The sequence below is a fragment of the Okeania sp. SIO3B5 genome (assembly GCF_010692555.1).
Lineage (GTDB): Bacteria > Cyanobacteriota > Cyanobacteriia > Cyanobacteriales > Microcoleaceae > Okeania.
Genome location: NZ_JAAHHG010000025.1, coordinates 1 through 57,671, shown reverse-complemented (window position 1 = coordinate 57,671; position 57,671 = coordinate 1). Strand labels below are relative to the sequence as shown.

The following is a 57,671-nucleotide window of genomic DNA, read 5'->3' as shown; positions in this document are numbered from 1 at the left end:
TGAAAAATTTTTAAAACAAACACAATCAGGTTTATTAAAATTAGCAAAAAACCAAAATTTATACGCAGGAAATCTTGGTGCAGCTCTAGCCGAAATAACTAAATTAGGCAGCCATACCCTGAATGTAGAAAGAGCAAGTGTGTGGTTTTATAATGATGATAAATCAGAAATTAAATGTGCTGATTTATATGAAATGAGTTTAGATAAACATAGTCAAGGAATAATTCTTTCTAAAGATAACTATCCTCAATACTTTGAAGCTATAGAAACAGAAAAATTAATCGCTGCTTCAGATGCTCATCAAGACCATAGAACTCAAGAACTCAGTGATTCCTATCTGACTCCATTTTCAATTTATTCAATGTTAGATTCTTCCATTCATCTACAGGGGAAAATTGTCGGAATTATTTGTTTAGAGCAAACTCAAACTAAAAGATCTTGGACTATAGAAGAACAAAATTTTGCTAGTTATATGGCATATATGACAGCTCTAGCAATAGAATCACACGACCGCAAACAAGCAGAAGCAGCATTAAGCTCCAGTCAACGTTTAGTCGAAAAAATCACCCATACCTGTCCAAGTCTTTTGTATATATACGACCTAGTTGAGCAGAAAAATGTCTATACTAATCGTTCAATTCAAGATCTGCTTGGCTATACAGAATCAGAAATTCAAGAAATGGGGGAAAATGTATTAAAAAATCTGATGCACCCCGATGATTTTGCGAGGCTGCCTCAACACCATCAAAAAATTAAGACTGGAGCAGATAGCGATATCTTTGAATTTGAATATCAAATGAGATGTCGCAATGGGAAATGGATATGGCTATTCAGTAGAGAGACCATCTTTAGCAGAACAGAATTAGGAGCAGTAAAACAAATCATTGGTACAGCTACCGATATTACTGGAAGTAAACAAGCAGAAGCTAAACTACAAGCTAGCCAAAAGTTTTTGGAGCGAGTTATTAACTCAGTAGCTGACCCCATATTTGTTAAAGACCGCCAGCACCGTTGGCAAATTGTTAACAATGCTTTTTGTCAGATGATCGGAGCTTCACAAAAAGAGTTGCTTGGTAAATCTGACTACGATTTTTTAGCAAAATCTGAAGCAGATGTTTTTTGGAACAATGATAACCTTGTCTTTGAGAATGGAATAGAACAGGAAAGTGAAGAAAGATTAACAGATACTGCTGGTAAAGTTCATTATGTATCAACAAAAAAAGTTGCCACTACTGATGTTTTTGGTAATCAAGTATTGGTTGGTGTGATCCGAGATATAACGCAACAAAAAAACATTGAGTTAACCCTCCGACAAACAGCAGAGCGAGAGTCTGCTCTAGCTACAGTAATTCAGAAAATGCGCCAGTCTATAGATTTAGAAACAATATTCAACGCTACAACTGAAGCACTACAACAGGTAGTTAAAAGCGATCGCTGCGTTGTGTATCATTTCCGCCCAGACTGGAGTGGGGAATTTGTAGCTGAGTCGGTAGACCAGAAATGGACCTCTGTATTTGCCTTACAAGAGCGTTCCTTAGCATCCAAAGTAGCAGTGGATAAAGATGAATGTGTAGTTAAAACTTTTGCCAGTGTTAATCAGACGGTACAATATGCTGACACTTATCTACAAGATACTCAAGGCGGTGTTTATAGTCAAGGAATAAAATATACATCCGTAGCAGATATTTATAAATCTGGATTTAATTCATGTTACCTAAAATTCTTAGAGCAATTTCAAATCAGAGCTTATATTACCGTTCCCATATTTTCTGGTACTCAATTATGGGGACTATTAGCAATTTACCAAAATACAGGTCCGCGCTCGTGGCAAGAATCAGAAATTAGTCTCGTGGTTCAAATAGGCACTCAGTTAGGAGTAGCTGTCCAGCAAGCAGAACTACTTACTTATACTCAAAGACAAGCAGCAGAATTGAGAGAGGCAAAAGAAATTGCTGATGCAGCAAACCAAGCGAAAAGTGAATTTCTCGCTAATATGAGCCATGAATTACGTACACCTCTAAATGCTATTCTTGGTTTTACTCAACTAATGAGTCGGGATGAAGATTTATCTTTAGAGCGTCAAAAATACTTAGAAATTATTAGTCAGAGTGGAGAACATTTACTAGCATTAATTAATGATATTCTTGAAATGTCAAAAATAGAATCGGGGCGAATAGAACTAAATGTAAATAATTTTAATCTTCACTGTCTATTAGATGGCCTAGAAAAAATGTTACAGTTAAAAGCTCAATTAAAAGGTTTAAAGTTAAAATTTGAGCGTTCTACTGCAATTCCTGAATGGATTAAAACTGATGAAAATAAATTACGTCAAGTATTGATTAATCTCATTGGTAATGCCATAAAGTTCACAAAAAAAGGTGGCATTACGGTTAATATTTCCCTAGTTACTCAAATGAAAAATGAAAAGCTAGAAACAAACTCCTCTGTGGCTCAGATTATTTTTTCCATCACAGATACTGGAAAGGGTATTGCCTCAAATGAACTTGATAAATTATTTAAACCTTTTAGTCAAACCTTAAGTGGTTATGAATCTAAAGAAGGGACAGGTTTGGGTTTAGCAATTAGTCAAAAATTTGTACAATTAATGAAGGGAGAAATAATTATCAATAGTATCGTAGGTCAAGGAAGTACATTTACTTTTGATATTCAAGCAGAAATAGTAGAAGCATCTGTAACAAAAGAAAATCAATATTCAGAAGAAATAATTATTGGTTTAGACTTTGACCAACCTCAATATCGTATTTTAATTGCGGAAGATAGAAATACTAACCGTTTGTTATTAGTCAAATTACTTACATCCATAGGCTTTAATGTTCAAGAAGCTGAGAATGGGGAACAAGCCATAAAAATTTGGCAGAGTTGGCAACCTCATTTAATCTTAATGGATATGCGAATGCCAGTAATGAATGGCTATGAAGCAACTACAAATATCAGAGGTAAATTAAAAGATAGATCGACTAAAATTATTGCTCTTACTGCTAGTGCATTTGAAGAAGATAAACGTTCAATTTTATCAGCAGGATGTGATGATTTTGTGAGAAAACCATTTCGAGAATCAGAATTATTAAGAACTATTGGCAAACATTTAGAAGCAAAATATATATATGCAGCAGAAAAAATTAACAACGAAAATAGTAATCAAAATATAAATCACAATTCCTCAGCAAAAACACTAAATTATTCTGAAATAAGTACCAATCTTTCCAAGATGCCTTTAGAGTGGACTGAACAATTAAACCATTCTGCATCTATGGGTTCTGATGATGAAATTTTCCGATTACTTAAACAAATTCCTGAAGAAAATACAACCCTTACTACAGCCTTAACTGAATTAGTTGAAAACTTTCGATTTGATATAATTATAGATTTAACCAAGCATCTAGAAAGCTCAAAATAATTAAAAAAGCGGTCAGCAGTCAGCAGTCAGCAGTCAGCAGTAAACTTTTAGAAGGGGATGAGCAAGCCCTCCGCGCACCTTCGATGTTTATAGAAACCGGGGATGTTTTACCAGAGCGGCTAAAAGCTGTTAACGAAGTTCCTCTGCAAGAGACTAGCTTAATGCTAAAAACTAATAGGTAGTTAACAATGGAAAATTCAAAACAACAAGATAAAATACTAAATATGAACAAAAATCCAGCAGATATCCTAATTGTTGATGATACACCAGAAAACTTACGCCTTTTATCTCGAATGCTAACAAAGCAAGGGTATAATGTTCGTAAGGCAATTAGTGGACAAATGGCACTGAGGGCGGTAAAAACTGCACCCCCCAATCTCATTTTGCTAGATATTATGATGCCATACGTAGACGGGTATGAAGTTTGTGAACAGTTAAAAAATAATCCTCAGACCTCTGAAATTCCGATCATTTTCCTCAGTGCTCTTGACGATGTAATTGATAAAGTTAAAGCATTTAAAGTAGGAGGGGTAGATTATATTACTAAACCATTTCACCTAGAAGAAGTTTTAATCCGAATTCAAAATCAATTATCACTACAAGCTGCAGAAAAAGAAATTCACCTACTGAATACTCAACTAGAAATAAGAGTGCAAGAGCGTACAAAGCAGCTAGAGGAAGCTAATACTAAATTACTTGAAATGGCGCTTCACGATAGTTTGACAGGATTAGCAAATCGAGTTTTATTCATGGATCGTCTTAAACAAGCTCTTGATAAGACTCAAGCCAATTCAGCATATAAGTTTGCTGTGATGTTTCTAGACTGCGATCGCTTTAAAGTAGTTAATGATTCTCTTGGCCATCTAGTAGGAGATGAATTACTCATAGCAATTTCTGGTCGTTTACAAAAAGTACTTAAGCCAGAAGATACCCTAGCCAGACTAGGAGGAGATGAATTTGGTATTCTACAAATCAATATTCAAGATATAGATCCTGCTGTCAACTTAGCAAATCAAATATTTGAACTTCTATCTTATCCATTTAAGCTGCTCAGACATGAAGTTTTTATTAATGCTAGTATTGGCATTACTTTAGGCAATAGTAACTATGAAAAACCAGAATATTTATTAAGAGATGCAGACACAGCAATGTATCAAGCTAAAGCATCAGGGAAAGCAAGATATCATATCTTCAGTCCAGAAATGCATAGTACTGCTCTCCAACTTTTGCAGTTAGAAACAGATCTACGCCGAGCAATTAATCAACAAGAATTTATAGTTTATTATCAACCAATTGTTGAATTTAATACAGGTAAAATAACAGGTTTTGAAGCACTGGTACGTTGGCATCATCCTCAACGTGGTATAGTTTCACCAGAATTATTTGTTCCGATAGCAGAAGAAACAGGTTTAATTAACCCCCTTGGTAATTTAGTAATGCGGGAGGCGTGTCATCAACTCTACAAATGGCAGCAGCAAAAAATTACCAATTATCCTCTAACAATGAGTATTAATTTATCAGTAAGACAGTTTGCACAACCAAATTTGATTGAACAAGTCGATAAAATTCTGGCAGAAACACAAGTAAATCCTCAACATATTAAATTAGAAATTACAGAAAGTGCTATAATGGAAAATACAAAAACTGCCGATATATTACTCAAACAACTTAGAAAAAGATATATAAAACTATGTATAGATGATTTTGGTACTGGTTATTCTTCACTGAGTTACTTACATTTATTTCCTGTAGATACCCTCAAAATAGACCGGTCTTTTATCTGGTCAATTGATGATAAGTCAACTGATTTAGGACTTGTTCCAGCAATTATTAGTATTGCTAAAACTATGAGAATGAATGTAGTTGCTGAAGGTATAGAAACACCTATACAATTCAAACAACTAAAAGAGTTAGAATGTGATTTTGGTCAAGGATTTTTATTTTCTAAACCTCTAGAAGCAGAACAAATGACTCAATTACTGAAGACAAATCCCCAGTGGCAGTGGTAATATTAAGTCCGGTGGAATTGGAGATCAAAAAATATCCAATCGTCATAACTATGTTCATCAAAGTGATTCTCTCTCCTCCTGACTTCTGATTTCTAAAGACTACTAATCTATAACTATTTAAGCGGATTTGATATAATATCAATTTTTATTGCTCGAAGAAACTGACAATTGTCTGTTCTTCTCGATCTTCATAGCTTCATAAATAACCTCTCCAAACCTATGAATGCTTACGTTTATCCCACATTCCGCACTTCAATTTGTAACATAAAAATTAGTATAAAGTCTGTAGCAAGCTTAAATATTTATACTATATAAATTATCTTCATTTACCTCTATCGAGAGTCAAATTCAAGGGTTAAATATTAAGCATAAACACTTACTGAATCCTTGACTCCTATTGACCACTATAATTTACTTCTTACTTCTTATTTCTTACTTCTTATTTCTTATTTCTTACTTTTGACTTTTGACTTTTGACTTTTGACTTGTTATTTCTTACTTCTTACTTTTGACTTTTGACTTTTGACTTTTGACTTGTTATTTCTTACTTCTTACTTTTGACTTTTGACTTTTGACTTTTGCGGTGAATAAGTTCGCCCTTTCCAATAACCGCCTCGCCCTCGCCAATATCGCCAAGCTGAATTTATAGTAATTAATGTATAAATCGAAGCAACAGTTGGTAAACTCATCGCATAAATTGGTGAAAGTTGGTAAAATCTGACAATAGGTAAGTAGGCTAAAAACATTAATATTTTTCCTAATAAAGCGATCGCTACTATTTCCCACCAACTAAAAATCACTCCTAAAATTATTCCTAATGAAGGAACTAAATAAGTTAATTTCATTCCTATTATTGTGGCAATTAACAGCAGTGGTGAATAATTTAACTGAGTAAAAGCAGTACGAGCAACCATACTCCAAATACTAAATAAATCAGGATAGGAACGTTTACTTCTAGTGTCTGAAGTTAGCCCTAACCAAATCTTTTTATTTGTTGATTTTTGTTTAACTGCTGTAGCTAAAGAACAATCATCTATTAAAGCATTTTTAATAACTTCTATTCCACCAATTTCATCTAAAACTTGGTTACGAATTAATATACAGCCTCCAGCAGCTGCAGCGGTAGAATTTCGTGGATTATTTACCCATCTAAATGGATATAGTTTTTGGAAAAAAAATACAAATGCCGGAATCATTAATTCTTCCGTTAAAGTTTGGCATTGTAGCTTCACCATTAAAGAAACTAAGGCTAAATTATCCTGTTCCGCTTTAATAATAAGTTGACGAATATTTGTGCAGCTATGTTCAATATCTGCATCAGTAAAAAGAAAATAATCTGGGGCTGGAGTTTGTAGCTTGGCATATCTAATTCCTTGATTAATTGCCCATAGTTTTCCACTCCAACCACTAGGTAAGCTTCCTGCTGAAATTACTTCTAGTTTAGTACAGCTATCATTTTGTTGAGCTATAAATTTTGCAACATTAGCTGTATTATCTTTGCTATTGTCGTCCACCAATATAATCTTGAAATTTCCTGGATAATCTTGATTTAATAAGGATTTTAGTGTCGATCTCAATAATTTTGCTTCATTTCTAGCAGGAACAACTGCAGCAATTGATGGCCAACATTGAATCTTTCTAATTTCTGTTTCTGGTATGGGCAATAATTGTTTATCTACCAACCAAAATTTGCCTCTAAAAAGTAATAAGTATATCCATATTATCAGATTTAAAAAGCTTGTTATTAATAAAATTTTGTGCATAAGTTTACCCTGAATTATAAGTTTAAAAATACTTGCAAAATGTTGTATATCGTTAGACGAATAATATTATGTCCAGTTGAACAATTATAAAATAAATAACGACGGAGGAGTCAGGAGGAAAGAAAGAAGAAGAAAAGGAGAAGAAGGAGAAAGTTTTTTCATCACTAATTATGCGTACATGATATAACCTATGACGTAAAACTATTTTAATTAAAGATATGAAATACTTCAATCATTCTAAAGTTATAGCGCTACACATTAAGGTATTTGACGTAAATAGAAATAGAAGCTGAAAGCATTTTGTATTCCTCTGTTGCCTTGCACGTAGCGCTATATACTTTTAAAGTCATACATAGAACAGAGGGCGTAATTTTGAAGTTCCCTCGTGAGATGTAAGACAAACTTGATTTTTTCATGCCACTATATCTACAGCAGTTTTGGAGTTGATCAGGTACAAAATTTTAGGACTTTACAGCGGTTTTCATTTCAGTAGACCACAGTAGGGACGTTGCATGCAACGTCCCTACAGAATTTTGGTTATGGCGATGTGGTTCATCAATTTGAAAAGCGCTGTAAGGAGTAGGAAGTAGAGAAAAAAAGATTAATTTTAGAGCTGTACCTTATTATTCTAAAAAGTGCTTTCATTAATTGATGAACCACATCTTCATAAGCAAAACATTGTAGTAGCGCGTCTAGACTAAGATTGTGAGTAAAACCCAACGCTAAGATCCCCCCCAACCCCCCTTGGAAAGGGGGGAGTGGTGGTCTATATTTTCTAAAATTTACCCACATTTTCAAGCTAGACGTGCTAGTAGGAACGTTCCATGGAACGTCCCTACTGTGGTCTACTCAAATGAAAACTGCTGTAGGTAATACTTGAGTTACAGCCGGAAAGCTGACGCATAGCTCCGCTTTATATGTCGCGGAGCAAAATGCCACTTCAAGTATAAACGTTAGCGAAGCTTTCGCTAACGCTTATTGGTTGTAGCATTTTTTGGTCTCAAAAAGTGTCAACTTTTCGGTGGAAAGAGCGGCAAAAAGCTAGTATTTTGGGATGATTATGGCAGAAAAATCAAGGGACAATTTTTCTGACTACCTCCTCATTAATTCCCATTTCTCTTGACTCCTAACTCCTGACTCCTACCCCTACTAAAAAAACTTTATTTAGTAAACCCTAATTAGGGTTTGCTGAAAAAGTCTTTTTTAAGGAGTAGGGGACCCACCCCTCGCCCCTCCCCCTCCCAGGAGGGGAAAAGGGGAGTAGGGGAGTAGGGGAGTATTTTTTTTGCCGAACTATGCGCCCAAAATCCTAACTTTTTGAGCATAACAGAGCTGAAAACCACATACTTTTTCAAGATCTAAAAAGGCTAAAACCTTTATATGTAAAAGCTTTGATATTTATTCAGCAAGCCCTAATTATTAATTATTAATTATTAATTATTAATTATTTCTATCTCCTCTAAATTTTCAGCAGGTGTAAATCCAAATACACGGGAGTAAAAATAAAATTCCCCATCTAAAGCCCGTTTAATATTCTCTGAACGACGAAACCCATGCTGTTCTTCTGGAAAGGCAACATAAGCCACTGGTATTCCTTTTTGCTTTAAAGCTTCTAACATTGTTTCTGCTTGATTTGGTGGCACAATTTTATCTTCTAAACCTTGGAAAAAAATTACAGGACAAGACAAAAGCTCAGTAAAATTAATAGGCGATCGCTGTTTGTATATATCTTTGGTTTCAGGATAAGGCCCAATCAATCCATCTAAATAACGAGATTCAAATTTATGAGTATCTGTAGCTAAAGCCTCTAGATCGCTAACTCCATAATAACTAGCACCAGCCTTAAAAACATCCTTAAAAGTTAACGCGCATAAAGTAGTATAACCTCCTGCACTACCACCAGAAATAGCCATACGATTACTATCAACTAAACCCTTTTTAGCTAAATATTGAGCGCCATTAACACAGTCATCAACATCAACAATTCCCCAGTTATCTTTTAGTCTTTGCTGATACTCTCGTCCATAGCCAGTACTGCCTCCATAATTAACATCAAGTAGAGCAAAACCACGACTTGTCCAATATTGAATTTTTAAGCTTAAACTACTAGAAGTTGCTGCCGTAGGGCCACCATGACTTTTGACTAAAAGAGGTGGTTTTTCTGATGTTATTTCTGTGTAATCTTGATTAGTTGGTAGGTAAAATAAACCATAAGCAGTATTCCCATTTTCAGTAGGAAATTCTATTGATTGAGGAATAGATAAATAACCTGAATTAATCTCTAAATCTGTAGAACGTTTTAAGATATCAATAGCACCTGTAGATAGATTTATATTGACAATTTCAGTGTTTTTTGTCGGAGAACTTCCCAGAAAATAAACTCGCTCTCCTTTGGCTTTCAAAGAACCCATAGAAGTATAGGGTATTTCTATTTCCTGTAGATGTTTTTTCGTAGTATTAAGAGTTGCTAAATGCCAAGTTCCATTTTGAGTAAAAGTGCAAATAATTTTGTTTGCTGCTGTAAAACCATAAGTAGACATTCCAAATACCCATTGTGGCATTCCAAACTCTGCATTTAAAGGATATAATGGCTCTATATTTACCATTTCAGTTCCTGAAACCCGATAAATATTCCACCATTTAGAGCGATCGCTAACAAAATATAAGATTCCTTCTGGCGACCATTCTGGTTGAAAAATTGATTCTTCTTTGCCACCTGCAACTAATTGAGTTTCACCTAATAAACCATTTGCATTAATCTTAGCTACCCATAACTCAGTACCATCCCAAGGCATATTAGGATGATTCCAACTTATCCAACAAAGTCGCTCGCCATCTGGGCTCAGACGTGGCGAGGCATAAAAATCATTACCCTCGACTAATATCTGAATATCTGCCTCATTTTTGATATTGATGCTAACTATCCTATTTATAGCTTCTCCACCTTTGGTATGATCTTCCTGAATACAAATTAGGCGATCGCGCTGTTTATCCATCACAGCATCAGCATAACGGCAGTTTGCATCTGGAGTTAAAGGTTGAGGAGCTGTATCTGGGGTTTGGCAGTAGAGACGTTGGTCAGCAAAATTAGAAAAATAAATCGTGCCATCTGTCACCAAAAACGCACCACCTCCGTATTCATGGACTCTGGTACGGACATTAAAAGGTGAGGGAGTTATGTCAGTTGTCTGTCCATCTGGAGTGTGACGGACAATTACATTCCGTCCACCTTCTGAGGGTCGTCCTTCAATCCAGTAAACATCGTCACCATCAATGGCAAGACTGCTAAGTCCAATTGTCCCTGCCACAATCAAATCAGCAGTGATGGGAGATTTCCAAGAGCCATAAGGTGCTATTTCTTTCATAGGTTTAAAATTAAAATTATAGATTACAGAGTAATATTTACTATTAATTATGTCATTTTCAGTGACTCAGCCCTAAATATTCAGTTTCATTCAATATAGGGCAATATAGTTTTGACTTAACTACTGCCACTCAACCTACAATGTTAATACAACCGAATCAGATAAACTAGAAAAAAGAGGAGGTAGAATTCTGAATTCTGAATTCAGAATTCTGAATCCTGAATTCTGAATTCAGAAGGGAAGAGAACTCAGAATTCTTTCTGCTTTGGGTAAAGATGGAATATTTTTTTATACCGAATTAAACGGATTTGATATGATGTACAAGATTAATATTGACTACTCCCCGCAGCTGTTGCCGAGGGGATTCTAAGCAGATACTGCGCAACAGGATAAATCCGTGTTGCTCCGTTTCTTCTTAGCTGACCAAAGATACACTCTCTGGGGGCAAGTCAAAGTGCCCCTACACAGTCGGCTTAAGTTTAACCCTAGCTTTCTGCTTACTTTTGCAATTATATTTGCAGCTCCATTACAGTCTGCATTAATTAACCAATTATTACGTGCTTTATACAAACCACGCTTTATTCTTTTCGGTGATGGTTTCCAATCATCGGGTTTTTCACCATAAATAGGCAGATAGTCACCATCTAAAAACGAAGCAATACTTGTATAACAATCTTTCTGTTTCTATAAATATAATTCCATACTCATCACATAATTGAGCTATTCTTTCTTTGAGTCTAGCTGTAGGAATTGGTACAAATTCTGAATTACTTTTTTTTCCTAATTCTATTTGATTTTTCTGACCTTTATTCCAACCAAATACTATTGTACCAATAGAATTTTTGTGCGCAATGGTTAATTACTATTCTGGCTGCTTTGTTAATACCCAAATCGGATTTGGCGGTTACGTTTTTCTGTAATAGAAGCTAGCCTATTTGACCAAAATCCAGTCGGTTTATTTTCCTTAATAGTTGATACCTGTTTGTTGTACCAACCCACCCCTATCCCCTCCCGGGAGGGGAACCAAAGGGGTGGGTGTTTACCATCTATAACCCGCGCTTGTACCCACATTCGATACACAGGTCAACCAATTATTTACACCATGGTCAATTCCTAATACATTGTCTTGATTTAATTGAGGTTTAACTACTACTTCTTTTTCATAGACAAATTCATAGTAAAAACATCTATTTCTCGGTAATATTCTCAGTTCTTTAAGAGAAGCAAAATTTAGATTACTCGGCTTATGAATATAAAAGCAATCTAGACCAAACCAACGCTTACAAGTATTACCTAGTGGTACTCTAATTTGATTACTTTTAAGCTTTAATGCTTGAAAAGGGTAACTAACTGTAGCCATTCCCCCTTTTTTTCTATAGTTAGGAATCATTGGTCTTTCTGAGATTTTTCCTTCACTATAGGCAATTATAAGACCATAATAAGACCTAAATGATTCAGCTACAGTTCTCAATATTTGTTGTGCTGAAGAGCGAATATAAAACTTTATAGTGGTTGTTCTTTTTGTAGACCTTTTCCAAGTCATATTTACCTAGAGTTTTGTGAGACTTAAAATATAATTGTCTGCCATAATATATTCCCATGTTAGTGAGCTTGTGAGACTGTTCACATAAGAATGTTAAAATAGCAATTAATTCAGGATTTTTACCTACTAAAACTTGCTGACAACAGTACATTTGAAACGAGGGTTGGATGGCTTACCCCTGAGTAATAATAGCATAGGACCACTTTAGTTGTCTAGTATAAACAACTCGGTTCTTTTCATCCCCGGTTCAAACACGGGGGCCTTCAATGTGGCTTTTTGGTCAAATAAAATACCGAAGATTAAAATCCGACTCCTCGCCTTTCATCCATCGCTTAAAAGACGATGGCTTTCATGCTCCCGTGTTATTTAGGTAAAAATATTGTAGTGCGAGCATCTTGCCCGCGATTGGTGTACCTCATAGAGTCGCAAAATGCTGTAATTAGGGGTTGCTGAAAAAGTCTTATGGGTGAGGGTAGGAGACAGGAGACAGGAGACAGGAGACAGGAGAAATAGGAATTTAGATGAGGTAGGAGTAAGAATTGTAAGAATGATTTTTCTGCCCAACTATGCGCCTAAAATACTAACTTTTTGAGTGTTTTAGACTGAAACAGGCGCACTGCAATTCGACTATAAAAAAGCTAAAACCTTGATCTGTAAATGCTTTTAGATTTAATCAGCAAGCCCTAATTAAACTATTTGCCAAAAACTCAAGTTTTGATTTGTCCCTGCCACTACTACAGCACCAATATAATTAGATTCAGGAATAAACTGATATAAATACCAACGGGAAGCTTCTTGAAAATCTCCATTAATACTCATAAACTGTACTGGTTGTTCGGGTTTTAAACAAACTTCTACTTTTTCCAACCCCCCTGCTAACCCATCTCCAGTAGCTTTTAAATAGGCTTCTTTACAAGTCCATATTTTGAAAAAAGTTTCTTGCTGTTGTTGAGGAGGAAGCTGACTAATAAGGTTGTATTCTTGAACAGTAAAGAAACGTTTTGCCAAACCTTCAGCATCACTCATTGGGCGAATATATTCTAAGTCAATACCAATTGAATTAACTGTGGTAATAGCATATAAAGCTAAATCTTGAGAGTGAGATAAATTAAATAATATAGATGTATCTGGTAAATAGGGTTTGCCTCGTTCGCTATAAGTAAATTGTAAATTTTTAGGTTCAATATTTAAGTAATTGCTAAGGATTTTTCTGAGTGTTCCTCTGGCAATAATAAAACGATTTTTATCTCGTTCAAAATAAAATTTGTTGGCTCTATCTATCTCGTCTGAGGATAATATTTTTGATAATTTATCAATGGCAGATAGAGGTAATTTTAGATTTGTATTCCAAATATGAACATGATTTGGTAATAATTCTAATTTTTGACCTAGAGGTAGAGGTGAAAAAAACATTGATTACAGGTTGATCGGATATTTGACTTGAGATATGGAAGGTTTCTAGAGGATTTTTATGGGTTACAAAAATATTTTACAGCAGTTTTGGAGTTGATGAGGTACAAAATTTTAGGACTTTAGGGAGTAGAGAAAAACTGTATCTCACGCTTCCTAAAAAGTGCTTTCAATAATGGATAATGGATAATGGATAATTGATAATTGATAATTACCTCTCCCTAAAAGGAAGAGGATTGAATAAAAGGAAAATATTTTCTTGTTTCTCCTTTAAAGGAGAGGCTTTAAACCTTAATTATTCGGTAATATCATGTCCGGATAATCAGTGATAAAAAAACCTTTTCCCTTCTAACCTTTTCTTTCCTCACAGGAGTGCGCATTCCCTTGCGTCTGACGCCGACGCGGGTTCGCACCGCTTCTGCCTCCTGCCTCCAGCTCCCGCTGCCTTACCTCCTCCAAAGTGTAACTATTCAACCGGACATGATATAAGACGATGAGTATATAGCAATTCTATTTTAGTTCCTCTTATTTATAAAAAGAGGTAATTCTTAATTCTAAATTCTTAATTCTAAATTCTTGAAATCATGTTTTGGCGACTTATTCCTTTACTAACAACAACCGGAAAGTTACAAATGGCAATAGATGAATGGTTGCTACACCAACATCTCCAAGGAAATATTCCACCAACTCTCCGCTTTTATACCTGGCAACCTGTAGCCATTTCTTTAGGTTATCATCAACGACGTTATCCTGAATATTGGCAAAACCTGACTTGGCAAGGCCAACCGATAGATATTGTCCGTCGTCCTACTGGTGGGAGAGCGGTTTTGCATCAGGGAGATTTAACTTATAGTGTAATAACTTCTGGTTTTCCTGGCAGTCGCATTGAGTCTTATCAGGCTATTTGTGAATTTTTAATACTGGGGTGGCGATCGCTTGGTGTTGACTTAGTTTATGGTAATGCAGGAAGAGGTTATATCCACAACCCTAACTGTTTTGGCACTTCTACTGGTGCAGATTTAATATTACCCAATGGTGGAAAATTAATCGGTAGTGCCCAATTGAGAAAAGGTAAGGGAATATTACAACATGGTTCTATGATTTTAACACCTGATGTTGAACTTTTTAGTTATGTTTTTAACTCTCAACCTTCTCCCGGAGTTTCTGATATTTTTACATCTATTTTCTCTCCTGCCGATAGGAGAGAAGTTATGATTAATCAGATTATTGAAGCATTAGTTAGAGCAGCTATGGTATGTTTTAAAATTCAGCTAATTACAGAACCTTTATCTGAGAAAGAATGGATAGAAATCAAAAGTTTTTATGATGGTAGTTGATGCTAATTTTGTTAATTTTTTCTGAGTTTATATATTTAAGTTCTTCCGATAAACTACAGCACTTTGTGACTCTATGAGGTACACCCTGAAGCGGGCAAGATGCCCGCACTACAATGTTTTCACCATTTATCCTGTACATCATTTGCCCAAAATATGCTGTATTTCCCCCTACTCCCTACTATATTAATTAGGGTTTGCTGAATAAAGCTAAAAGTCAGGATAGCTAGGTTCAACAATGAATAATGAATAATTAATAATGAATAATTACCTCTCCTTGAAAAGAAGAGGATTGACAAATTCATGAAAATTTTTCTTTATTATCCCCTTAAAAGGGGAGGCTTTAAACCACAATTTTTCGGTAATGGAGCTTTTTATATTCAGTTGATATCCTACGTTTATGGCTCTTATTTGTCTCAAAATACTGACATTTTCTGCTGAAAGAAAATTTCTTCACATAAAATGGCCGAAACCGTTGCCTGTTCTCCCACAAATCGACCCGTCCCCGCGTCTCCGCGTCCCCGTGTCTTACCCCCACCAACCAATTTTTTCAGCAGACCCTAATTACTCGGTTTCTGCAATATATTCCAATCTGTTCTCATTAGAAAATCCCAATCTCGTAGTGCTTCTCGTGACCATAACCAGTTTTGTCTAAGCTGGGGAATATGATATTCTATTGCAGCTTCTTTCATTACTTTTGTCCGATATTGTAAAGCTCTCAACCAGCGTTCTCTTTGCTCATTTCCTTGATGAGTTTGAGCAGATTTCATCATTACTAACCCAATACCTGCATAGGCATTAATAGCATCTTTTTGTTCAACTTCTGGAGTTGGCAAAGCTTCGGTTGAAATATTACGCAGTATTTGTGCGTCTGGTGCAATTTCTCCTGATAATTTTAAGACTTTTAACCAAGAATCATAAGCTTTTCTCAGGTCTCCTTTAGTATAGTAAGCAAAACCTATAGCATTCTGATATGGAATAGAATCAGGGAGTTTAGCGACTGCTTTTTCCCAGTAATATATAGCTTCATCTACAGTATAGTTTCTATTTCCATATTGCGCCCATTCCCAAACTAATCGACCTTGTAAAAAAAGTATATCTGGGTCAATATTTTGCTCATTGCCACCTGTTTTTAACACAATATTAAGTGCTTCTTTTGCCTCTCTAAAAGCACCTCGATTCAATAAAGATTCTACAGCTTTTTTTCCGGCTTGAATATCACTTTTACTAAATTGTTCAATAGCTAATTTTTTGTCTGCTTCTATAGTATTAGCACTATAATTAATTGGTTGTTCTTTATTATATCTTGCCAGGTTAATTGGATCAGGAGTTATAGATATAGTTTTTGAAGAAAATATTGGTCGATTTTGAAATAACCAAACACCACCTAGAGTTAATAAAACAGCAATTAGATGTGTGACTATTCTACCGGGAACTGAGTTAAAAAAAATAATAGTGTTTTCAGATTTTTGTGTCATTTTAATATCTTTTATAATTATCAACTTTTGGTGCAGGAGTTAAAAGAGAGGTAAACATTCAGCTATGAGGAGTCAGCTAGCCTCCTCCGGAGGAACTACGTTAACAGCAATTAGTAATTATTCATTACTTCTCAGGTTTAGGAAGGAGACTTTCACAGTAACTTTTATTATGTCTCAATTTCTCAATTATTTTTACCTTCCCCAAAATTAATAGCTGTTAACGCAGTTCCTCCCATAGGAGGCTAGCTAATAGCTGATGGCTGAATGCTTACAAAGAGAGTAGAAAATAAAAATTTGAATTTTCCCCTTCTCCTAATACGATGTCCGGTTGAATAGTTATAAATAACGAGAGAGGACTCAGGAGATCCCCCCTAACCCCCGTTTAACAAAAAGCGCAGCATCCTCTGGCTTCCCCCTTCCCAAGGGGGACGGGAGGGGGATTAAGGGGGGAACTGGAAGTCCCCCTTTTTAAGGCAGGGCTGTTTCAAAGTATTGTAGATTAACGATGAGCGAGAGAACGGAAGATAAAGGAATAGTGGAATAGTGAAATTTGCCAAAATTTGCTGAAAAATCGGCAAATAAGCGCCTTTAAGCTCTGAGAGAATATTTGGTTTAACGTCGCTTAAAAGCCTCTATCCCCGTGTCTGGTGTGTCCCCGCGTCCCCGTGTCTATCGAGAATGAAACAGCCCTGCCCTTTTTAAGGGAGATTTAGGGGAATAATTGATGTACTTCACGCCTTATGAAAACTATTATATAAGGAGAAACAAGTTTTTTTTATCACTAATTATTCGGACATGATATAACTCCTCCTTTATTATTTTTCCGGCTGCTCGCTCTTGTATTCCGACTATTTTTTAAATTAGTTATTAGCCAATTTAAAAATAAACCGTTAGTAAGCATTCAGCTATTAGCTGTCAGCTGTCAGCTCTCATGAGAGGGTTTGAATAAATATAGACTGTTTTAGCCAGCTTTTATAATTAAGTATAAATTCTGCCTCAATTAGTAAAGCTTTTATTTAAAACTAAAAACAATAGCTGATTGCTGATAACGTAGTTCCTCCGATAGGAGGCTAGCTGACGGCTGAATGCTTACAATTTATTACTAAGCAATATCTTCAAAGTGCTTATCCTGTTCAACAGGTTGTTTCTGATATCGAAGTCTCAATAATAAATCCCAATCTTGACGAGCAGTGGGAGACCACAACCAATTTTTTTGCAATTGTTGGATATGAAACTCTTTGCCAGCTTCTCTCATAACTTTACTAGCATATTTTAAAGCTTGGTCAGGAGTTTTCTGTAAATTTTTAGCGGATTTTAGTTTAATTAATCCTAAGCCTGCATAAGCATTCATAGCTCCTCTCTTATTGACAGATAAATTTCTCCGAACGCTATTAGAAACAGGACGGACTTTTTCCATTTCTAGGGGTATTTCTCCTGATAAATGCAATACTTTTAACCAAGCTCCATAAGCTTTTTCAATATCTCCTTTAGTGTAATAAGCAAAGCCTAAAGCATTTTGATATTGAATATTTTCTGGACTTTTTACAGCAGCTTTTTCCCAATAACTTATAGCTTCATCTATGAAGTTATTTTGATTTCCATCTTGGAAGATTTCCCAAGCTAATCTACCTTTAAGAAAATTGATTTCTGGATGGTCATTGAGTTGAGTAGGTACAGAAGCGATTGCTTCTCCTGCTTTTTCTAATTTTCCTCCTTCTAATAATGTTTCTACCACCAACTTTCCAGCCTGAATATCATTTTGCTTAAACTGTCTAATTGCCAGTATCTGTGCTTCTTCAATGCTACTAACTTTTTCATTAACATTAACAAGTCGAACCCTGTTATAGTCATAATTAATCCCTGGATCTGGGGCTTTAGGAAGCAATTGAGCATTCCCTGGTGACAGTTTATTGAAAGTAATTATATTAGTACCAAAAGCTAACATTACTAATGATGCTGCAGATACTAATGTTTTTTTCCAGGAAAATTTATGAGGCTTTGGTGTAGTTGATACTGACTGAGTTTGTGTTACTATTTCTTCTTGTTTTTCATTGCTTTTATTCCTGAGTTGTTCTGTTATTTCTCTTTCTTGCAATAACTCTTGGAGAGTCTTTACCTGGTCTTGATTATCTGTAGTCTGCCAATTAAAATTATCTGTTTGAGGTTCAGTAGGAAATTCCTCAATATTCTCCAGATCGATATTTGGTTCTACACGAGTAGAATCTTCTGGCGACTCTGGTGATGCAACTTTTTCCTCAACAAATTCCTCAAAAGGTTTAACAATTTCATTTGCCAAGTTGTCGGATTTTTGAATCAGACGACCATCAAACTCTGAATGTAGGTAAACAACAGGTAATGCCCAATAAAGTTCATGGGAACTGTAAGCAGAAATTAATCCTTGTCGTGCCCGACTCAAACTTAAGTCTATTGGATAACCTTGATTGAGATTTCGATAAAAAAGCCGTGTCAAGCTCAGAGAAACCTCATCTGGAATGCGTTCTGCCATTGCTAGCACTCCCGGAATACCTCGTTTAACTAGCGCTTCTGCTAAGTTGAGCGCTACTTCATCACCAGTATCGTTAACTGATTGGTTGTAAGCGCCTCGACATGAGTTGAAGACCGCCATCTGAATACCATTGTTAACTAACAACCCTGCTAAATCTCGACCACTGAGACTTTCTGTTAACCCTGTTGTATTGCTGACCAGAGATATTTCACCGCCGGAAATACCCCAGTTGCTATGACCTGCATAGTGGAAAACTTGATATTTACCTTGCTCTAAACGTTGAGTAAGTTGTTCTCGTCCGGGTTGCCTGAGAATATCTAGGTGGATCTGAGTTTCTCCACTATTTATTTGTAGCTCTTGTTGCAACGCCTCGTATTCTTTTTCTAGTTGCAGACTATCTTTATCGCTAGGAGCGGCGATCGCCATTAAGATTTTTAATGGTTCTTCTGGAGTTCGTGTCCGGGTTTGTTTAGGTAAGGAAGTATTAGGTTGATAACGAGAGAAAATTACATCAGTACCAGTGGCAAGGGGGCGATCGCCTGCATGGAGTACCTCCCAAGGCAAACTGGATATACGTCTGTCTTTAGTCCCCAGACGTAGCTGTAATATTTCTCCTGAGTAATGAGCTATTGCTTGAGCAGAAGTCAAACTATATTCCAGGGTGTTTTTGAATAGCTCTTGATACATTTCTTGGCCTAATGCCACTAAGCCTGGACTTACTACTTCCCCAGACCTGGCCACAATCTGACTGGGAATTACTACCTGAGAATTGGACTGTCCTTCTAGGAGATCGATTAATGGATTGCGAAATAGTTGACGTGCTTGGGCCAGCCATCGTTCTACAGGCCATTCGACAATTTCTTCTGCCAGTTCAACACCAACAGGCACTTTTTCTGTTCTAACAAAGTATTCGTCTTCTCCCAGGGGAGTAATTGAAATATGAAATTCCTGTGTCACTTATTTTTCATCCTTCTACTGAATTTACTCCGCCAAAACTCCCGATATTTGCTTTTGATTATGAATAAATGGGAAAGAAATGACGGCTGTGGATTTGGTGTTCTACTATTTTGGATTTTAGATTTGGGAAACTTTCTCTGTGTAGGAGTGTTGAGTATCCCTGACCTAGCAACCTTAAAGTGTTGGTATAAAAAAGCTAAAAGTAGTGCTGGTTATGATTTATCAGAACTAGCAATTTGCACGCCTAGTTGTAGTGTTATCTATAACTAACTTAGACCGCTTGATTAGTATGGGTAACACTCATTTTTTGTTTCTTCATCTATGTTAGTCTCAGATTTCTGAGGCTTGCTATTTAAATCTCCTTTTCAAGCACCTATTAACTAATTCAGGAGTACTTTCCGGATAATTCGATCATCAGTACTAATATATGGATCTAAGTATTCATACGGAAATGCCCAATGTGAAGTTCTCTCCCGTTAAATCGGAGATTATCACGGGAGACCCCTTGCCGAATCAAGTTGGGCAACAACTACCAATATGAATATGGGTAAGCTGACCGAATGGCATTTTTATCTACTGTTTATTTAGATAATATTATAAGAAAAAAGTTTCTTTTTTACCTAGTTTATCTACAGTGAATTTATTTCAGTTTACCGAAATTTTATTTTTTTTAGGCTATTTAAGGACCTTTTTTCGATTTATACAATACTAATTTATCAACTATTGTTGTAACTCCGGAAGGTTATACCATCATTTTTTTATATCCTTAAAAACTAGAAAGCTTTTTTCTCAGAACAATCTAAGTATCGACAAATTTTCCTGTAGAGTTGGTATCGGATAATTTGAGTTTTATATCCTAAGCATTCAGTTCCCTGCCTTCCTTTCTCCAAAATTTAACTATTTAATCGGATATGATATTACCGAATAATTAATAATTAATAATTAATAATTAATAATTAGGGTTTGCTGATTAAATCTAAAAGCATTGATATATATAAGGTTTGAGTAGTTTGAGGCTCGAAAAAAGTGCGCCTGTTTTAGTTAAAAACCCCTCAAAAAGCTAGTATTTTAGGCTAACTATGGCAGAACAATCTTGGGACAATTTTTACGACTATATCTTCTTATAATATCAAATCCGCTCGGGGTCGGTATAAAACAATTTTCATCTTCACCTAAAGAGCAAATCTTTCTAAATTCTCTTTTCTCCTGACTCCTGACTCCTGAGTTCTGACTCCTAGATTAACTATCTAATTACACCGATGCTACCGGATTTGATATAATTCCCATTTCTCCTGTCTTCCCCTCCTGGGAGCAGGGCTGTTTCATTCTCAATAGACACGGGGACACGGAGACACGGAGACACGGGGATGGAGGCTTTTAAGCGGCGTTAAACCAAATATCCTCTCAGAGCTTAAAGACGCTTATTGGCGCTCAAAATAGGCAAATTTTGGCAAATTTCACTGTTCCACTATCTCCTAATCTCCTGTTCTCCATAAATCCTTAATCTACAATACTTTAAAACAGCCCTGCCCTCCTGGGAGGGGGAGGGGCGAGGGGTGGGTTGTCTCCTGACTCCTACCTCAACAAAAAGACTTTTGAGCGCAAACCCTAATTAAATAATTCGCGCCTTTAACGGGAGACCTCTTGCCGACATCGAAGTTGGATAATTAGCGATCGCTCTAGTAAAACCTTTGAGTTCTTATGACAAAAATTAACTGTTGGCATAGTTTTTTGTATGTCAATAGATGGCTACAAAGTCGATCAAAGTGATATTCAGCCAGAAGATCATCTGTTATAGGACTTACGCATATACGCTATATATAGCGCTCAAAACTATTGTCCAATAGTACTTGCACTCTATAAATAGTGCCTTTGCGTAAGTTCTGTGTTAGTCAAACTTACATGAATAGAGTAGAGGGTGAAAACAGTAGAGGGCAAAAACAGTAGAGGGTGAAAACTGCATAGGATAACAACATTAAAGGGTAAAAACAGTATAGTATAACAATAGTACAGGGTAACAACATTATTATAAAAAAAAAAGAAAATTTTTCATAAATAATCAGGATGACTCCCTATAATCAACTAAATCCAGCTAAAAACTAAGAAACAAAAACATGGATAATACGATTGTAAGAACTCAGCTTTTAGGTCAGTCTGAAACATCTGCTTTGAACTCAGAATTATTAAGCTTAGAAGATAGCTTGAAAGTAATTGCCACTTGTAGCAATTTATTGCTAATATTAAGTAGAATTAGGCTGACAAAAAGCAGAAGATTTGCGAGAAAAGTGGGAAGTCTAAAATTTAGAGTTCTTCAAAGATTGATATTATATTCGCAGCAGATATAAATAGTGTAAATGGCGCTTTTGCAGGGTCTAATCATACTATTTATTTAGCAAAAAAATATACATAAATTTCAGGATTTAGTTGTTAAGTTATTATCAAAAACTAACTTAATTTAAAGATTTTGTAATTTATATTTTTTTGAATTTAATGCCCACATTTCGCACGTAAATTTGTAACATTAAAAGTAGTATACAACTTCTATTATTGGTAAATATTTATCTGTATAAATTACTTCTCAAAAGTCAAATTTTCAGTTAAATATTAAGCATAAATACTTGCTGAATTATTGACTTCTATTGACCACTATAATTTTCTTCTTACTTCTTACTTCTTACTTCTTACTTCTTACTTTTGACTTTTGACTTTTGACTTATATTTTTATGCTACGTTTTGTCGTGCATAATGTAGGTTAATAGGTATTATATTTATCCATTTCAGGCTATTTATTTCATCAAAAAAAAATCATAATCAAGGAGAACATCATGGCTCAAATCGACACTACAGGTATTGATAATATTCATAAATCCCTAGAACAGATAAAACTATTAACTGAAACACTTAATCAATTTGGTACTCTGGCAGATTCATTACCAATATTAGAGACAACTTTAGGAAATTTAATTGATTTAGGAAATCAAGTTGAAAACAATTTAATTCAGCCAATTAACGACTATTTTTCAGAAGACCAAAGTGATACAACAGAAGAACTAATTGACAAACTCAATAATCTAGATTTACCAGATCTAGATATAGATAATGCTCAATTTGATTCAGGACTGAATTTATTAACCTTTGATTTAAGTTTGTCTCCCACTCAGACCAAATCAATTAATCTCAATGGAGGTGATTTTCAGCTAGGATTTGATGGAGAAACTCAAATCGATCTGACAGCCGATTTAGATTTTACGGCGACTGTTGGTTTAGACCTAAATAATCAAGAAAATTCCTTTATTGATATTAACAAATTATTAGGTACGGCTAGTGTTGATAATACGAATTCTCCCCTAAATGCAGATTTAGATGTTGGTTTTTTAGGTGCAAGTATTCAAGAGGGTACAATTGATTTAGACGCATCAATTGAAGCTACCTTTAACGATCCTGGTGGCAACGGAAATAAAATTACACTCTCAGAATTAGAGATTGCAGAATCGGATTCAGAAAAACAAATTCAAAACATTCAAGATTTAGTGAATTTGTCATCAACGGGTACAATTTTGGCAAATTTACCTGTTGAAATAAAGTCTGGTGATATTGTCTTGGGTTCTACTCCATCACAAGAAATTACTCTAGGAGATGGAACAACAAATTTCTTTGAAACTGCGCCACAAATTCAACTTCCCGATGAGAAACTCTGGAAAGATTTTACAAATATTACGGCTAAAGACTTTATTGGTATTGTTCGACAACTAGGTTCCTGGTTAGATCAACTTCGGCAATCTGATATCTATGGAATTGAAATTCCTTTTATCAATAATCAAACTTTGGGAAATTTACTTGATATTGAAACAGCTTTGGAAAACAGTTTTGTCAGCAAGTTGATTCAGAAAGAAGATATTCAACTCGATCCTGACGATCCTGATTCTACTGTTTCTCAAGAAACCCTTCTATTTAAATCAGTTCAAGAACTTGCCGATCTTTTAGAAACAATACTTCCGGGTACAAATATTAATGCTCAGTATGATGAAACGAGTGGTGAACTAACCTTTGATTTAACTCTTTCTCCCTTTGAAGGTTCTGAACTTGTCAGTTTGCCTCTAGATTTCGATCTAGATCTAGAACCTTTAGGTAATATTAATAGTGAAGGAAATGTAACAGTTATACCTACTGGTACACTCAATTTAACTTTTGGAGTTGACTTAGATAAATTAACCCAAGATCTTAATGTCAATACACAACTAAATGACCTGAATAATGGTAATGGTATCTTTAATGCAGTTGGTCAAAATGACATCGAAATTACAGTACAAGATGGTAGTACTTTTGAAGTAAACTTCGACTCTGCTAATACAATTGGAGATATTATTAATGTTATTAATACAGCTGCAGCAGGTCAGGTTATTGCCAATATTACTCCTAACAGAAATCGCATTATTTTAGAAGATCAAACCAGTGGAGAACAAGAATTAACTGTAAAATCAATTAATGGTTCAGGTGCTGCATTTGTTCTTGGTATTTTGGCAACAGACTCTTCAGATTCAGATGCAGATATCCCATTTAAAGATGGTATAATCGAAGGTCAACTAATAGACACACGTTCATTTGGTGAGTCTATTTTTATTGACAATACCTCAGTAGAAGCAGGTATTGATATTAATGGCAATTTTGAAGCTGCAGCTAATTTAGGTTTTTTAGAAATAGAGGTAAATGACGGTCAAGCTAATGTTAATTCTTCTGTTAATCTAGCTTTAGGTAAAACAATTGGAGATAGTCGTCTCACTATTGATGAACTATATAATGCCATTGATAATGATATTAACCAAATTATCACAAATCAAGACATTAATGGAACAGCTTCTCTCAATTTACAAGACATTACTCTTCCTAATAATTCACTAAATATACCTATTGGTGATAATGCAAGTGTTACTGTAGAGATTGAGGATCTTATTCAACCCACAGCTCCACAGGTTACTGTAGAAGGATTTGAGAATATATCTGATAATTTGAGTGAATTAGATTTCTCAACAGTTGTAGCTTCCTTAACTGAAGCAGTTGATTTCTTAGGAAACCTAGCTGATGAAAATGACTTCCCCCTTCTGAATAAAGAAATTCCTCTAATTAATCTGAGCATTAATGACTTACTAGATTATGGCGATCGCTTTGCCGACATCATAGAACAAGTATCGGAAAATCCAACAAATACAATTGAAACCCTAGAATTTATTATTCAAGAAGCATTAGGAGAAATTCCGGGTAATTTAGCTATTATCCACTGTTTTTCATGTCGAATTTATGGTTCTAGGCACTATGCAAAAGAAAAAGTCAAAGCTATAGCAAATATTATTAACATTCCTAGACAAACCATGCTAACCTTGAGTAAAGTAATTCAATGTTAGCAATGGCCAAGTCTCACGGTTCCTTAACAGGGATAGAAGCAAAAATTGAATATCATCCTGTTTTTGAGGAACTGGGAAAATTGTATGAATCCTGGAAACGGTCTGCTGTCAACTGGATGCAAACTGAGAAATTGTCAGAATCAGAAGTAGAAAAGCATCTAATGAAGCGGTTTAACCTCCAATGGGCATGGGCTGATTCAATTGCCACTGAAGCCACTCAATGTTTAAACCAATTAAAAACAGCTAAGAATAACAATATCACTAAATTAGAATTACAAATCCAAGCTAAAACAACTGCGACAAAAAAACTCATCACTAAACTAGAAAAAACATTAAAGTTAGCAACAAAAAAAGGTTTTCCTCACATACAAGCCCGAAATAAATTTCAGAATCAACTGCTAGGATTAAAAAGTAAAATTCAGAAAATAGCTAGTCTGAAACGAAAATTAAAGAAGTTAAAAAATACAGAACGTTTACATATCTGTTTTGGTTCACATAAATTATTTAACGCTCAACATAATTTAGCAGAAAATGGATATCAAACCCAAGAGGAATGGAGTGTAGATTGGAGAAAAAAACGCTCAGGCAGATTTTTCTGTGTAGGAAAATCTCAGCCAGGGGGTGGAACTATGCTCAAAGTTTTCCCATTAAAAGAGGATGGGTTATATCAATTACAAGTTCAACTACCGAGACCATTACAGGATAAATATGGTCAGAAAATACAGTTAGAATTTTCAGTTTCAGATAGGGATGGCAGATATAGAGCAACAGATTTAGATTATGCCATAAACAATTTTAAACCAATCACAATTCAAATTTTTCGCAGGGAGCATAAACAGGATAATTGGTATGTACATTTAGCTACTTACATACAAGAAATTCCAGTAGTTCATACTAGAAAAAATGGTTGTATAGGTATTGATTTTAATGCAGAATCAATTTCAGTTACTTATGTTAAATGGGATGGAAATATTGAATATTTAGAAGACATATCTTACCAGTGGAAAAATAAAACTACTGGGTCTCGACAAACAACTATGAGAAATATTGTCGCTCATATTGTCAAATTAGCAGATTTTTTTGAGTGCGCTATTGCTATTGAGTCTTTAGATTTTACCAAGAAAAAATCCATTGCTCGGAGCGAGGAAAGTAAAGTTTATAATGCGATGCTTTCTAACTTGTCTACAGGGATGTTTAGAGAAGCTTTAGAGTCATGTTGTAGAAGATTTGGGGTTGAATTAATAAAAGTCAATCCAGCTTTTACCAGCGTGATTGGAATGATTAATTATATGGCTAAATACGGTCTAAACAGTGGCACTGCTGCTGCTTTAGTGATTGGTCGTAGAGCTTTAAAATTATCAGAAAAAATCCCCAAATGTTTGTTGAGACCAGAGGATGTCAACAAACATGATTGGAGTCATTGGAGGCGAGTTGCTAGTTTTATTAAACTACATCGTATCCGGAGGACTCAACTTTTTCAGTGGAGGAAAGCCCTTGAGGGAATCCTAACCCATAGTTTATGGGCGGAACATCAACTTTCTTTGCAAGTACACATTGAAACGGGTGAGCCACGAAATCATTTGCAGTCACCGATGGCAAATGTCTAGCTTTGTCTAGTTTTTAAGAAGGTGACTTGATAGATTATCAGGAGGCAACACAAGCTGTAGTTGTAAATCTTGATGACAGCAAAAATTATCAAAATTCCGGTGATATTGGCGACCTAGAAGATAGCTTTCAAATTGATGCTGCTACGGCAACAGATAGTTTGGCAGGTGAAGACCAGATTTTCAATGTTGAAAATGTCATCGGTTCAGAATTTGATGATGTTATTATTGGCAACTCCAGTGATAACGAAATTACTGCCCTGAATGGCAACGATCTTGTTATTGGTAACGCTGGAAACGATACAATTGATGGCGGAAACGGTGGAAATGTTGTTAGCTATCGTCGAGACCCGAGTTCAGTTAATGTTAGTCTTGAAGATGGTGAAGCTACAGATGGTTGGGGAGACATAGACACACTTTCCAAAATTGAAAACGTCGTCGGTTCAGAATTTGACGACGAAATTACTGGCGATGAAGAAAAAAATATTGTTACTGCTGGCGGTGGAGACGATACAGTTAATGGTCGAGATGGTAACGACGAACTGTTTGGTGAAGCTGATAACGACCTCCTAAGAGGAGAACAAGGAAACGACTTCATCGACGGTGGAGGCGACAACGATACAGTCATTTACGACAACTCACCAAATGGAGTAGTAGTAAATATAGACGAACAACAAGGCTACGAAAACCCAGTAGGCAGTCCACAAGCAACCATTGCCAGTGAAAATTCCATCCCCACCGATATCGAACCAGACGTTACCATTGAAGTAGCAGCAAATATCGACAAACAACACACAAGCATTGTCACCGACAAACCCATTCTCACCGACACCGAACCAGACTTTGCCATTGAAAAAGGCACAGCTCAAGACGGTTTTGACACAACAGATATTCTCACCAACCTAGAAAATATCATCGGTTCAGAATTCAATGACGTTCTCATAGGCAACGAAAAAGATAACCAGATCGATGGTCTTGCAGGCAACGACATAATGGTAGGTAACGCTGGAGACGACACCTTAGACGGAGGTGACGACAACGACACCGCCTCCTATCGTCGAGACCCAGACAAAGTAAACGTCAACCTCGAACAAAACCAAGCAAACGACGGTTCCGGAGGCACAGACGAAATATTAAACACAGAAAACGTCATCGGTTCCGACTTCGACGACACCATTACAGGGGACGAAGTAGATAACATCATTCACAGTGGAACAGGAAACGACATCATAGAAGCACGAGACGGAGAAGACATTATCTTCGGCGAAGAAGGAACAGACGATATCAAAGGCGAAGACGGTAACGACTTCATTGTCGGAGGCAAAGATCCAGACAAACTAGATGGAGGCAACGACAACGACACCGCCTCCTACTTCACCTCCGAAAGTCGAGTCCACGTCAGCCTCCAAGAAGGCCAAGGTTGGGCAGGAGACTCCGAACAAGACACCCTCACCAACATCGAAAACCTCGAAGGTTCAGAATACGAAGACCTACTCATCGGCGACAACCAAAACAACATCATCAGCGGTTTAGGTGGAAACGACCTGATCAAAGCTAAAGATGGAAACGACCTCATAGACGGAGGAGAAGGAAGCGATCGCCTCTACGGTCAAGACGGCAACGACACCCTAGAAGGTCAAGAAGGCAACGACCTCCTCAAAGGTGGCCAAGACCACGACCAACTAGACGGAGGAGAAGGCAACGACAACCTCCACGGTCAAACAGGTAAAGATACCCTAGAAGGAGGAGCAGGCAACGATAACCTCAAAGGAGGAACAGGGGACGATGAATTAGACGGTGGAGAGGGCAACGATAACCTAGAAGGGGAAACAGGCGACGACAACCTCAAAGGAGGAGAAGGCAACGACCAACTAGACGGTGGAGAAGGAGACGACAACCTCGAAGGAGAAGCAGGGGACGATCAACTCTACGGCATGGAAGGCCAAGATAGCCTTTCTGGAGGAAGCGATGACGACCTATTAGAAGGGCGATCGGGCAACGACCAGCTAGACGGAGGAGAAGGAAACGACAACATCTACGGCAACCAAGGAAATGACAAACTTTCTGGTGGAGAAGGCAACGACCTCCTCAAAGGTGGTTTGGACAAAGATACCCTTGAAGGTGGTGCAGGAAACGACGAACTGTTCGGCCAAATAGACAAAGACTTGCTCAAAGGAGGAGAAGGCAACGACAACCTCTGGGGAGGAGGTAACAGCGATCGCCTCTATGGCAACGAAGGAAACGACTACCTCAATGGTGAAGCAGGAAACGACACACTTGAAGGTAATGAAGGCAAAGACCGCCTCTATGGAGAAGATGGAGACGACGAATTAAAAGGAAACACAGGTCGCGACTACCTAGACGGAGGAGCAGGCAACGACGAACTCCAAGGTAATGAAGACAATGACCGCCTTTATGGTCGTGAAGGAGACGACATCCTAGAAGGAGGTACTGGTCAAGACATACTCGACGGTGGAGAAGGTGACGACTTTATGTATGGAGAAGAAGGAGGCGATCGCCTAGATGGAGGAGAAGGAGAAGACTACCTAGATGGAGGAGAAGGAGACGACCGACTCAAAGGTGAAGCAGGAGACGACCATCTGTTAGGTCAGTCTGGTCAAGACTACCTAGATGGAGGAGAAGGGGAAGACATACTCGAAGGAGGAGAAGAAGCAGATGTATTATTAGGCAAAGAAGGCGATGACTACCTCGAAGGTGGTGAAGGCGATGATGAATTAGACGGTGGAGCAGACGAAGACCAACTTTACGGTCAAGAAGGTAACGATACTCAGACAGGAGGTGAAGGTAACGACTACCTCGAAGGAGGTGAGGGCGATGACGAATTAGCAGGAGGTGAAGGTAAGGACCAACTCTATGGTCAAGAAGGCAAAGATATCCTTTCTGGAGAAGAAGGTGACGACAACCTTTATGGTGGAGAGGGTGATGACGAATTAGATGGAGGTCAAGGTAACGACTTACTTTCTGGCGAGGATGGTAATGATACTCTTGATAGTGGGGATGGTGATGACAACCTCGAAGGTGGGGATGGTGATGATGAGCTAACGGCAGGTGAAGGGGAAGACCAACTCTACGGTGAAGCAGGGAATGATACTTTAGATGCAGGAGTTGGTCACGACTATCTTGAAGGTGGGGAAGGCGATGATGAGCTGACAGCAGGTGAAGGTGATGACCAAGCTTACGGAGGTGCTGGTAGCGACAGTATTAATGGTAATGCAGGTAACGACTTACTTGATGGTGAAGAGGGTGATGATGTTATTGAAGGTGAAGATGGAGATGATTATATTCTTGGTGGGGATGGTGATGATGAGTTAAGTGCTGGTGCAGGTAATGACTTGTTAGAAGGTGGTGAGGGTAACGATGAGTTACATGGCAATGAGGGTGATAATATTCTCGAAGGTGGGGAAGGTGATGATGAGTTATATGGAGGCAGTGGTAGTGATACGTTTGTTTTGCAGCAGAATGCTGGGTATGATTCGATTTATAATTTCCAGGTGGATGATGATTTCTTTGAGTTAATAGATTTGACTTTTGAGGAGTTGGAAATAGCTGAGGAAACGGAGTCGAGTGATAATACTGTGATTAGTGTTTTGGATAGTGGGGAACAACTTGCTTTTGTGGAGGGTGTGAAAGCTGATGAGTTGACTGGTTTTTATTTCTTCCCTTTTAGTAGCGATGAGGAGGCAGAGTTGGGAACTTTGGCACAACAGGAGGATATTACTTCTGAGTCTGAGTCTTCAGAAACTGATGATGTTGTGGCACAACAGGAGAATATTACTTCTGAGTCTGAGTCTCCAGAAACTGATGATGTTGTGGCACAAGAGGAGAATATTACTTCTGTGTCTGAGTCTCCAGAAACTGATGATGTTGCCGCACAAGAGGAAAATATTACTTCTGAGTCTGAGTCTTCAGAAACTGATGATGTTGCCGCACAAGAGGAAAATATTACTTCTGAGTCTGAGTCTTCAGAAACTGATGATGTTGCCGCACAAGAGGAAAATATTACTTCTGAGTCTGAGTCTCCAGAAACTGATGATGTTGCCGCACAAGAGGAGAATATTACTTCTGAGTCTGAGTCTTCAGAAACTGATGATGTTGCGGTACAAGAGGAGAATATTACTTCTGAGTCTGAGTCTTCAGAAACTGATGATGTTGCCGCACAAGAGGAAAATATTACTTCTGAGTCTGAGTCTTCAGAAACTGATGATGTTGCGGTACAAGAGGAAAATATTACTTCTGAGTCTGAGTCTTTAGAAACTGATGATGTTGCGGTACAAGAGGAAAATATTACTTCTGAGTCTGAGTCTTCAGAAACTGATGATGTTGTGGAACAAGAGGATGATATTACTTCTGAGTCTGAGTCTCCAGAAACTGATGATGTTGTGGCACAAGAGGATGATATTACTTCTGAGTCTGAGTCTTCAGAAACTGATGATGTTGTGACGCAAGAGGAGGATGATATTACTTCTGAGTCTCCAGAAACTGATGAGTCAGATAATTCTGTGACAGAAGAAGCGATCGCTTCCAACTCACCCAAGGAAGAGAAAACTGATGCTCTAACTGGTGAAGAAGTATCTACAGAAATAGATGACGAACTACTTAATGGTGAGTCAGACTCACCCTCAGACAATACAGATGAGTTTCTACTTGCTGGAGATGACTTAGCTTCTATCCGTGAAATTGAAGTTCAAGAGTTAACTACATCTGATAATAATATGATTGAGGATAATATCACAACAGGTTCAAGAACCATTGAAACTGCCGAGCGCGATCGTCAAGATCCAGTTTTAGCGGCCATAGATACCAATGATATGGCACTGGTTTAATTGATATCATGTCCGGTTGAATAGTTAGACTTTGGTGGAAGGAAGGCAGGAGGCAGGAGGCAGGAGGCAGAAGGTTTTCTCAAGAGTGTCACCTTAATTTTATACACGCTCCGATGCTACCGGACATGATATGACATCTTCGGAGGCGTCAGGCAGGGGGAACCGTCCGTAGGGCGATGTACAGGAGTTGTGAAACTCCCCCCTTCTAAAACCGATATTCCCTGTTCCCTCTTTTCTGCAGATGTCTAATGAAGATATAGCAACTGTCAGGTTGGTTAGGAAAATTAGTGCGAGCATCTTGCTCGCGTCATGAATCATAATAATTACCCGATATCCTAACTATGGTGGCGACTGCTATAGTTAATCGAGATGATTTGGATTTGTTTGTAGTAGGGCTTTAGCCCGCCAGATAGATATTTCAGTTGCTCAAGCCCTACTACGAGCTGACAAAGTTTTGATAACTCTACTCACAACTAAATTATACACTCAACTCACACCAACAAAAATTCAGCCAATATAATGCTTTCAAGCACCTCCACCACAAAACTACTATTTTTCACTTTCCAACCATTGTTCTCCCAACTGCTGGAGAGCCATCATCACTGGTTGAACTTCTAACCCTTTATCCGTCAGAGAATATTCAACATGGGGAGGCACTTCCGGAAATACCCGCCTTGCTAACAAACCATACTGTTCTAATTGCCTCAGTCTTAACGTCAGAGTTTTCGAGCTAATTCCCGGTAGTGCTTCTAATAATTCGTGAGTCCGGCGATCGCCCCTCAGTAACTCTTGCAAAATCAACACTGACCACTTACTCCCCAATATTCCCAACACAAACTGAATTGGACAATTTTTGCTTAAACACAAACTATTTAATATTCTAACATCTGATTCGACATTTTTCTGTTTTACTTTCATTTTATTTTAGTTATTAAATATTTATCTTTCTTCAATAATAACCTTTTCAACTGAAAAAACACAATTTTTTACTTTCTGTAACTAAAGAATTTTTCAGAGCCTATCTTGCAATTCTATTGGGAATTAATCAAATATGAATGGAGAAACAAAATCCTCATAAATACGAAAATATCCAGAATATATATGGATCAATCACTTTACATATGGAGTTTAACTATTAGGGATCGATAATTTTATTTTTCTTTACATCCCATAAATCAACTTTTATTTTTAACATTTTGATAAAAAAATAAACAAAAATAAATAAAAAAATCTAACTTCACAAAATAGCAGAAATAAAAAAATTGGAGTAGAAAACTATAACTATAGTGAATCTATTAGGTCAAAAAAAGCCAATCAAATGATATTAGTAAAATAGAGGAGTCTGGTTCAGTAATGGATGATATTATGGATGTGGCGAGGGCGAAATAGTTTAAGATTGTTGATGATTTCTATTTTTTATAAACAAGCGATCGCTCTTTTTCTCAAACATAGATTCTATGTGGTAAAAAGGAGCGATATTGTTTCATTTATCAAAATAACATGGGTCGCGCAACCCCGCCTTTTAAGGCGCAATATTTTTGGAGTAAATGCCCTACTTCCCCTCCTGGCTCCCCTCCTGGGAGGGGCGGGGGTGGGTTGGGGAGGGGTGAGGGGTGGGTTAACTTCTGACTTCTGGCTTCTGACTTCGTTAATCTTCCTCATCAAAGACGGGCGGCCAAAGTTCGGAAATTGATATTTCCCAACCAGGGAATAGTTCGGGAATGCTCAATATGTCATCCCCTGTCAGTTCAATGGGTTCTTCTGTGGGGCGATAAATTATTACTGTTTCTTCATCGGGATCGATTAATATTGCGACTTGCACTCCCAATTCAATATATTTTAGGAGTTTCTTTTTCAGAGGTGGAAGTCGGTCACTTTGAGACTTGATTTCTACTGCTAGATCGGGTACCATTTCTGCAAAATAGCGGATACTGCGTCGCAAGCGATCGGCTTTGACAAAAGATACGTCTGGTGCTTTGAGGTTGCTATCGGGTAAGATAAAACCTCCTGCAGAGTCAAATACTCGCCCCAGACGACGAGGGTTTATCCAGGCATAAAGGGAAGCGCCTAAACGCATAGTTATTTCGCTCGAAACGATATCTGATGGCCCCATAACTGATATTTTTCCACCTTCTAATTCTAATTGATAATCTAAACCAGCTTCGTTGAATAGGGTTTGTACTATTTCTAAGTCTTTGATGGTGACATCCGGCATATTTCCTCTGATTATATAATGATAGGTTGATTTATATTTTAGCAGATTCGCCAGCAAGCGATCGCCAAGAATATATTACAATTATGTCTATATCACTTCCTAATATTACCACTCTAGTCCCTTCTTTTTAAGGAGTCTCCACTTTTTCAAAGAACACTCCAGTCCCCCCCTTTCCAAGGGGTCTCCACTTTTTCAAAGACTACTCCAGTCCCCCCCTTTCCAAGGGGGGCTAGGGGGGATCTATTTGATACCGACTAAGGGCTCATTAGGTAACTGAACTCTTGTCCCCCCCTTATTAAGGGGGGCTAGGGGGGATCTATTTAATACCGACTAAGCGCTCATTACTGAAACAATACAATACAGTCTGTTACCTCTCTCATAGATTCTAATATTCAATATTCCACCGCTCCCAATGCTTTTAGGCTGTCTTTTTGGGCGCTGCTTAATCCTGTGACTCCGGTAATATTGGCGTTTTCATAAAGCCTGGGTAGTCTCAGGGTTTTGATGCAGTCTCCTGTTTTGACATTCCACAGTTTTATTGTTTCGTCGGCGCTACTACTGGCAAGAATTTCACCGTCGGGGTGGAATGCTACTGCTAATACCCAGTTTTGATGTCCGCTCAAGGTGGCGTAGGGTTCGTGGGTGTTAACGTTCCACAAGCGCACGGCATTGTTTTCTACTCCATTTGCTAACATTTGACCATCTGGACTGAAAGCAATTGAGTGAGTCCATATTTGTTGACCTTCAAAAACCGCGAGGCATTCTTGGGTGCTAACATCCCACAAACGAACGGTTTTGTCGAGGCTGCTAGTTGCTAATAGCTTACCATCGGGACTGAAGGTAACCGATCTGATATCTGCTTGATGTCCTTGGAAACTGATTAGGTTGTCGTCCGTCTCAATATCCCACAATTGAATGATACGGTCAAGTCCACCAACAGCTATTTTTTTGCTATCAGGACTGATGCCAATTGCAAAAATTTTTGATTTGTAGTGGCTAGGTAAAGTTTTTAGGTGCTGCTTCATTCTGACATCCCAAAACTTCAAAGAGCCAGCTTCTCCAGCACTAATCAATAAGCTATTGTCAGGAGTAAAAGCAATAGAATGTACTAGGTCTGTATATTCACTCAACGTTTCCATACATTCACTGGTAGTCAGATTCCATAACCTAACTGTAAAATCGAAACTTGCACTAGCTAGAGTTTCACCATTGGGGCTAAAAGCAACTGATTGCACACGCTGCTGGTGTTTTGGGAAAGTTACTACTGTTTTCTCCTCTTTTATATTCCAAAGTCTCAGACTACAGTCATCGCTACCACTAGCTAGAGTCTGGCCATCAGGACTAAAAGCAATCGAGTGAATCCAATTTCGCCAACCTTCTAAAGTATTTTGTAGTTTGACATTATCAATATTCCACAAACTTACTTTTTTATCACTAGCACTACTGACTAAAATCTTGCCATCAGGACTAAAAATTACCCGACATAACCAAGAAGCATGTCCTGGTAAAGTCTCCAGTAGTTGTGGGCGATCGGTATAGCTGACATCCCACAATTTTGCAGTTAAATCGCAACTTCCACTAGCAAGCATTTTTCCATCTGGGGAAAATGCTAGCCCTCTAACTTCATGATCGTGTGCAGGAATAGTAGCAGGTAAGGGAATATTGTTGATATCTCTTATATCCCAAAGTTTAATGGTAAAGTCACAACCACCACTTGCCAAGACTTTACCATCGGGTCTAAAAGTAATAGTGCGGACTGCTTTTTCATGTCCTGATAAAGTGGCTAAACATTCTCCATTATTAACATTCCATAGCTTAATGTTTCTATCTTGGCTAGCAGTTGCTAAAATTTCCCCACTTGGACTAAACACTACTTTATTTATCCAGTTTGTATGCCCTTGTAGGATAGTTAGACATTTACCATTGTGGAAATTCCATAATTCAATTGTGCCATCTGTACGACAAGTAGCTAAGAGTTGAATATTTGGACTCAAGGCAGTAGCTTCTCCGAATGTAGTAGCTTCTGCAAATTCAGAATCTATTGGTAAACTTCTCAAACATTTACTGCTTTCCAAATTCCAAAACTTTACTGTTTTGTCAGAACTAGCACTAACTAGAGTTTGACCGTCCGCAGCAAATTTTATGGTTCTAATTTTATGGGTATGACCTTCCCAAGTCAAAAGTTTTTTACCATTCGCAACTTGCCACAAATGAATTTTGCCAGATTCATCCCCGCCTGCCAAGAGTTTACTATCGGGAGTAAAAGCTAAAGACCTAACTGTACTCATAGACTCCAGAAAAACACCATCAGCCAGATTTGCTTCAGTCAAATTAACATCCTGCAAACTTGCACCTGTAAAATCAGCTCCCAAAATGACAGAGTGACTCAAATCACAACCCTCCAAAGCAAGATTATCAGTTTTCACCAACAACGTAGTGGCATTGCCTCCCACATACCCAACTTCTTCGACAGTTTTACCTCTTGTCGCCTCCAAAACTTCCCTTAGCTTCTGGCAGGTTTGCGCTTTCCTTGTTTCCCCAAAAAGCATGGGCAACAACAAATCCAAAACTGCTTTCGTCAGGGGCATCTTTCCAAAAGTAGAACACAAATGCTCCAGAGATTCTCCAGAAAATGTTTTTAGAGGCGCAACAGAAATAACCTTCCCCTGAACATCTACTTCCCGCTGGAAATAATTAGACCAACTGTACTCCTGAGCAGTTGCCTCCCAATTGACGTTAGACTGCGCCGCTGCCACTTCCACAAAATCCGTAGGCAACACTCCCAACTCCGCAGCAAACTTATAGGCAACAAAAAACTCCAACAACGAACGATGTGCCGGACTGTAATCCCCATCCTCATTTCTAATCAACATCGTCTGAGCCATCATATCGTAATGCCAGTGGTCTAAATCTTTTTCTGCTTCAACTTTTGCCCCAAACAAACGGCGAATGCGGTCTGGAAATTCTCGATAGTTGAGACTCATCTTGTCGTTAGATAACATTTCCCAAGAAAGTTCGCAGAGAAAATACAACTTATCCGCCAGAGAAGTAAAAGTCCGCTTTTGCTCAATGTCTCGTTCCATCTTGTGTTTCACCGCATAGAGATAAATCCTTGCTACATCGATCGCTTTCTCCGCCTCAATCTCTGGCAGCGCCTCCAGAATTAACTCACTCATCACCGGACGGCGAGCTAAATCTAATAATTGAGAATTACCCATCACCTTTTCCACCGTTGCCTGTTCCGCCTCAAAGGAAAACACCCGACGAATTTGGTCATCGTTAAACTTCTTTAGTTCCAACACTTCAAACTGTGGTGGTTCCCCAGTCAAGTTAGCCACAGAAGCTTGCAACTCCGCATTCAGCAAAGCACGACCCTCCTTAGCTTCTGGGAAATGCTCCGTCCGACAAGTGAGAATCACCTTCGACCCCGGTACCACCGTTTGTGCTAACTCCCAAAAATTATTAATCATCTTTTGCCGATCCACTTTAGCCGCCATTTCATCGAAACCGTCAAAAATCACCAAGAACTTACCCATGCGGTTGAGAAATTCAAAAGTAGAATAACCAGGCAGTGGAATCTCGTGTTGCCGGAAAAAGAACTCAGAAAACAGAGACTTGATATTAACCGCCTTAGCATAGTCCCGCAGCAAGATAATTAGAGGCAAGCGGGGACGTTCCACCCCTCGCTTTTTAGCATCCAAATAGCGCTGCAACTGTTCCCAGGCATAGTGGAAGACAAACCAAGTTTTACCAGTACCGAACTCGCCCAAAACCGAAAGATGTTTTTTCGCTGGATCGCCCTGCCATCGGTCAACATAACCATCTATCCAGCCGTCATCTTCATCGTAGTGACTGACCCCTATTTTTTGTTTAGTATTCGGGTCAACCTCTGCCTTGCTACAGGCCAGGGGAACATATTTGACATCCATACCTCGCTGTTTGACTTGTTCCTCCAACCACTGACAATAGCCACTGAAGTCCGCTTCTTGGTCTATGAGTTCGTCGAAGGTGTAGCAAAATAAGTTTTGATTTTCTGGCTTTTTGGCTTCATCGCGAGCTGCTTTACTAATACGACGGACGGCTACCAGCCATCCATATTTTGTTCTTTTGCTCTCCACCGAATGACGTAAAGCATTTAGATCGCAAATTTCTGCTTCCCCTTCTACCCCTCGGACGAGGACGCGAACGTTGCCCATTAACTTCACTTTAATCGTAATAATCCACTCAAAAAACCTTTTGTTCTCAATTATACCCTCAACGTTATCGCTGTCAAATTTGTAGTCTAGGATTTCAAACCACTGTCTCATTTGTTGGGATAGGGTAAATTTTTGGCGATCGCCCTCTTTTTGGATTTCTTTTTCTACCATTCCGCGAAAATTAGTTTTGGAGACTTTTTGTTCAAATAATTCTGTTAGTATTTTCCATAATTTCGCAGCTTCTTGTCTGATATATCCTTCATCAAAATTAGTTTTTGCCGATATTTCTGCATATCTTTTACCTTCCCAAACTAGACAGAAAATATCATGTTGCAAGTCGCTGAAACTTTTTTCTTTTTGGTTAAAATATTGATTATTGACAAATTTAAAAGCTGCTTCTGGAGTCATGATATATTTATAAGAATTTGCTTATATACAAAAGATGATTATATCCTTTGAGAAAATCAAATTCAATCTATTTATAAAACTCCTAACTTTTTCTAACTTTTTGATAGTGCTGAATTTTTTGGAGAAGTTGGAGAGCATTACTTAGCAAAATTGAGTAGTTTGGAAAATTAATTTGTGTTATCTTTCTGGGTTTAATTTACTAGAATAAAATGGTTTTGGAGGATGCTTGGCAAATTTTTATGTCTTTGAGATATTTGAAATAGTAGGTTGGGATTTAATCAGGGTGATTTGGCCATACCTCATTACTCCAAGAGTAAAGTTAATCAGGGTAATTTTGGACAGAAAATATATAATAACTGTAGAGATATGTCTGCATCCGAATATATCTGGAGTTAATAGACATCTCCAAAAATCAAAAATAAAATCAATTATCCTACAGAAATCATTAGTTATTTCCCCCTATTCCCCATTCCCTATTCCCTATTATACCATTTTGAAAAAAGAATGTTACGAATAATAAAAATAATAAATGAACTTTCAAATAAAGTCTATTTGACGAAAAAAATAATTTAAAACATCAAAAATGGTATTAAATCTATCCCCATACGAATTCTGGATTGCAGAATTGCTGGATTCTAATAAATACCCTAGCTATTTGTAGCAAACATTTATCAAATTGGTATTACCTCTTTTATGAAGATGTCTAATATAATTAGTTAATAATATTTTCAAAAGGGAATTAATTATGTCCACTACTGAAACATTTACAGCCTACGCATCCCTAAAAGTAGGTGAAAAACTACAACAATGGCAATATGAACCTAAACCTCTAGGTGGTAATGATGTAGAAATTGAAGTCACCCATAACGGTTTATGTCATACCGATATTCACATGAAAGATAATGACTGGGATGTGAGCAGTTTTCCTCTGGTTGCAGGCCATGAAGTAGTCGGGAATGTTACTCAAATAGGTGCAGATGTCACCTCTCTGAAAATTGGCGATCGCATTGGTTTTGGTTGGATACGTAATTCCTGTCGAGTTTGCGACCCTTGTTTACGAGGAGAAGAAAATATATGTCGTCAAGGTTATCAAGGCTTAATAGTCGGAAACCATGGAGGGTTTGCTAATAAATTACGCGCTCCTGCTGATTTTGCCTATAAAATACCTGATGGTTTAGACTCTGCAAGTGCAGCGCCGTTACTTTGTGCTGACATCACTGTTTATACTCCCTTGCGCACCTATATTCAATATCCAGGAACAAAAGTAGGAGTAGTGGGAATAGGAGGTTTAGGACATTTAGCAATTAAATTTGCCCGTGCTATGGGAGCAGAAGTTACTGCTTTTTCTACTTCTCCTGATAAAGAAGCGGAAGCGAAAGAATTTGGAGCGCACCATTTTTGTAATTGGAAAAGTCAAGCAGAAATAGATGCAGCTAGTGGTAGTTTAGATTTGCTTCTTAGCACTGTTTCTTCTGAAATTGATTAGGATAAGGCTTTTGGTTTATTAGCAAAGGGGGGTGTTTTCTGCTTACTTGGACTTCCAGTTTCTATGTTGAATATACCTTTACTACCTTTAGTTTTCTATCAAAAAGCTGTTGCAGGTAGTATAGTTGGTGGACGACGTTTTATGGCAGAAATGTTGGAATTTGCAGCAGTTCATCAAATTAAACCAATGATTGAAACTATGCCTATTTCTCAAATTAATGAAGCAATGGATAAAGTATTAGCAAATAAGGCTCGTTATCGGATTGTTTTAACTTCTGAATAGATTCAGGTATTTGACTTTATAGAAAGGAGAAAAGTTAATTTGATCTGATTTGCCAACCTTACTTGGCATTAGTAAGGCGGGTAAATTTTTGAAGTAAACATTCTACGTTTTAACATCATGTTCAGATAATCAGTTATAAAAAAAACTTCTGGCCTTGAACCAATATTCCCTTCTGCCTTCTGCCTCCTGCCCTCTGCCTTCCTTCCTCCAAAGTGTAAGTATTGAACCGAACATGATATAAGACATTCATTATCTACTAGATTTATTTTTAGAGGATTATTTTAATGCAAAGGGAATAAATATCTGCTTTATAAAACCGATATAAAACGTCATAATGTGACATTTTACTGTTTACTTCCTGCTTCTACTGAGGCCGTCGGCGGTTACTCATCCACAGGCATTGACGACCGAGCCGACCGCATTTCTTAAATTAATACTGGCGTTTAAATCTCTGTCCATTGACAAGCCACACTCAGGGCAGTCATAAGTCCTTAGATTTAATGGCATTTCTTGAACGTGACCACAACTAGAACAAGTCTTTGATGATGGAAAAAACCTATCAACTACTATTAACTCAGAACCGTACCATTGGCACTTATATTCTAACTGTCGCCTGAATTCATAAAATCACTATCTGCTAATTGATTTAGCTAGCTTATGATTGGCTAACATACCGCGAACATTCAAATCTTCTATGACAATTTTGCCGTGGTTTTTGGCTAAATATGTTGTCAATTTATGAAGTGCGTCTTTACGGATGCTTGCTACTTTTCTATGCAGCCTGGCTATTTTCAGTTGTGCTGCTTTCCAGTTAGCAGAGCCTATCTCTTTATGACGATTTAGGTATTGCATTCTAGACAGCTTAGTTTCAAATCTGCGATAAGATTTCACACTTGTCACAACTTTACCATCACTCAAAGTCGCTAAGGTTTTCACTCCTAAATCTACACCAACTACATCAGTTTTTTTTGGTGTAGTTGTGGCATTAAATTCATAGCTACAGCTTAGATACCAGTCACCTGCTTGTCTGCTAATGGTGATTTTTTTGGTTGTTGCCTCAATGGCTTCATAAGTTTTGACAATACCAATAAAAGGTAATTTGTGACTCCATCCGTTTAGTTCTATTGGTTTTCCACAATTATCTATTGTGAAAGAATCAGACCTACCTTTTTTCTTAAATTTTGGATATTTACCCAATCCTTTAAAAAACCTCTTAAATGCTGCATCTAAGTGGATGAAAGCGTATTGATAAACTCTAGACGACAACTTTTTCATCCAGGGTATTAGTGGTTTTGTATGATTAGTAAAAACCTCTCTGAGTTTACGGACATTCGGTTTATAACCGTCTTTATAGGCTGCATTCCACAAGCTCAAACCCCAATTATAACACCATCTGCTATAACCTGCGTGTTGAGCCATCAGGGTTTTCTGTTTGTTATTCAGTTTGAGCTTGGTATGAATTGATTTCATGTATGACTGAGTGGCAGTTTACCGGAGTAGTAAGCAATTACTGAGTGTATTCTATCGTTATTCTTTGATTAAGTCAATGCTAGTCAATGACTCTTTTTTTTAGTTGACAATTGTGATTTTCTTTAGCCAGATAAACTATCATATTATACTGCTTTATAACGCAAATTTTCAACTAAGTCAAAACTCTACTCTTACTGTTTGAAGCTACGCGATCGCCACACACAAACCTAAGTTATTTATTATCTAGGTATATATTGACAAAAATTATCAATTGTATTAAATTTTATCTTAGTAAAGATTCTTAATTAGACTTAAGTGTAGAATGCTAAATTTGTTAAAAAATCAAATTCCCTCTTTTATCAGTGCCACTGCCCTGACTGCCATAGTAGTTTTAAGTGGATGTAGCTCTCCTCCTAGCGAAACAACAAATGATACAACAACTACAGACGAACCCACTGCTCAAACTGTAGCAAGTGAAGAAACCATGAGTGAGGGAGAGCTAGCCAATGCTAACTTTCAGGATAAACTCAGTGGTACAGCTCTTCTTAATGCTTTAAAACAAGGAGGTTATGTTATTTACATTCGCCATGCTAAAACTGAGAAAGATTATGCCGATCAAGCACAAGGGGCAGTGATGGGTGACTGTTCGACTCAAAGAGTGCTTAGTGAGGTAGGATGGAAAGAAGCCAAAGATATTGGAGAAGGGTTTCGCAAGAATGCTATTCCCTTTGATCAGGTGATTTCCAGTCAGTATTGTCGCGCTTGGCAAACAGCAGATTTAGCATTTGGCAAATACGAGAAAAATGGCGACCTCAACTTTCCTAAAGCTGAAGACTACACCCCCGAACAAGTAGCTCAGATGAAAGCAAGATTAGATCCAATGTTAACGGCAGTCCCTCAAAAAGGAACAAATACTGTAATTGTTGGTCACGACGATCTATTTGAAGCTTCAACAGGTATTTATCCCGATCCAATGGGTATAGCTTATGTTATTAAACCTGATAGTAGTGGTAATTTCGAGTTGATTGCCAATGTTATTCCTGAAGAATGGTTAAAATTGGGCGGAAGTTAGAAATCTTTGGCCTCAAAAATTAGCGATCGCCATAATTAGGGTTTGCTGAAAAAGTCTTATGGGTGAAGGTAGGAGACAGGAGACAACCCACCCCTAATATCATGTTCGGATGATCACTTACAATAAAGTCATTGCGACTGAAACGGAGTGGAAGGAAGCAATCTCAGTGGTTTGAGATATCTCTTCCATCTATATCCTAATCATAACTATTCAACCGAACATGATATAACCCCTCCCAGGAGGGGGACAGGAGAAATGGGAATTTGGAGGAGGTAGGAGCTAAGTTTTGTCCCAAGATTGTTCTGCCCAACTCTTGACCAAAATCCTGAATTTTTGAACCATTACCATCTAAAAGCTCGCACTTTTCCAGACCTAAAATTGCTCAAACCAATATCAGTCAATACGCGCGATATTTAATCAGCAAACCCTAATTAGGCGATCAATTGATATTGTTGAGATGTTATAGTAGAAGGTAGAAGGCAGAAGGCAGAAGGAAAAATATTGCGTTGTCTGAGTTTTATAGCGCTACGCATTAAGGTGTTTGACATTTCTAAACCCTGTTCGCGAAACATTTCCGCACCGAAAACCCTTTAACAGTTTACTATTCCCTATTCCCTATTCAAGTAGCACTATAAGCTTTTGATATATCCGCGCTCTTTGCTTCGACTTATATTTATTCTACTATCAGTGAATAGATTTGCTCTCTGAATTAAGTGAGTATATTATGTTTAATATAGATGTAAAAATTAATAAATAACCAATTACTTATCCATAATATAAACTATGCAAATAACTCAACCCCTTCATACCGCTCTATTAGTTTCAGACCTCGAAAAAGCCGAACATTTCTATGGTCAAATTCTCAAACTCCCAAAAGCAGAACGCTCCCGCAATTTTCCCGGTACTTGGTATCAAGTCAGCAACTTCCAAATACATCTAATAGTATCCTCAGAAATAATCCCCGATCTAGTTAACTTAGAAAAATTAGGCAGAAATAGACACTTGGCCTTTGCTGTCTCTGACCTAGATGCTGCCAAAACACAACTACTAAACAATAATTGCCAAATTCAAATGAGCGCTTCCGGTAGAGCTGCATTATTTACCCAAGACCCAGATGGTAATATTATAGAATTAAGTCAACATTCAGGAATTTAGAATTAAGAATTTAGAATTAAGAATTTAGAATTAAGAATTTAGAATTACCTCTTCTTATAAATTTAAGAGGATTAGATAAAAGGATTTTTTTTCTTCTCTTGGTCTGATAGATATGGCTCCGAAACCTCGCCATCCCTAGACCGCTTTTTTCTCCATTCATGGAGAGGCTTTATATCATGTTCCCCCGGAGGGGGAGCTACGCTAACGGATAATCAGTTATAAAAAAACTTTATCCCTTTTAACCCTCTCTTCCCTTCTGCCTCCAGCATAGCAGCATAGCTGCCTTCCTTCCTCCAAAGTGTAAGTACTCAACCTAACATGATATTATACCTGAATTTTTCGGTAAGATAACCTGTGAAAATTATTGCCTATTCATATACAAACCCCCTATTTGAAACTGCCCCAGACTGTACAACTTGGGGGTGGGAAGTTGACCATATTTATCACGACTTAGGCGATCGCCAACAACTCCAACAACTCCTACTCGACTGCCAAACTCAAGCAGTTAATTATCTCTTAATTCGTAAACTTGAAGAATTAGGAGACTCTGTAGAAGAAGTATGCGATCGCCTCAACCAACTCGAATCTCTCAACATCCAAATTATCCCCCTCGACTCAGATATCAACATCAACCCCGACTCACCAAGCAACAACTCATCAAGCAAAATAGACCTACTTAGACTCCTCAATCAAATTCGCCAAAACCAACACAGTCGCAAAATTCGCACTGCCCATGCTCGCAACCGCATCAAAGCCTTACCCCCACCAGGCAAAGCACCCTACGGATATCGCCGAGGTAAAGACCGTTATACCCTGGACAGAAGTGCTGCCCCCATTGTTAAAGACTTCTTTGAAAACTTCCTTCTGTTTGCTTCCTTACGCGGTGCCGTGCGCCATATTCAGAAAAAATACGGCAAAAAAATCTCCGTTACCACTGGGCGACGTTGGTTAACCAACCCCGTTTATCGTGGTGACTTACAATATCAAAATAATGAAATCATATCTAATACTCATCTTCCCATAATTTCTAGAGAAGAAGCTGCTCAAGTCGAACGTTTGCTCCGACGCAACCGCCGAATGCCACCGCGCACTGCCAGCGCCCCCCATTCTCTAGCAGGTTTAGTTGTTTGTACAGAATGTCAGTCTCAAATGATTACGACAAAAGTGACTACTTTTCGTAAAGAGAAAGAATATCTTTATTTGCGCCCTAAAAGTTGTTCCCGCAAACCAAAATGTAAAGCTTTAAATTATCAACAAATTTTGGCACAAACTATAGAAATAATTTGTCGAGATTTACCATCGGCGATCGCTGCTTTAGAGATGCCAAATATGGATGGAATTAAAAGTAAAATTAAACAGGATATTTCTGATAAGCAAGACATTCTTTTTCAATTACCAAATCTCACGGAAAATGGCATTCTTGACCAAGAAACAGCCGAACTCCGTACTTACAAAATTAGGACAGAAATTGCTCAATTACAAAGTCAATTTAACCAATTACCACCAGTCAATTTATTAGAGACAGCAAAAGCGGTTTCCATACCTCAATTTTGGTGGGATTTATCAGAATCAGAAAGGAGATTTTATTTGCGTGAATTTATAAGTAGAATAGAAATTATTCGTCAAGATTTAGATTGGCATTTACAAGTTATTTTTATTTTTTAATTGTGTTATGGAAGAAGGAAGAGGGAAGAAGAAGGAAGGAAGAAGGAAGAAGGAAGAAAAAAAATTTGGCGTTGCCTGAGTCGTAATACCATAAAGGGGTTTTTAATGAATATAGAACCCATTTGAGATCTATATAATTAGGGCTTGCTGATTAAATATCAAAGCACTGACAGATATTTGTTTCAGCCTTTTTTGGTCTTTAAAAAGTGCGCCTATTTCAGTCTAGAAAGCTCAAAAAGCTAGTATTTTAGGTGCATAGTTGGACTGAAAAATCAAGGAAAAATTCTTACTCCTACCTCCTCTAAATTCTCTCTTCTCCTGTCTCCTGTCTCCTGTCTCCTGACTCCTACCCCCACCAAAAGACTTTTTCAGCAAACCCTAATTATGGTAGTCTAGTCTTTTAGCGCATCAATTTTGAGGAAAAATATGAAGAATAAGTGTTGAATTTTTTGTATTATTTCTCCCCACATCTTCCCTCTTACCGAATAATTAACTAATTAATAATTAAATAATTCGCGCCTTGAAGCCTCCCCTTTTAAGGGGAAAAAAAAGAAATAATATTTCCTTATATTCAATCAAGGACGGTTTTAACCAGAGGTAATTATCAATTATCCATTATCAATTATCCATTAATGAACTCCTGTCTCCTGTCTCCTCAATAATTCATTTTTTAATACTATAAATATTTTCTAATAGATTAAACCAGAAATGCCCCCCCATAGATATAGCTATACCACTAATTAGCCAACCCAATATTTTTTTTAATCCTTCTAAAAAAGTAATTGATTGACTAACTGAGGTTTTATTTTTTTGTTCTTGACCCCAACCAATAGGTAATTTTAAATTATCATCTAATGCTGCATTTACCTGATTTTCAATATCCCCTATTTCTAACTCATTTGGATTAGAATTATTATTGATTAATTTCTGGGAATAACTATTAATTGTCGCCCGCATAAAAGAATCTTTTGATAAATTATCAACCATATTTAATGTATCAACATTGGCAACTATAGCAATAGTAACGCCAATCAAAAAAGCAACTCCTTTAGCATTACGCTTATAAACACCAGCCGCTCTTTCCATTCCACTATCGAACCATCTCTCAATTTCTTTCTGAAACTGATGTAAAGCATTACCTGTTTCTGAGATTTTTGTTGTCGCTTGTTTTGCTAAAATATATAAACTTTTTCGTAAAGATTCAGGCAATAATTCAATCATTTCAATAGCTTTTTGGTGAATTTCCTTCTTATTATTTTGCAAATCTGTTTGCGCAGCTTTTCCCATTTCCATTATCTCTCTCAAAAACTTTAATAAATTAGAGGCGCTTGGTTCCATTTTGGTTACTAAAACTTTTCTTTCACCGGGATTTTTTAATACTTGTTTGACTAAATTTATTTGGCTATTAAATTCTTTACTATCTTTATCTGGCAAAAGTTCTAGAGATTTTTTTGTGTATAAATCTAGCTTATCTAAAGTTCTATCTAATGTTAAATCAAGATTTGCTAAATTATTTTTATAATCCTGAATATTTTGATTCAACTCTTGATGCAAATTCTCAAATTCAGCCTGAATCTTTTTCTGCTGACTGCTATCTTCTATTTTCAATTTATCTAATATTTGCTTGATATTTAGCAAAATATTATCGATAAAATCTCTTAATTTATCCTCACTAATCATTTGCATTAATTCTTGCAGCTTCAACGTATCAATTAAACTGGCAGCAAATGTATCTGACGGAATAGCAGAAGGAGCAGTTTTTTCTACATCAAAAATATTATTAATTCCAGTTAACGCTCGACTTAAATTACCAAGTATCTGAATTATTTTCCGAAATCCTTTTTCTAATGGACCTTTGCCACCACTATAGTTAAGGTTTTTAATTAATTGATTTTGATACAGAGAATTAGCTAGTTTTTGTACTTTTTCAATTTCTATACTTGATTTAGAATTATTTTTGCCGATATGAGTGTCACCAGCAATTAACTCTTCAATTGATTTTTTTAAATGGGTGGCTCGCCATTGCAAAATTATTGTCAAAATTGATTGAATTTCACTAGCTAGTACACCAAAAATCAGATAAATAAAAATTAAACCAATGGCAATATCTAAAATTACAGGTAAGTTCATATTCAACAATTAATAATGAATAATTAATAATTAATAATTACGTCTTCTTATAAATAAGAAGATTGGCTAAAAGAATTTTTTTTCTTTTCTTTGTCGATTGGATATGGCGAGGTATCCTCGCCATCCTTTTTCCTAATTATTAGCCAGTTAATGCTAATTATTATGATGTCTACTTCCCCTCCTGGGAGGGGTTAGGGGTGGGTTCTCTCCCTGTAGGGACGTTGCATACAACATCCCTACCTACTTAAGAAAGTGTAGAAAAGTTTTTGAGAAATGGTATTAGACATCTCCAATAATCAAAAATAAAATTAATTATCGCATATAAATCATCAATTAGGGTTTACTGAAAAAGTCTTTTTGCTCTTTGTAGGGAGTAGGGAGTAGTTAGGGCTTGCTGATTAAATCTAAAAGCATTTAGAGATAAAGGTTTGAAGAATTTTAGGTGCTAAAAAAGTAGCAGCTTTTCGGTTGATGGAGCTCAAAAAGTGAAGATTTTGGAGTCATTATGACAGAAAAAGTAAGGGTGGATTATGAATGACCAGTTCTTCTAGAATTCCCCTAAATCCTCAATCTTCACTACTCCCTACTCCCTACTCCTTACTCCCTACTCCCTACCATAGCAAAAAGACTTTCCATACGCAAACCCTAGTTAGGATGTAGAATAAATGGGAATGACAGAGTCAGTAGCCAAAATAATAGTCAGAGTGATTTTTCGGCTGCGTGCAGGGCGTGAAGATCCTCACTTTTTTAACCTATACTTGCTGAAAAGCTCATACTTTTTCAAGACATAAATTGCCTAAAACCAATATCAGTTAATACGCGCGATAATTAATCAGCAAACCCAAATTATTTTTCCCTACTCCCTAGAATAGATATCTCCAGAAAATAAACTTGCCCTTTATTTAGCATCAGCTATTCATTAATGGATAATGGATAAATTAAGATTGCTATATCATTATTAGCATTAAGCGTTGAAAACAATAATCATATTTACAAATTGACTTTTGAATTGAATAAATGTTTGATAAAATTTTCACCAACAAAAATACCCATATAGATTTACTTATAATTGCCAGTTTATTATTAGCAGCATTATTACTATTTTCTACTAATTTAGGCACACTACCTTTGCGAGATTGGGATGAAGGAATAGTCGCTCAAGTAGCTAGAGAAATAACCAGAAAAAATTGGAATTGGCTTTATCCAACTATCAATAATACTCCCTATTTGAATAAACCACCATTAGTACATTGGTCGATCGCTTTTGTCTACAATATTGCTGGAGTAAATGAACTAACTGCCCGTTTATTTCCTGCTTTATTCACAGCATTTTCTGTACCCTTAATTTATAGTATTGCCAGAGAATTATTTCGCCCCCGCACCCCCGCAATTTTCTCTGCTTTAGTCTACTTAACTTTATTGCCAGTCGTGCGACATGGACGTTTAGCAATGTTAGATGGGGCAGTACTTTGTTTTTTTCTACTAATGATATGGTGCGTTTTACGATCGCGCCGTAACCTCCGTTATTCTCTGGCTATTGGTCTGAGTTTTGCCCTACTTTCCCTCACAAAAGGAATAATTTTAGGATTACTTTTAGGAGCGATCGCTCTTTTCTTCCTCTTATGGGATACTCCCCGACTATTGCGTTGTAAATATTTTTGGGGCGGTATCTTACTAGGGATGCTCCCAGTATTTCTATGGTACACAGCTCAATTTTTCCATTACGGAATAGAATTTTTCCATGCCAACTTTTTCCATCAATCTCTCAAACGTATTTGGCAACCCGTAGGCAGTCACGATGGAGCTATTTGGTATTACTTATTGGAAATTTTAGAGTCTACTTTCCCCTGGCAGCTTTTCTGGTTTCCCGGAATATATCTGAGTTGGAAAAATCGGAATCTCAGTTGGGGAAAATTAGTCTTGGTCTGGAGCGGAGTATATTTATTAGCTATTTCATTCATGAATACCAAACTCCCCTGGTATGTACTACCTATTTATCCTGCTTTTGCCCTAGCAGTAGGTACTTATCTGACAGAAATTTGGCATCAATTTCCAGTAGATTTGGGATACTTTCGGTTTCCAATTTATCAATATCCTCATACTCAAGGTGAGAGTAAAAAACATCCTAAAGGTATCCCCACTATTTATCATCGTCTAGTAGTAGCCATTTTTGCACTGCTTGCCTTACTAGCATGGGTTGCTTGGCTTTACTTCAGCGGTATTTTTCATCTGGGAGAGGAGAATCAGACAAAACTAGATTTGTACTTACGGTTAATCTCAGCAACTATTGCCTTGACAATGACAATAGCAACCATATTATTAAACCAACAAGACCGTCAGTTTTTGTCAATCTTAATTTGGGGAACATATCTTTCACTCCTACTTCTGGTTAACTCCCCTCATTGGAGCTGGGAATTGCAAGAAGACTATCCAGTCAAACCAGTCGGAGAAATGATTCAGAAATATACACCCCCCAGTCAGATAGTTTATTCCTTCGATACAAAAGACCGTCCCTCTTTAAACTTTTATAGCGATCGCCTCATCAAGCGTGTCGGGCCACAAAAAATTAAACAAAAATGGCAAAGTCAGTCTCAACCATATCTATTAGTTCAAGAATCAAATTTGGATAACCTTACCCTAGAAAATCTGAAAGTTTTGAATACTATTGAAGGATGGGTGTTAGTCACAAGAAAAAAGTGAAAGTTCAAAAAACTTAGCTATTCTCACCCTATTTGTTTCAATTAGCTATTTTTATCCTATAAAATGCTGATTTATACCAGATTGATAAATGTTTGCTACAAATATCTAGGGTATTTCTTCGCAGTCAGGAGTCAGGAGTCAGGAGTCAGAATGAATGGCTTTAATACCATTTTTTAGGTTGTAAATTATCTTTTTTGTCAAAGGGATATCTCCTGTAAAGTCTTTTTATCGCTCTTACTATTCGTAACATTCTTTTTGAAAATTGGTATTATCTCAACGTTAGTTAAATACCCGCCCTCTCAACCCCTTTTCTTTTGTTCCCCCCTTTCAAAGGGGGGTTAGGGGGGATATTTATTTATTGCTTCGGTATTTCTGATTCCCTGTTACCTATTCCCTATTTCCTAAAATCCACAATATTTCAACAACTCAAATAAGATTGGTATATTAAAAAACTTTTTCCATCAAAATACAGCTTTCATGCTCCTTAATTCCCTCAAATACTTTGACTCCTTTATATTCAAAAGTCTGATAATCTAGAGAAGCCCTATCCTCAAATCCATACTTCCGACAAATGTGCTGCGATACCTTTCCACTAGCTTCTACTATTGCTTTAGAAAACCCTGCTTCAGTTGCAATCTTGAGATTATTTTCAACTAATTTATTGCCAATCTTTCTACCTCTATACTTTTCTCTAGACCCCAATAAACCGACATGAAATATCTTGCTATTAACAAGTTTTTTTTCCAGGTCGTACTGCTGATGTAGTTCTTTTAAAACTTGAAGAAAAATTTCAAAAGTTTGAGGCATATTTTTCTTTATTTCTTCATAGAACTCACTTGATAAACTATCTGAAAGAATAAACCCTGCTACTTCTGAAGTAACAGAATCTTTAGCAATATGAGATAATCCTTCTACCACAGCTTTCTGACAAATCATCTCAGCGAAGGGATAAAAGTCACTAGGAGTAACTTTAAGTGCCCTTGAAATAGGTTCTGAATTAGGAAATACATCAACTAAACAATTAATAGTTTGTTCTAAATCTTTTTCCTGTAAAATCTCATATACAATTTCATTTTCTTCTAACATAAGTAAATTAACTCCTCAAATCAACTTGATTTATTCCTAACAACACAATTCATTTGAGTAGAACAAAAAATATTTTTGCAATAGGCGGTCGTGAGTTATCAAGTACTTTAGACTTACTTGAAAAACAGTGGTTTATCTTTTTCTTTTAGGTTTAATATCCCGCCGTCAACCTATGCTTTATAAACATCTTTCTTAACATAAAACTTGACAAAAATATCATTTGATGAATTAGAGTCTGAAAGCTCCTAGTGTCGTTGTGATCGCAACAACAAAAAACAACTTTTAGGAGTACACAAGTTAGTCAATTTGTCAAAACTTGTAAAACCAACAAAATGCTCGTAAGCTTTTGATAATAGTCATTATACACTTTTGTAAAGAATTTTGCTTATAATGGATAGGCCGTCAATGGGAGTGCTTAAAAATGTATTGGGGTTTGTAGACAGGAAGTGGCAGGTCGTTGACTATCCCCATACAATATTCCCTTCTGCCTTCTGCCTTCAGCATAGCTGCCTTCTTCTTTAACTACTGACTATTTTGATTATTCAAAACCTCTTAGAAAAAATATTCTCAAAACGATTAAATCGCTTTAAAACGAATACCCGTACCCATCCTGTCTATGAACTGGTTGAATATGGTTCCTTGATACTGACAAAATTTTGTCACCAGGTTTAATATCAAAGCTGCCTTTAGCCCTTACAGTTTTGATTCTGACCGCCTTTAACCCTGCATTTTTCCCAGTAACAACATTAACAATATCTCCAGTTTTCCAACCGGGAACTGGTTTTTTAGGTTTATAGCCCTGACGAGGGAATCCATATTTATTCATAGGGATTACTTGACGACAGCCATGCCCGGTTGCTTTGACCAGTAATGGTTGTCTGGTTAACAATGTCAGTGATTTCATTTCCCCAACGCAAGCGGCATCAATCCAATGCTCCTTGGGTAAATCAAATCGACGACGGTTAAACTTGGTGTGGGCACCGCTACCAGTAGTAACGGGGAGATCCGTGGCTTTAAATGTCTCAAACAACCTCCACCTAGTAGAGTTTACCGCCGCAGCATCTTTTAATGGGACTTTTGCTTGCTTAAGGATTCTAGCTGCTAAATCAGGTTTACCACAGAGGAAATCTCGGATATCTTGATTTCCCTTCCCTTGGTTGCATGGTTGACACGCGAGGGTTAGATTAGAAACGCGATTGCTGCCACCCCGGGAAATGGGATATATATGCTCCACTTCTAAGGGCGTATCTTTGGCTCCACAATAGGCACATTTACGTTCCCACTTTTCGAGTAAATATTCGCGAACTTCATATCCAAATAACTCCCCTTGCTGATATTCAACACCAGATACTTCTGGATTCTCCATTTTTTGGGTATCAAACTTCACCAACTCCATAGCTAAAGAACATATTGGGGTTAGCTTACGAAGTCGATTCACCCAAGTTTCAATGGTTAACACTCTGTGCTTTAAGCTCGGGGCTAACCACCCTTTTGGACGCCGACGGTTGAGAAACCTCGGTTTTCGATACCGAGTGCCCCGATTCCGCCGACCTCGACGAATCCCACAACGTCGAAGCATAGCATCTTTGGTTTGTTGACCTCGGTGAGTTAGTACCATCGCCCAAATAACTTCTTTACCTTGGGTTACTAAAGCAAAACCTGTTTGCAATGAGCCGGGGTCAATTTTTAATTGCAAGGTTTTTCGTTTGTCGTTTATCTGTTTGTTAAGAATGATGGTGAATGGATACCGACGAAACACTTTTGCTTTTCCTGCTTTTAGCAACGACCTCGCTACTCCTGGTTTACAGGGAGCTAATGGTTTGCGGTTTGTATCCAATACGAAAACGAAATTGGTGGACATTGTTGTGTCCCTCCTACATGAAAATGTGTAACGTTGGCCTCCCTCGGTTATCTTGGCTTTTTGCATTCGACACACTAGCTTTTCAAATCTCTTTGCCTGTTTAATGCCGAACGATAGAGCTTGGGGCTGGCCGCGTACTCCAAGGTATCGTGACCGAGATAACGTTTACTTTCAAAAAAAGTGAGCTTGCTTACCATTTAAACGACTTAAACGTTTTGATTAGATTTGTGGTAAGTCTTTCTCTTGCACCGACTCCAAGACTCCATCAAATATACCCAATTTAAAATCAAACTTACTCAGACAAGCGATCGCCCCTCCAAACAATATGACACTTCCGAGGGCCACAACTATAGGTAAATACTGCCTGCTCAAATCACGACGTAACCTTGCCAGAGGTCTACTTTGCCTTCTCAGCATTTGTCCAATATCTAGCTGTTGGAGAGCCAGAGGGTCCCTAACATAATGGCCACTCCAACTAATAACCAGATGGGAATGACAATATGGACAAGTAAATAACCCATTAAATACTTCTAGTGGTTGTGTCGCACTGGAGCGATGACAAATTGGGCAGGTAACAGAATGACTCTTAGATGTGGGAGCGCTCATACTTAAATTTTTATTAAATCAACGAAATTGTTAACTACTCAGATACATCAAGTCCGGCAATTCCTAGCAAAAGTCTGGAAAACCTTTCATAGCAACGTGACGGCAGAACCATCAACGCAGGCGGTATCTCGCAATGCTTTGAAGAAAATCCCCAAAGCGCCATTCCAATCTCTCGGCATTTAGTGACCACAGTGCGGACATTTAAAATGCTTTGATGAGTTTTTTCGATCTGCAATTTTGATTATCTTGCCTATTCTTTTCTAGTTTAGCCTTAATTTCTATTCCATAAAAGTCACTTATTCATGAAAATTATTAATCTTCCATTTTTGGAGATAGCCTAGTTGTTTACCATAGGTGAAATTGTATTGTAAAGGGGTAATTGTAATATATTTTTCACGCATTGCCTGGACATCTGTTGATAACTTTTCTACTGAGGAGCTGTCGTTGGTTTCTTCCACATCTTCCTGTACCTCTCCAGCTAGCCAGTAATAAGTTTTGCCTCTTGGATCGACCCGTTTTTCAAATATATCTATATAGCGACGAATTCCTTGACGAGTAATTTTTACCCCTGCTATTTCTGTTTCTTTAACTGCTGGAATATTTACATTTAGCAACATTACATTAGCTAAAGGTTCATTTTCAATTTTCTTCACCAAATCTTGAGCAAAATTTACAGCAACTTCAAAATTTCTAGAGGTATAACTACCAAGACTAAAAGCAATACTCGGAATGTTTTCCACAACTCCTTCCATGGCAGCAGAAACTGTACCGGAATATAAAACATCTGTTCCTAAATTGGGACCATGATTAATTCCTGCTAATACTAAATCTGGCTGAGTATCTAGTAAGGCAAATAAGGCTAGTTTTACGCAGTCCGCAGGAGTACCATCGCAGGCCCAAGCTGTGACGGTGTCATCAAAAATTGACTTGACTATTTCTGCCCGAATAGGTTGATGTAATGTTAAACCATGACCTGTGGCTGAACGTTCCTTGTCAGGACAAACTACAACAACTTCATGGCCTACTGCTGCTAAACCATTAGCCAAACTCCGGATACCTTCTGCAAAAATGCCATCGTCGTTACTAATTAATAGTTTCATTTTGATTGATTTTTGAAAAATAAAAAATAGTCAGAATTATAGCGCTACGCACTAGGGAACAGGGAACAGGGAACAGGGAATAGGGAATAGGGAACTGTAAAAGGGTTTTAGGATTGAAAAATGTCCTAACCAATTCTTGTAGTGCCATATTCGCCAAACACAATTTTATGATGGAAAGTTCAAGACTGGAGCCATTTGGGACTAATTATTTTAGATTTTAGATAAAACTTGATAAAGCTACGAAAAACTTCATTGACATATTCTATAAGTCTTTCCCAAACCAAATTCCTACTTAGGGATTGAAACACGATGAGGATCGTAGCCTTCTTGATTGTCTTTTTCATTTTCTTTCCCAAACCAAATTCCTACTTAGGGATTGAAACTATTCACCTACTCGTGAATCATCCTCAAAAAAAAGCACAACTACAGTTAACACCTCAACCAACTACATTCTGATAAGCACCCAAAAAAAACCCAGCCGACTCAAAAATCAGGTTGAACTTTAACAAAAAATCAGATAGTATAGTTATGTTGGGCGCTACTCGCCTATACGCATGACTATTTATTCAACTAAAAAAAGATTCTTTATAGTTAAAAGCACAAAACAAAAAACAAACCATGGCAACCCAACTAACAGAAATAGAAACCCAACTAACAGAACTACGCCAAACAGCAACAGAAGCGATCGCCACAACAGAAAACCTAGAAAAACTAGAAGAACTAAGAATTAACTACCTGGGCAAAAAAGGCCAAGTATCCAAAATCCTGGGAGGCATGGGCAAACTCAGCCCAGAAGAACGACCAAAAGTAGGAGCGATCGCCAACGAAGTCAAACAAGCCATCCAGAGCAACCTAGACCAAAAGCGGACAAACCTCAAAACAGCAGAAATAGCAGCCAAACTCCAAGCCGAAACCCTAGACGTATCAATGCCAGGAGTATATCGTCCCCAAGGAAAAATCCATCCCCTCAACAACCTCATAGATCGTGCCCTAGACATATTCATTGGCTTAGGCTACACAGTGGCCACAGGTCCAGAAATGGAAACCGACTACTACAACTTTGAAGCCTTAAACACACCACCAGACCACCCTGCCAGAGATATGCAAGACACCTTCTACCTACCAGACGGTAACTTAATGCGGACCCATACCTCCTCAGTCCAGATCCGTTATATGAAAAACCACGAACCCCCCATCCGAGTCATAGCTCCCGGTCGTGTTTATCGACGGGACACAGTAGATGCTACCCACGCAGCAGTATTCCATCAACTGGAACTATTAGCAGTAGACGAAGGACTAAGATTTTCTGACCTCAAAGGAACTATCAAAGAATTCCTCAGACAAATGTTCGGAGACCTACCCATTCGTTTCCGTGCCAGCTATTTCCCATTCACCGAACCCTCAGCAGAAGTAGACTTGCAGTGGAATGGTAAATGGTTAGAAGTATTAGGATGTGGAATGGTAGACCCCAACGTATTAGAAGCAGTAGGTTATGATTCGGAGAAATATACAGGTTTTGCCGCAGGTTTCGGCGTAGAAAGATTTGCCATGGTGTTGCATCAAATTGATGATATTCGGCGAGTTTATGCCAGCGACTTACGTTTTTTGCAGCAGTTTTAAATACCGATCGGCATTGCCCCCTAAATCCCCCAAAATTGGGGGACTTTTAGTCAGTCCAGTAGGGTGTGTTAGCGACAGCGTAACGCACCATTGAATATATTTCAGTGTCTGAAATAATGGTCGATTTTACACCTCACGCACCGGGTGCTGTGGAATGGTGCGTTAGTAACGCACCCTACTGGATTTAATATTTATTTGACAAACTACATCAACTTTTTTTGACTTTTAAATTTTGACAAAAATATGCGTCAACCAGTGGCATTGCTAACATTAATACTAATGATCGCCGTCGGTGTTCCCAAAAGAGCGATCGCTACAACCATTAAAATAGCTCAAACATCTCAAGAAACTGCTAGTTTATGTCGTCAAGTTAATGACGAACAAGGTTTAATCGTTCAAAAAAGACCAACCCCAAATTCACCCACAGTAGGCACTGTAGATGCAAATCAACAAGTGAAATTAATAGAAGGTTATCGCAATATTAGAGGTCCAGCGGGTCGAACTTGGGTAGAAATTACTGCTCCTATTTCCGGGTTTGTGTCTAGGGGTTTTCCAGGTAATGAAAACAATTTAATAGAATGTTCTGAAGTAGCTACAGAAACTCCAACGGAACCTTCTGGTCAAAATACTTCTATTGATAATTTGCCTACAGAAACACCGTCTCCTACTGAGTCCACATCACAAGTAGATCGAAATTTATGTCGTCAAATTGATAGTAAAAAAGCACCACGCGGTTTAGCAGTACGGACAAATGCTACTAGAAGATCCGAATATAAAGGAAAAGTTCCTGTTGATAGTCAGCTTACCCTTGTGGAAAATTATCGTTTAATTCCCGATCGAAATGGAGAAAAACGTAGGTGGGTAGAAATTACTTCTCCTCTGTCTGGATTTGTTTCTGCTGGGAATTTAGTTGATTGTGATTAAGGGGGGAGTGGGGGAGTAGGGGAGTGGGGGAGTAGGGGAGTAGGGGAGTAGGGGAGTAGGGGAGT

At 37.5% G+C, this 57,671-nt stretch carries 30 protein-coding genes and 1 pseudogene (1 of these 31 running past the window's edge); 15 read left to right on the top strand and 16 right to left on the bottom strand.

What is annotated here, in order from left to right:
* Together F6K54_RS05990 and F6K54_RS05985 are read left to right on the top strand one after the other, a co-directional pair.
* A protein-coding gene (locus tag F6K54_RS05990) for a GAF domain-containing protein (RefSeq protein WP_293075603.1) crosses the window boundary here: on the top strand, positions 1-3,418 show its 3' portion. 1,064 nt of this gene lie to the left of the window's left edge; only the last 3,418 of its 4,482 coding nucleotides appear in the window; its start codon lies beyond the left edge, outside the window; the stop codon is at positions 3,416-3,418.
* A 224-nt stretch (positions 3,419-3,642) separates the two neighbouring features.
* Positions 3,643-5,427 carry a GGDEF domain-containing response regulator gene (locus tag F6K54_RS05985; RefSeq protein WP_293075605.1) on the top strand — a complete coding sequence of 595 codons (1,785 nt, stop codon included), beginning with the start codon at positions 3,643-3,645 and terminating at the stop codon, positions 5,425-5,427.
* A gap of 551 nt (positions 5,428-5,978) precedes the next feature.
* Here F6K54_RS05985 and F6K54_RS05980 read toward each other — a convergent pair.
* From F6K54_RS05980 to F6K54_RS05965, 4 genes are all read right to left on the bottom strand, one after another.
* Positions 5,979-7,190 (bottom strand): glycosyltransferase, encoded by a 1,212-nt coding sequence (locus F6K54_RS05980; protein WP_293075601.1) that lies wholly within the window; start codon positions 7,188-7,190, stop codon positions 5,979-5,981.
* Positions 7,191-8,623: 1,433 nt separating this feature from the next.
* Positions 8,624-10,555, bottom strand: coding sequence for a S9 family peptidase (locus tag F6K54_RS05975; RefSeq protein ID WP_293075599.1), 1,932 nt, complete (start codon positions 10,553-10,555; stop codon positions 8,624-8,626).
* A gap of 1,039 nt (positions 10,556-11,594) precedes the next feature.
* Entirely contained in the window at positions 11,595-12,098 is a 504-nt protein-coding gene (locus F6K54_RS05970; protein WP_293075597.1) for a hypothetical protein, read from the bottom strand.
* Between the two features lie 687 nt (positions 12,099-12,785).
* Positions 12,786-13,511: a 4'-phosphopantetheinyl transferase superfamily protein gene (locus F6K54_RS05965; protein WP_293075595.1), complete on the bottom strand. Its 726-nt coding sequence runs from the start codon at positions 13,509-13,511 to the stop codon at positions 12,786-12,788.
* 581 nt (positions 13,512-14,092) lie between these two features.
* Here F6K54_RS05965 and F6K54_RS05960 point away from each other — a divergent pair.
* Positions 14,093-14,845 carry a lipoate--protein ligase family protein gene (locus F6K54_RS05960; protein WP_293075593.1) on the top strand — a complete coding sequence of 251 codons (753 nt, stop codon included), beginning with the start codon at positions 14,093-14,095 and terminating at the stop codon, positions 14,843-14,845.
* 557 nt (positions 14,846-15,402) lie between these two features.
* Here F6K54_RS05960 and F6K54_RS05955 read toward each other — a convergent pair.
* Positions 15,403-16,320, bottom strand: coding sequence for a hypothetical protein (locus F6K54_RS05955; protein WP_293075591.1), 918 nt, complete (start codon positions 16,318-16,320; stop codon positions 15,403-15,405).
* A gap of 1,102 nt (positions 16,321-17,422) precedes the next feature.
* Positions 17,423-19,783, bottom strand: coding sequence for a CHAT domain-containing protein (locus F6K54_RS05950; RefSeq protein ID WP_293075589.1), 2,361 nt, complete (start codon positions 19,781-19,783; stop codon positions 17,423-17,425).
* A 60-nt stretch (positions 19,784-19,843) separates the two neighbouring features.
* Between F6K54_RS05950 and F6K54_RS05945 the strand changes: the two genes are divergently transcribed.
* From F6K54_RS05945 to F6K54_RS05930, 4 genes are all read left to right on the top strand, one after another.
* Positions 19,844-20,053, top strand: a complete 210-nt coding sequence (locus F6K54_RS05945) for a hypothetical protein (RefSeq protein WP_293075588.1) — start codon at positions 19,844-19,846, stop codon at positions 20,051-20,053.
* A 2,555-nt stretch (positions 20,054-22,608) separates the two neighbouring features.
* Positions 22,609-25,182: a hypothetical protein gene (locus F6K54_RS05940; RefSeq protein WP_293075586.1), complete on the top strand. Its 2,574-nt coding sequence runs from the start codon at positions 22,609-22,611 to the stop codon at positions 25,180-25,182.
* A 2-nt stretch (positions 25,183-25,184) separates the two neighbouring features.
* Positions 25,185-26,789, top strand: coding sequence for an IS200/IS605 family accessory protein TnpB-related protein (locus F6K54_RS05935; RefSeq protein WP_293075584.1), 1,605 nt, complete (start codon positions 25,185-25,187; stop codon positions 26,787-26,789).
* Between the two features lie 26 nt (positions 26,790-26,815).
* Entirely contained in the window at positions 26,816-31,630 is a 4,815-nt protein-coding gene (locus F6K54_RS05930; RefSeq protein ID WP_293075582.1) for a hypothetical protein, read from the top strand.
* Positions 31,631-32,179: 549 nt separating this feature from the next.
* Here the strand turns inward: F6K54_RS05930 and F6K54_RS05925 are convergent.
* The 3 genes from F6K54_RS05925 to F6K54_RS05915 all read right to left on the bottom strand — a co-directional run bounded on the left by F6K54_RS05925 (position 32,180) and on the right by F6K54_RS05915 (position 38,449).
* Positions 32,180-32,548 carry a helix-turn-helix domain-containing protein gene (locus F6K54_RS05925; protein WP_293075580.1) on the bottom strand — a complete coding sequence of 123 codons (369 nt, stop codon included), beginning with the start codon at positions 32,546-32,548 and terminating at the stop codon, positions 32,180-32,182.
* Between the two features lie 730 nt (positions 32,549-33,278).
* Positions 33,279-33,845, bottom strand: coding sequence for a Uma2 family endonuclease (locus tag F6K54_RS05920; RefSeq protein ID WP_293075578.1), 567 nt, complete (start codon positions 33,843-33,845; stop codon positions 33,279-33,281).
* 392 nt (positions 33,846-34,237) lie between these two features.
* On the bottom strand, positions 34,238-38,449 hold the full coding sequence (locus F6K54_RS05915) for an NACHT domain-containing protein (RefSeq protein WP_293075576.1): 4,212 nt from the start codon (positions 38,447-38,449) through the stop codon (positions 34,238-34,240).
* 745 nt (positions 38,450-39,194) lie between these two features.
* On the opposite strand from F6K54_RS05915, the gene F6K54_RS05910 reads away from it, so the two are divergent.
* A complete protein-coding gene (locus F6K54_RS05910; protein ID WP_293075574.1) occupies positions 39,195-39,935 on the top strand; it encodes an NAD(P)-dependent alcohol dehydrogenase in 741 nt (246 codons plus the stop codon).
* 63 nt (positions 39,936-39,998) lie between these two features.
* Positions 39,999-40,217 (top strand): hypothetical protein, encoded by a 219-nt coding sequence (locus F6K54_RS05905; RefSeq protein ID WP_293075572.1) that lies wholly within the window; start codon positions 39,999-40,001, stop codon positions 40,215-40,217.
* Between the two features lie 387 nt (positions 40,218-40,604).
* Here F6K54_RS05905 and F6K54_RS05900 read toward each other — a convergent pair.
* Positions 40,605-41,687 (bottom strand): annotated as a pseudogene (locus F6K54_RS05900) (RNA-guided endonuclease InsQ/TnpB family protein).
* Positions 41,688-42,009: 322 nt separating this feature from the next.
* Here F6K54_RS05900 and F6K54_RS05895 point away from each other — a divergent pair.
* Positions 42,010-42,759: a histidine phosphatase family protein gene (locus tag F6K54_RS05895; protein WP_293075570.1), complete on the top strand. Its 750-nt coding sequence runs from the start codon at positions 42,010-42,012 to the stop codon at positions 42,757-42,759.
* A gap of 431 nt (positions 42,760-43,190) precedes the next feature.
* Here the strand turns inward: F6K54_RS05895 and F6K54_RS05890 are convergent, their stop codons facing one another.
* Positions 43,191-43,331, bottom strand: coding sequence for a hypothetical protein (locus F6K54_RS05890; protein WP_293075568.1), 141 nt, complete (start codon positions 43,329-43,331; stop codon positions 43,191-43,193).
* Between the two features lie 211 nt (positions 43,332-43,542).
* On the opposite strand from F6K54_RS05890, the gene F6K54_RS05885 reads away from it, so the two are divergent.
* The gene (locus F6K54_RS05885) at positions 43,543-43,914 is read left to right on the top strand and encodes a VOC family protein (RefSeq protein ID WP_293075567.1); all 372 of its coding nucleotides are present in this window, start codon (positions 43,543-43,545) and stop codon (positions 43,912-43,914) included.
* A 354-nt stretch (positions 43,915-44,268) separates the two neighbouring features.
* On the top strand, positions 44,269-45,579 hold the full coding sequence (locus tag F6K54_RS05880) for a recombinase family protein (protein ID WP_293075565.1): 1,311 nt from the start codon (positions 44,269-44,271) through the stop codon (positions 45,577-45,579).
* 663 nt (positions 45,580-46,242) lie between these two features.
* Here the strand turns inward: F6K54_RS05880 and F6K54_RS05875 are convergent.
* Entirely contained in the window at positions 46,243-47,709 is a 1,467-nt protein-coding gene (locus F6K54_RS05875) for a hypothetical protein (protein ID WP_293075563.1), read from the bottom strand.
* Positions 47,710-48,726: 1,017 nt separating this feature from the next.
* Between F6K54_RS05875 and F6K54_RS05870 the strand changes: the two genes are divergently transcribed.
* The gene (locus tag F6K54_RS05870; RefSeq protein WP_293075561.1) at positions 48,727-50,409 is read left to right on the top strand and encodes a glycosyltransferase family 39 protein; all 1,683 of its coding nucleotides are present in this window, start codon (positions 48,727-48,729) and stop codon (positions 50,407-50,409) included.
* A 444-nt stretch (positions 50,410-50,853) separates the two neighbouring features.
* Here F6K54_RS05870 and F6K54_RS05865 read toward each other — a convergent pair whose 3' ends face one another.
* The 4 genes from F6K54_RS05865 to surE all read right to left on the bottom strand — a co-directional run bounded on the left by F6K54_RS05865 (position 50,854) and on the right by surE (position 55,062).
* On the bottom strand, positions 50,854-51,495 hold the full coding sequence (locus F6K54_RS05865) for a hypothetical protein (RefSeq protein ID WP_293075559.1): 642 nt from the start codon (positions 51,493-51,495) through the stop codon (positions 50,854-50,856).
* Between the two features lie 586 nt (positions 51,496-52,081).
* Positions 52,082-53,356 carry an RNA-guided endonuclease IscB gene (iscB, locus tag F6K54_RS05860; RefSeq protein WP_293075557.1) on the bottom strand — a complete coding sequence of 425 codons (1,275 nt, stop codon included), beginning with the start codon at positions 53,354-53,356 and terminating at the stop codon, positions 52,082-52,084.
* 219 nt (positions 53,357-53,575) lie between these two features.
* On the bottom strand, positions 53,576-53,962 hold the full coding sequence (locus F6K54_RS05855) for a hypothetical protein (protein WP_293075555.1): 387 nt from the start codon (positions 53,960-53,962) through the stop codon (positions 53,576-53,578).
* A 296-nt stretch (positions 53,963-54,258) separates the two neighbouring features.
* Positions 54,259-55,062 carry a 5'/3'-nucleotidase SurE gene (surE, locus tag F6K54_RS05845; protein ID WP_293075553.1) on the bottom strand — a complete coding sequence of 268 codons (804 nt, stop codon included), beginning with the start codon at positions 55,060-55,062 and terminating at the stop codon, positions 54,259-54,261.
* Positions 55,063-55,680: 618 nt separating this feature from the next.
* Here surE and pheS point away from each other — a divergent pair.
* The gene (gene pheS, locus F6K54_RS05840) at positions 55,681-56,682 is read left to right on the top strand and encodes a phenylalanine--tRNA ligase subunit alpha (RefSeq protein WP_293075551.1); all 1,002 of its coding nucleotides are present in this window, start codon (positions 55,681-55,683) and stop codon (positions 56,680-56,682) included.
* 243 nt (positions 56,683-56,925) lie between these two features.
* A complete protein-coding gene (locus F6K54_RS05835; RefSeq protein ID WP_293075550.1) occupies positions 56,926-57,606 on the top strand; it encodes an SH3 domain-containing protein in 681 nt (226 codons plus the stop codon).
* Positions 57,607-57,671 lie beyond the last annotated feature (65 nt).

Bases quoted from the DNA above. Each gene is read 5' to 3' on its own strand.
- F6K54_RS05890 (WP_293075568.1), bottom strand. From the start codon at position 43,331: ATGTTTCGCGAACAGGGTTTAGAAATGTCAAACACCTTAATGCGTAGC.
- F6K54_RS05865 (WP_293075559.1), bottom strand. From the start codon at position 51,495: ATGTTAGAAGAAAATGAAATTGTATATGAGATTTTACAGGAAAAAGAT.
- F6K54_RS05920 (WP_293075578.1), bottom strand. From the start codon at position 33,845: ATGCCGGATGTCACCATCAAAGACTTAGAAATAGTACAAACCCTATTC.
- F6K54_RS05935 (WP_293075584.1), top strand. From the start codon at position 25,185: ATGGCCAAGTCTCACGGTTCCTTAACAGGGATAGAAGCAAAAATTGAA.
- iscB (WP_293075557.1), bottom strand. From the start codon at position 53,356: ATGTCCACCAATTTCGTTTTCGTATTGGATACAAACCGCAAACCATTA.
- F6K54_RS05975 (WP_293075599.1), bottom strand. From the start codon at position 10,555: ATGAAAGAAATAGCACCTTATGGCTCTTGGAAATCTCCCATCACTGCT.
- F6K54_RS05985 (WP_293075605.1), top strand. From the start codon at position 3,643: ATGAACAAAAATCCAGCAGATATCCTAATTGTTGATGATACACCAGAA.
- F6K54_RS05905 (WP_293075572.1), top strand. From the start codon at position 39,999: ATGTTGAATATACCTTTACTACCTTTAGTTTTCTATCAAAAAGCTGTT.
- F6K54_RS05925 (WP_293075580.1), bottom strand. From the start codon at position 32,548: ATGAAAGTAAAACAGAAAAATGTCGAATCAGATGTTAGAATATTAAAT.
- F6K54_RS05835 (WP_293075550.1), top strand. From the start codon at position 56,926: ATGCGTCAACCAGTGGCATTGCTAACATTAATACTAATGATCGCCGTC.
- F6K54_RS05875 (WP_293075563.1), bottom strand. From the start codon at position 47,709: ATGAACTTACCTGTAATTTTAGATATTGCCATTGGTTTAATTTTTATT.
- F6K54_RS05970 (WP_293075597.1), bottom strand. From the start codon at position 12,098: ATGACTTGGAAAAGGTCTACAAAAAGAACAACCACTATAAAGTTTTAT.
- F6K54_RS05945 (WP_293075588.1), top strand. From the start codon at position 19,844: ATGAATAAATGGGAAAGAAATGACGGCTGTGGATTTGGTGTTCTACTA.
- F6K54_RS05940 (WP_293075586.1), top strand. From the start codon at position 22,609: ATGGCTCAAATCGACACTACAGGTATTGATAATATTCATAAATCCCTA.
- F6K54_RS05855 (WP_293075555.1), bottom strand. From the start codon at position 53,962: ATGAGCGCTCCCACATCTAAGAGTCATTCTGTTACCTGCCCAATTTGT.
- F6K54_RS05895 (WP_293075570.1), top strand. From the start codon at position 42,010: ATGCTAAATTTGTTAAAAAATCAAATTCCCTCTTTTATCAGTGCCACT.
- F6K54_RS05980 (WP_293075601.1), bottom strand. From the start codon at position 7,190: ATGCACAAAATTTTATTAATAACAAGCTTTTTAAATCTGATAATATGG.
- pheS (WP_293075551.1), top strand. From the start codon at position 55,681: ATGGCAACCCAACTAACAGAAATAGAAACCCAACTAACAGAACTACGC.
- F6K54_RS05960 (WP_293075593.1), top strand. From the start codon at position 14,093: ATGTTTTGGCGACTTATTCCTTTACTAACAACAACCGGAAAGTTACAA.
- F6K54_RS05870 (WP_293075561.1), top strand. From the start codon at position 48,727: ATGTTTGATAAAATTTTCACCAACAAAAATACCCATATAGATTTACTT.
- F6K54_RS05885 (WP_293075567.1), top strand. From the start codon at position 43,543: ATGCAAATAACTCAACCCCTTCATACCGCTCTATTAGTTTCAGACCTC.
- F6K54_RS05910 (WP_293075574.1), top strand. From the start codon at position 39,195: ATGTCCACTACTGAAACATTTACAGCCTACGCATCCCTAAAAGTAGGT.
- F6K54_RS05955 (WP_293075591.1), bottom strand. From the start codon at position 16,320: ATGACACAAAAATCTGAAAACACTATTATTTTTTTTAACTCAGTTCCC.
- F6K54_RS05915 (WP_293075576.1), bottom strand. From the start codon at position 38,449: ATGACTCCAGAAGCAGCTTTTAAATTTGTCAATAATCAATATTTTAAC.
- F6K54_RS05965 (WP_293075595.1), bottom strand. From the start codon at position 13,511: ATGTTTTTTTCACCTCTACCTCTAGGTCAAAAATTAGAATTATTACCA.
- surE (WP_293075553.1), bottom strand. From the start codon at position 55,062: ATGAAACTATTAATTAGTAACGACGATGGCATTTTTGCAGAAGGTATC.